The sequence below is a fragment of the Paenibacillus sp. J31R120 genome (assembly GCF_056269225.1).
This window is the reverse complement of sequence record NZ_JBWDNN010000002.1, coordinates 287,890-345,560: the sequence shown is the minus strand read 5'-3', so window position 1 is coordinate 345,560 and position 57,671 is coordinate 287,890. Positions and strand designations below refer to the sequence as shown.

Genomic DNA, 57,671 nt, shown 5'->3' with positions numbered 1-57,671 from the left:
CAGTCCAAGCATCTCCTTGCCTGCCCGGTTCATGTAGATGAGCTCCCCCTTCATATCGACGGAAGCAATCAAGTCCTTGGCAGACTCCACAATATCCAATAATCGGTTGCGCGCTTTCTCCACTTGCTTCCGGTCCGAGATATCGCGCACCATGCCGACCACGCCAGAGAACTTGCCGTTCCGGTCCCGAAGGCCGTTCGAGCTGTGCAGGATCGGGATCCGGTGCCCATCCTTATGGATAAACGTCCACTCTCGCTCATACGAGAACCTGTCGTCGCGCAGCTCCCGGAACACTTCCAGGCCGGGCTGCACATATCTGCCCAGCTTCTCCGTCAGGCGTTCGGCCTCCGCTGTAATCTCCTCATTGTCCATAAATAGCAGCGGTGTCGCATGACCCGCCAGCTCCTGAGTGGTATATCCCAGCATCTCTTCAGCAGTCTTGTTCAAGTAAGCAATCTTGTACTCATTATCCATGACGATGAATCCATATTGATTCTGATTAATGATCGCATTCAAACGGTCGAACATATCTTGCAGATGCTCCATCATGCCATTCACGGAATGGGCAAGCTTGCCAATCTCATCATACTGCGATGTATCCAAATGCTCGGCCTGGAATTCCCCCGCTGCCGCTTGCTTCGTGACAGACAATATCCGCTCCAGACGCTTAATAATCTGATTGAAATAGAGATAGAAGGACAGCGCGATAAAAACCTCCGCGACCGCTATCGTCGAGACGATACGCCAGAAGATCGGCGTCAGCATCTCCTTCATATGAAAGTACGGCTCTTGCAGGGCAATCCGCCATGGCGTACCCGTCACCTTGGCATAGAACACAACATAAGCCTCTCCACCTACATGAATATTGACCCTGCCATCATTGTGGCTCAGAATCTCATGGGCAACTTCGCTTAAGGTAGAATCCGAACGCAGCGACGACATGCGTGCAACGCCTGGCGCAGAGCCGTAGATGATCTCTCCTTCGTCATTGTAGAAACGTACAGGAGCATTTTCATCCGCAAAATCAAAAAAACGGTTAAACGCCGTAAACGGAATCGACGCATAAATAATGCCTTCAATCTGGGTTCCCACTCCGTAAACGGGCACAGCAATAAAGGTTTGCTCCACGACGGAGAAGCCCGGCTTGTAAGGGTCGGTAATCGTAATCGCGCCATTGATGGCCGGCTCGAAGAACGGCTCTCCCTTCAAATCGCGAGACGCTCCGTCACTGCGATAGGCGATCCCGTCTTGACCAATGAATCCGATCGCATGGTAGGTAAATCCGCTGCGAACCAGTTCCCGCTGAAAATAATTCAGCCGCTCTTCGTTCGTACCGTAACGTACAGCGGAAGTGCGGCTCATGACAAGCACCTCGGCCCGGCGAATATCCATCCAGGCAGCAATATTACTGGCCTGGCTGGATAGCTTGCTGCTGATCTTCTCCATCTCCGAACGCATCATCGCGTCCTTGGCTGTGGAATAATTGCCCCATCCGGCAAGCAGGAGCGGGATAAACGATATGAGTACGATTAGAATTAATCCCTTTGTTCTAAGCGACATATTCGACATCGCTTATCCCCCCTTACGGCCTGACCTGTCTAATAACGGAGCGTATTCTATTCCTCCTTGGAGAGAATGCTTTCGATCCGGCTTAATTCTTCTTCGCTAAACGCTAGATTGCCAAGGGCCGCCACATTGTCATCGATCTGCTCCACGCGGCTTGCGCCGATCAAAGCGGACGTCACTCTGCCGCCTCGAAGCACCCATGCCAGAGACAAGCCAGCCAGCGTCTGCCCTCTCTCTTGCGCCAGCTCATTCAGCGCTTTCACTTTATTCAGCTTGCCTTCCGTTATTTGCTCCGACTTCAAGAAGATGCTTGGTCCGCCTGCGCGGGAGTCGGCAGGGATGCCGTTCAAGTACCGGTTCGTCAGCAGTCCGCCGGCTAGCGGCGAGAATACGATGGAGCCGATGCCTTGCTCATCCAGCACATCCTGCAAGCCGCCCTCTATCCAGCGGTTGAACATGGAGTAGGAAGGCTGGTGAATCAGACATGGCGTGCCCAGCTCCTTAAGAATGCGTGAAGCCTCGGCAGTTTGCTCTGCGCTGTAATTAGAGATGCCGACATACAAGGCCTTACCTTGGCGCACCGCATGATCAAGCGCCCCCATCGTCTCCTCAAGCGGTGTGTCCGGGTCCGGACGGTGGGAATAGAAGATATCGACATAATCCAGCTTCATCCGCTTCAGGCTTTGATCAAGACTGGACAGCATATATTTGCGGGAGCCCCATTCACCGTAAGGTCCGGGCCACATCCCATAACCCGCTTTTGTGGAAATAATCAGCTCATCACGGTATGGCGCGAGGTCATGCTGAAGGATAGCGCCGAACGCTTCTTCCGCCGAGCCTGGCGGAGGTCCGTAGTTATTAGCCAGATCGAAATGGGTAATGCCGAGGTCGAACGCTCGGCGCGCCATCGCCCTGCTGTTCTCGTAGCGGTCGTTGCCGCCGAAGTTATGCCAAAGTCCGAGCGAGATAGCGGGCAGCTTCAATCCGCTTCTGCCTGCCCGATTGTATGTCATGGAATTATAACGTGCATGGTCTGCTGTATAGCTCATACCCAAATACCTCCCATTTTTAGATGCATACTCTTTCATTCTAAATTATTTATCGGTAAATACACACTACCTGGCCAGTCTTTGTTCCAGCTTAAAGTTCGGACTATTCAGCAGCGTCTCCCGGAAAAAGGTCTCCTGCTCCGTCGTTAGCCGTTGCCAGGCATGGATACAGCGAGGGTCAAAGTGTCTTCCGCTCTCCTGCAGCAGAATCTCCATGGCTTCTTCATGCGTCATCGCCTGACGATAGGAACGGGATGACGTCAGAGCATCGTAGACGTCCGCTACTGCCGTTATTCGGGCGACAAGCGGAATCTCCTCGCCCGACAGCCGGTCCGGATAGCCGCTGCCGTTCCACTTCTCGTGATGCGAGCGGATGACCGCCAACTCTTCCACCATGAAGCCAAGACGCTTGCAAACATTGTAGCCAGAGAGCGGATGGGATTCAATAATGGATCGTTCTTCTTCGGACAGCTTGCCTGGTTTGTTCAAGATGCCGTCGGGTATGTATAGCTTGCCGATATCATGGACGATGCCGCCCTGCGCAATCGCGCGAAGCTGCGAGGAGGACAGCCCCATCTCCTCTCCCAGCTTCAGCGCATACAAAGCAACACGATAATTATGTCCCGCTGTATACGAATCCTTAGATTCTGTCGCCATTACCAGCTCTCTGACGCTTGGAGAAATATACGTATGAATCCAGTCTTGGGGATTGGCGCGAAACAGCATTTTGATCGCGGCCGTAATGGAGCCGGTATTCAAATGCTCTCTGATGATGCCGATGACCATAACAATGACCGAAGCTAGCAACAGGAAGTGATACAGCCACCAGCTCGCCATCCACGCTTCCCCGGTCACCATAATGATTTGCGCGCTGAACATCCAGCCCGTACTATAGACGATCGCAAGCTGAAGCGGGAATCGGGACGCCAGGTAGGTTTGCAGATTCCGATAGATGGTCCATGTGTTCATGAGCAAGATCAAAGCGGTTGTCACCCACTTGCTGACATCCCCCTTCAAATGAAGAAAATGGACAATATCGGGGTTGAACCATAAATATAAGCTGGACAGCAGCAAGATGGAGGACCACACCGGAAGCAGCCACTTCTGACGCATGGAGAGCCAGCGAACGAGCTTGTGATCGGCCGATACGGAGCACATCCATAGCCAGAACGCAGATAACAACACACTGAGCTGGGCAACATTGCCCGAGATAGAGGAATGATGGATTAGAAATCCCGGCGTCGACAGTCCGTGAAGAATGAACATAGCCGCCAAGGATACATAGGATAAGGACAGGAAGCTAACCTTTATATTCCGGATACGGATCGCTACGATACCAATTGCGCTCGCGACGGCCAGCGCCAGAATGGAGACCAGACTGACAATATAGAAGTGGCCGTGCGGCGTATGAATATTCATATCGTAAGGCGACAACTGATACAGAAAATAACCGGCGAGCGGCAGCAGTATGAATACCGCAAGCCTGGCTAATACGCGAGTGTCTCTTCTCAAAGGCTATCCTCCTCCAACCATTGTCAATAACTTAAGCGCTCAATCCATCCAGCCAAGCGTCCACTTCCTCACGGGGCATTGGCTTCTTGAAATAGTAGCCTTGCATGATGGAACATCCGGCCTGGCGCAGGAACTGGAGCTGGCGCTCGGTCTCTACGCCCTCGGCCACAAGCTCGATATTAAGCTGCTGGGCCAGCGTTATGATCGTATTGACAATTGCTCTCTTGGAAGGTGATTCAAAATCTTGCATATACAGCTTATCGATTTTCAGTGTCTGGAACGGGATTCGGTCAATAGAACCTAAAAAAGAATAGCCCGAACCGAAGTTGTCCATGGATACGCGCACGCCGGCCTCTTGAAGCGGTACGAGCTGCTCCGTCGCTTCGGTGGCATGATACATAACGGTCGACTCCGTAATCTCCAGCTCTAGCAGCTCCGGGTTTAAGCCGGAATGGATCAGCGCTTCATTGACCATTTCCTGAAGACTGCGAGTTTCGAATACATTCGCCGACAAGTTGACAGATACGCATAACGTGCTGCTGCCCTTGCCATTCCAAGCCTGACAGTCCTTGCACGCCTGATCCAGCACCCATCTCGTGATCGGAATAATCAATCCGGTCTCCTCGGCAATCGGAATAAATTCATCCGGCGCAATCGCGCCAAGCTGAGGATGCTTCCATCTAAGCAGCGCTTCAAATCCAATCGGCTTATTCATTGCGGCATTCCACTTCGGCTGATAGAAAGTGGACAGCTCGCCAAGCATAAGTGCTGTTCGAAGCCCCTTCTCGATCTCCATCCGTCTGGCCAGCTTGCGGTCCAATTCTTCATTATATGCACAGTACTGGTTCTTCCCTTGGCTCTTGGCATAATACATAGCTGTATCCGCCGCCTTAAGCAGCTCCGTCCGGCTCTGCCCGTGCTGCGGCGCAAAGCTGATGCCGATGCTGCTGGTCACATAGAGCTCGTTGCCCTCCAGCCAGAATGGACGTCTTAGCTCCTCCAGAATCAGCTCGGCCAGCGACTCTGCAGACAGCTGCTTCAAATCCGTGGTTACGAGCAAAAACTCATCCCCGCCCAGCCTAAAGATTCGCCGCTGCTTGTTGACGAACTGGTTAATCCGATTTCCGACCTCCTTGACAAGAAGGTCGCCTACATCGTGGCCTAACGTATCATTAACAAGCTTAAATTGATCTAAATCGATAAAAAGAACAGCATATTCCTGATTGCCGCGCAGCGTCTCATCAAATTCATGATTCATCGCATGGCGATTCGGCAGTCCCGTCAACGGGTCGCTGTAGGCCATGCGCTTCAAGACAAGCCTCTCCCAATAGAGGGCCGTCCAAGTCACAAGCACAACAAGAATCATCACGCTCGATACAGCAATCAGCAGCGACATATCAATGCCTGCTCCTCTTAGCTGATCAAGCGCTTCGGGTGTGGAGCACCAGAACATGGCCGCTTCCATGCCAGTGTAATGCATGCCTGTGACGGCCAAACCCATCAGCAGCGCCGCCCCAAGCTTGAACCAGCGAGCCTTGCTTTCGTTGCGGAAGCGGGTCAGCAGGTAAAGCGCCGCGTATGAGGCGATGACCGCAATTACGGCGGAGATGATCCACAACGTTTCATTATAGGTAATCCTCAGAATCGAGGACTCCATCGATGCCATGCCTGTATAATGCATCGTGACGATGCCCGATCCCATTAACAGGCTTCCGACGACAAGCTTCACCCGTGTTACCTGCTTAGCCATAGTTACGTAAAAAGCCAGCAGAGAGGCCAATATACTTGCCAATATAGATATCACGGTTGTTAGCCCGTTATAATTCACTTCAACCCCCAAGTGAAAGGCCATCATTCCGACAAAATGCATCGTCCATATGCCGCAACCCATTACAAATCCGGAGATGATTAACCACCCTAACTTGGACTTGCCGTTCGAATGCGATATTTTATAGGAAAGATTAAGTGCGGAATAAGAAGTGAACAACGCGATAACAAGCGACAGCAACACGATCCAGCTGTCGTAGCTCCCCAGTAATCTGATCAATATATCCCTCCGTGTCAACGCTTGTTACACGTTCTTTTTTTCGTCTACCTATACAATTAATACGATTCGACATGCAATGCAAGCTTTTTTATTTTAGATTAAGGTTTTTTTGTTCATGATTTGATATAGTAGGTGAAGAATTGCAATTTGAAGGGAGTTTATGGAATGAATAACAAGGAATCGCAGTCGAACGATACACCTATAGACAACGAAACTGCGAAGGAAGAAAACAAGGCTCAAGAGAACGAAACGAACGGCGAGTCACAGGAGAACGTTGTCGAAGCGGACAAGCCTGAAGAGACAAGCGACTCCGACCGCGCAGCAGCCGAGACAGCGGTTGCGGCGGCGGCTCCTTATTCCGCTGCAGCAGGCGCATCGCCTCGCCTGGAAGCAGCTGCTCCTGCGAAGAAAGGCGCAACGGGCTGGATCGTATTGTCCGCTGTGCTTGCAATCGCCTTAATCGTCGTTTTGATTAAACCTCCTTTTGGCGGCGGAGGCAATGAGACTGTTGCTACCGTTAACGGCGCTAACATTACGCAGCAGGAGCTGTATGATCTGCTCGTGAAAGTAAACGGCGAGCCTGCGCTCGACAACCTGATTCTGGAGAAGCTGGTGAAGCAAGAGGCTGATGCAGCCAGCGTGAAATTTACAGAGCAGGACATTACAGACGAAATTAATGTGATCAAGATCGACTTCCCTTCGGAAGACGACTTCAATAATGTATTGCTGCAAAACAATCTGACGATGGACGATCTGCGCGAGGATATGCGCCTTAGCGCAATGATCCGCAAAGTGCTGGAGCCTAAAACAACAGTAACTGACGAAGATGTGAAAGCTTACTTCGACGCCAATCTGGCCAAGTTCGGCGAGCATGGCGAGCAGGTTCGCGCTTCCCATATCCTTGTAGAGACCAAGGAAGAGGCTGACGCGATTCTGGCTGACCTTAAAGGCGGCGCTGACTTTGCTGAGACAGCCAAAGCCAAATCCGGTGACGGTTCGGCTGCTAATGGCGGCGATCTGGGCTTCTTCACCAAAGAAGACATGGTGGAGCCATTCTCGAAGGCTGCTTTCGCCCTCGAAGTAGGAGCAATCAGCGATGTTGTGCAAAGTGAATTTGGCTACCACATCATTAAGAAAACCGACTACAGAGAAGCTGCGAAAGCAAACTTTGATGAGAAAAAAGATCTGATTCGCACGAAACTGGTTATTGATGAGGTTCGTACGCTGTCCAGCGCTTGGATTACTGAAATCCGCGCGAAAGCGAAAATTACGAACAACCTGAAGCCGGAAGCGACCACGCCTGCGGGCGGAGCTGCTAATGCTGGAGCTGAAGGCGGCGCGGCTAAGGAATAGTCCGTCACCGGGTGAAGGGGAATTTCGAACAATGCTTTGCAGCGTAATCTCAACCTAAGGCTGCGGCATCGCACATCATGTTATTCCAGGGCCTGGCACCGGGCAGCTGTACAAGCTGCCTCGTACCGGGCCCTTTACTCATGCGCCGAATTAAGGCACAATAGTAGACATCATGATTTCACTTTTGGAGGTAGCAGCGTGAGTACATTTGAAGTAAGCCACTATCAAGATACGTATACGATCTATGAGTTGAAGGAAAATTCCACGTCATCACGCGTGCTCGTATGCCCGGAACGCGGCGGCATCGTGATCGGCTGCCAATTGAACGGCGAAGAGCTCTTCTTTTTGGATAAAGCAACATTCGAGAATCCTGCCTCCAACATCCGCGGCGGCAATCCGATTCTGTTCCCGATCTCCGGATCTCTTCAGGATTCTGCTTATGAGTGGAACGGCGTAACCTACAAGATGGGTCAGCACGGCGTTGCTCGCATCTATCCTTGGGAAGTTGTCGGCACCTCGACGGAAGGCGAAGCTTCCATTACGCTGCGTCTTCGCGCGAGCGAGGCTACTCTTGCCGCTTACCCATTCCAATTTGAGCTGATCTTCACCTATGCGCTGGTCAACGGCGAGCTCCATACCCGCCAGCAGTATCGCAACATTGGCGAAGGCGAAGCCATGCCTTTGTATCCCGGCTTCCACCCATACTTTGCGATCGAAGGCAGCAAAGACATTCCGTACAAAACGGACGCTCCGCGCTATGTCGATCTGACGACCAGCGAAGAGGCTGATTATACCGGACGCGCCAACATGGATGACTTCATCGACTCCATCTGCCTGTTCGGCGCAAAAGAACCCAGCATCTCCTTCCCTATTCGCGAAGGCGTAACCGTCAACCTGCGATATGACGACCTGTTCAAGTATGTGGTAATCTGGTCGGTGAAGGAGCGCCCATTCGTGTGCGTCGAGCCTTGGATGGGACTGCCGAACGAAATGAACAACCGCAAGGAGCTGCTCTACGTGAAGCCAGGCGACGAGCTGCGCGCCGACCTCGTCATCGGCTGCGAGACGAAGTAAGCCTGTATAAGATGAAGAGGCCTCCCCTGCCAACGGCTCGGGAGGCCTCTTCTGTTGCCGCTCATATAAGCAGCCGGATATGCGGCGCTCTAAGTCGATTGCGCGCGAGTTTGCGCGCGGGCGGCGCTTGCAAGCCGAGTTTCTCGGCTTAGAGCGCGGATTTACGCGCGGACGGTGCTTGCAAGCCGAGTTTCTCGGCTTACAGCACGGATTTACGCGCGGGCAGCGCTTGCAAGCCGAGTTTCTCGGCTTAGATCGCGGAATTTCGCGCGGGCAGCTCCTGCAAGCCGAGTTTCTTGGCTTACAGCGCGGTAAGGCGCTCCAACCGCGATGCTATTTAGTAGCCTTCGCCTTGGCCGCCGGTTACGATTGCGACGCTGGAGCTTGCGCCGATGCGAGTTGCGCCGGAGTTAAACATCAGCAGAGCAGTCTCCAGATCGCGAACGCCGCCGGATGCTTTGACGCCAATATTCGGTCCTACTGTGCGGCGCATGAGGGCGATATCTTCCGCAGTAGCTCCACCTTTGCCGAAGCCTGTGGACGTTTTGACGAAGTCGGCGCCTGCCGCAACACACAGCTCGCATGCCTTCACTTTTTCCTCATCCGTAAGCAGTCCCGTCTCCAAAATCACCTTAAGCGCAGCTTTCCCTTTGCAGGCATCTACGACGCCTTCAATGTCACGCTGAACGCTTTCGTAATCGCCGGATTTCAACAGGCCGATGTTCAGCACCATATCGATCTCCGTCGCGCCGTCGTTAATGGCCTGCGTGGCCTCGAATGCTTTGGACGCCGTAGTAGTCGCACCAAGCGGGAATCCGACAACTGTCGTAATGCCGACGCCCGAACCCTTCAGCTCTTCCGCCACAAGCGGAACCCAGCCCGCATTCACGCAGACCGTCGCAAAATGTTGCTCCCTTGCTTCCTTGCAGATCGCGATAATATCTGACTTGGTCGCATCCGCCTTTAATATGGTATGATCAATCATCGCTGCTACTTCCGCCGATGACCAGCTTGTCTTTTGTTCCACTGTTCTTCCTCCATTCCTTTGATCCCAGGGTGTCTGTCACGTACTATTATACGAAGCTTTTCCGCAAACAACAACAGAGGCACCTCGTCCCTCCCCGGCAATCGCAATCGGAAAACTGCTGCAGGAAGCTGAGGTTTACTTTGCCTCTTCTCTACGCTATTATGAGGGTGCCTCACATTCCCATATTTGCCGCAACCGGTCTCCGGTAATCGGTAATATACAAAGGAGATTTTACATATGGACAATATGCTCGTCAAAATAAAAGAAGCGGCAGCCTATATCGAAAGCAAGCTGCCATCCACACCGCAGCTCGGCATGATTCTCGGCTCCGGCCTTGGCGTTATGGCTGACGAAGTAGAGAATGCCACCGTCATTCCTTACGGCGAGATCCCTCACTTCCCGGTCTCAACCGTAGAAGGACACTCAGGAGAGCTGGTTATTGGTGAGCTGGAAGGAAAAACCGTGCTGGTGATGAAAGGCCGCTTCCATTACTACGAAGGCTACAGCATGAAAGAAGTTGTCTTCCCTGTGTATGTGATGAAGCAGCTAGGCATCGGTACGCTGCTGGTAACGAATGCAGCAGGCGGCATGAACCGCGCATTCTCGGCAGGCGATCTGATGCTGATTACCGATCATATCAATAATACCGGCGACAATCCGCTTATCGGAGCCAACATTCCCGAGCTTGGCCCGCGCTTCCCTGATATGTCGAGCGCCTATAACAAAGAGCTTCGTGCCGTAGTCGCGGAGCAAGCCGAGTCGCTTGGCGTCAAGCTTCAGCAAGGCGTATATGTAAGCATTACCGGCCCAACTTATTGCACGCCTGCAGAGCTAACGATGATGGCCCGTTGGGGTGCCGATGCAGTCGGCATGTCCACAGCGCCTGAAGTCATAGCGGCGAATTATTGCGGCATTCGCGTAGCGGGTATCACTTGTATTACCGACATGGCGATCGGAGACGAGCTGGAGCCGCTGACGCATGAACAAGTGGTCAAAGTAGCCAATGAGACACGTCCGAAGTTCATCTCGCTTGTCAAAGCATCTGTGCGCGCTTTTCAGATTTAATTCTGTTGAAATGGGCGTTTTAAAGGTTGCTATAGACGATTTCGATCAGGCAAATATACTCATCAAATGAGTACCTACAGGCCCGCGATTTATTTTTTCAATTCCGTACTAACAGAATGAATGCGCCGCAAACTCATTGCGGCGCTTTTACATTTAGCATAATCCGAAAGTATTCTCCCCCCTCCCCGCTTGAGTCCATTGAATAAGAACCTCATCGTTTTACAAAACCTTTGATTTGTCGATACAGGATATCCAAACTTCGCCGCCGAATAACTCCCTGTTCCAATATTCACACTATACAAATAGGCGATGGAGGGATGATCTGCTCATGAGGAAATCATGGAATTGGCTGCTTTCCACTGTGTTGAGCCTGGCTTTGGTGCTGGGGCTTGCAAGCGGAGTGGCGGCAGAGGGCAATACGGAGCAAGGCGTCAAGCATCTGACCATTTTACACACGAACGACATGCACGCACGGTCAATTGAAAACGGAGCCGAGATGGGTTTTGCCAAAGTAGCCGGTATCTTTGACAGCTACCGCAAAGCCAATCCGAATACGCTCGTCCTCGATGCAGGCGACGCGATTCACGGCACAACGTTCGCCACTCTCGTAGGCGGGCAAAGCGTCGCCGATGTGATGAACCTGATGGGCTACGATGCCATGGCACCGGGCAACCACGAGTTCAACTACGGAACCGACAGGCTGCTGGAACTGGCAAAAGGCTTAAATTTCCCCGTGATTAGCGGCAACGTCAGAGACAAGCAGAATGCTCAAATCTTCAAGCCATATATCATTAAGGAGATTGACGGCATCAAGGTGGGCATCTTCGGTCTCTCCACGCCAGAGACGGCCTACAAGACTCATCCCAAAAACGTCGCAAACATCACGTTTACAGATCCGGCCAAGGAAGCGCAGGCTATCGTAGACGAGTTAAAGGATCAAACGGATCTTATCATAGCTTTGGGACATTTGGGCATGGACAAATCAAGCGAGGATACGAGCTTCAAGGTCGTCAAGGCTGTAAAAGGGATCGACCTCTTCGTCGATGGCCACAGCCATACTGTGCTGGAGAAAGGACTTCTATCTGACAACGATACGCTTATCGTCAGCACAGGCGAATATACGCAGCATGTAGGCGTCGTCGATATTTGGATGCAGGATGGAAAAATATCAAAACGTGAAGCAAAGCTGATCCATCAAGAAGCCGCTGCCAATATTACGCCGAATGAAGCTGTTACAGCCAAAGTAGCCGAAATTATTAAAGCGCAGGAAGTTATATTGGCAGAGAAAGTCGGCAACACCTCCGTAGCTCTCGAAGGTGCCCGCGAGAAAGTACGCGCAAGCGAGACAAACCTTGGCAATCTGATTGCGGATGCCCTGCTATTCGTCACGAAGGCGGACGTTGCTCTGACCAATGGCGGCGGCATTCGCGCTTCCATCGATCAAGGCGTCATTACAAAGGGAGAAGTCATTACGGTACTTCCGTTCGGCAACCAGATCGTCACGCTCAAGGTGAAAGGAGCTGATCTTAAAGCGGCGCTAGAAAATGGCGTCTCCGATTATCCCAACGCCAAGGGAGCCTTCCCTCAGGTCGGCGGGATGAGCTTCAAGATTGATCCCGCTGCGGCTCCAGGCTCACGCGTGCATGATCTGAAGGTCGACAGCAAAGCGATTGATCTCAAAGCGGAATACACGATCGCTACGAATGACTTCCTTGCGGCAGGCGGAGATGAATACACCATGTTCGGTCAATACCCGCAGGCCGGCATGTACGGCTCGCTGGATGAGGCGCTTATCGCCTATATTCAAGAGCTGGGCTCGGCAAACCCGAAGGTTGAAGGCCGCATTAAGGAATATGCCGCTCCCGGCACTGCAACACCACAGCCGGAACCAAAGCCACACCCAGAGCCGAAGCCAGAGCCAAAACCTGAACCTAAACCGGAAGTGCAGCCTGTCTATATCGTAAAGAAAGGCGACACGTTATGGAGCATTGCACGCAAGCACGGAACAACTTGGCAAGCGCTTCGCGACCTTAACCATTTGAAAAATCCGAACCTGATCTTCCCGGGTCAAAAAATCATCTTGCCTGCCAAAGCATAAAGCGAAGCCATACACGGCATAAAGAGAACCAGTCGCTAGCCAAGGCTCATGCGGCTGGTTCTCTTTTTTTACATACACCCTTCTGTTCCTTACAGGGTCATCATTCTGCTCGAAAAAGATAAATTTAGCGATAGTGGTTACAACAGCTGCTCCACTATCCCCTGCCGAACTGCGCCGTATGCAAGCGGCTGTAGATGCCCCCTGCGGCAACAAGCTCATCATGGCGGCCTTGCTCGGTAATGCCTTTCTCTGTCACAACGACAATCCGATCCGCATTCTTAATCGTAGCCAGACGATGCGCAATCACAAGCGTCGTACGTCCTTCCGACAATTCCGCCAGCGATTGCTGGATCGCCGCCTCCGTCTCTGTATCCAGCGCCGAAGTTGCTTCGTCCAGGATCAGAATCGGCGGATTTTTCAGGAACATCCTTGCGATCGCAAGACGCTGCTTCTGACCGCCGGACAGCTTCACGCCGCGCTCGCCAATGACCGTATCAAGTCCATTAGGCAGCGACGCGATGAACTCCTCCAGCCTTGCCCGTCTTGCCGCCTCCAGAATGTCCCAATCATCAGCGCCCAGCTTGCCATAGGCGATATTCTCCCGAATCGTACCCGAGAACAGGAATACATCCTGCTGCACGATGCCAATTCCTTTGCGCAGCGATTCCAGCTTCATATCGCGAATATCAAGTCCATCGATGGAAATGCTGCCGTTTTCAACCTCATAGAATCTAGGCAGCAAGCTGCAAAGTGTCGTCTTGCCCGCTCCAGACGGACCGACGAAGGCGACGGTCTCCCCTGCCCGAATGGACAGGTCAATGCCCTGCAGCACTTTGGCTTCGCCCTCGTAGCCGAACGTAACGTCCTTGTAGCGAATATTGCCATGCAAACGATCAACCGCGATCGCGTTCGGCGAATCCGCAACATCCGGTGCAGTATCCATCAGCTCCACGTAACGTTTGAAGCCTGCAATGCCTTTCGGATAGCTTTCAATAACGGCATTAATCTTTTCAATTGGCTTGAAGAAAATATTCGTCAGCAAGACGAACGTCATAAAGTCACCGTATGGCATTCCTTTTTTCAAAACATAATACGCCCCTGCAATCAGTACGAACAGCTGTACCAATCTCATTAACATGTAGGAGACCGAGGCGTTCAAGCCGATAATCTTGTACGCGATCAGCTTCGCCTCGCGGAAGCGCATGTTGTTGCCCTTGAACAGCTTGCCTTCATGCTTCTCGTTCGCGAACGCCTGCACTACGCGGATGCCGCCTACCGTATCTTCGACGCGCGCATTGAAGTCGGCCATGTCTGTGAACAGGCGGTTGGACGCCTTGGTCATCCGCTTGTTGAAGTATAGAACCAGCCAAATAATAACCGGTACGATAATGAACGTCATGATCGCCAGCTCCGGCTGAATGAACAGCATAATGCCGAATGCGCCGATCAGCGTCATCGCTGCGATAAACATATCCTCCGGTCCGTGATGGGCAACCTCGCCGATCTCGAACAAGTCGTTCGTCAGCCGGGAGAGCAGATGCCCCGTCTTCGTATTGTCGAAGTAACGGAAGGACAGCTTCTGCACATGATCGAACAGCTTGCGTCGCATATCCGTCTCAATGTTAATGCCCAGCATATGCCCCCAGTAGGTGACTACGTAGCTTAAGAGCGTATTGATGATATAAATAACGAGCAGCACGGCGCAACCGGAAACAATAAGCCCCCAGTTCTCGTCAGGAAGCAACGAGTTCACGACATACCCAACCGCAAGCGGGAACACCAGCTCCAGCACAGCGAGTATAACCGCACAGGTAAAATCGAGGAAAAACAGCCGTTTGTACGGCTTATAATACGAGAAAAAACGTCTTAACATTATGAACTCCAATTCTGTCCTTCTTCTGTCAGCGGGACTAAATGATAATGATTTTCACCAGGAAGATCATACCCAATCCCTTTTAGAGTGTCAAGGTAATGAATGGTTTATAACGATTCGTTCTGCATGCGTATAGACCGTAAATTGACGGCCGCGGATAAAGCCAACGCATGTTATGCCCAGATCATGAGCCAGCCGAAGCGCCAGGTCGGTCGGCGCGGACTTGCTAAGCACAATTCCGCAGCCCATTTTAGCCGCCTTCAATACGACCTCCGACGACAGCCTGCCGCTGAACACAATTGCCTTATTCGCCGTTCCGATCTGATGCAGCAGACAATGCCCATACAACTTATCCAGCGCATTATGGCGGCCGACATCCGTCATGACGGCAAGCAGTCCATCTCCTTCAGCGAGCGCGGCGTTATGAACGCCCCCTGAGTTATGAAAGTCGCTAGAGCTTTTCTGCAGCTGTTCCATGAATGAGATGCATTGCTCCGGGGTTAACGTCCTCCTGGTCATAATCGTGCGCGCAGTCATCATGTCGTTGTGAAAATAAAACTGGCGGCTCTTCCCGCAGCAGCTTCCGATGAATCGCTTCGACACCTTCTCCCGCGCTACGGACGGCTGGCCTGTCAGCTCCGCGTATACGTATCCGCTATCTTCGTCGATATGCAGACGCTTCACCTGAGCAGCTTCCCGAATCATTCCCTCAGAAGCGAGAAATCCATAGACAAGCTCACGAAGATGGGTCGGTGAACAGACGATCGTCGCAAATTCCTCCCCATCCAGCTTGACCGTAAGCGCATATTCGGTTGCGATCTGATCGTCCAGCGCTTCGAACTGCCCCGTATCGCTGCGGTATTGCATCGCTCCCCATACCGATAGATTGCCTCTCTCCATCTGTCGCACCTCCCCTCAGTCAAGCCGGCGGCTCCATATCCAGCTCGGCAACCGTCTTCTCTGCGTATCGCGTATCCTTGTGCGCATGGTACCGGTCCGCCCGCTCTACTTGAACAGACGCATTATATTCCGGGATGCCAGCGTGAGGCTCGTAGACACCCCGCTTGAACAGCATGTTGCTCTCCGGCCAATATAGCTCGATATTGCCGCTTGCTACGGGAGCCAGCTTCGCACGCCCGTGGAAGAGGCCGTGGCGGTTATGCACGACGATGTCATCGCCGTTCTGCAGATCCAGCTTGACTGCATCCTCGCTGCTGATTAGCACATCATGCCGTGCCGCTGCATTAAAGCTGTCGTGTTCCCCGTAGATCATGGAGTTGAACTGCTTCCCCCTTCTGGTGGTCGCATACATCCGCCCCTCCGACCGCTGCAAGTCTGGAATCGGAATTGGCAGCAGCTGCCCCTTGCCGTCCAGAGTCGGACAATGGCCCCCTTCGCATAGCCAGGCATTGCCCCACTGGAAGACGTCGCCGCGATTATGAAGCCTCTGGATGCCGTCATAGTTAGGCGCGGCAACCGCGATCTCCCTGCGGATGTCCTCTGCGCTGCGGAAGCGGGCCAGCGCTCCTCTGTCTCCGTTGATGCGTTCGGCCAGCTCGCCGAATATGTCCCATTCCGCGCGTGCCTCGCCAATGCGCGGCCCCTCGATCTCCGGCGAAAAGTAGACCATTCGTTCCGTCGAAGTCGACGTCCCTCCGCCGGGCTGTTCGTAGCGAGTCATCGCCGGCAGCACGATAACTTCTTCTGCGGCGTCGGCAAGCGCCGAGCTGTTCAGCACAATGTCCTGATGCACACGCAGCTCAACCGACTCCAGGCAGGCCTGGACATGCTGCGGGTCCGGCATCGTCTCCAGGAAGTTCCCGCCCGATGTGTAGAACAGCCGCAGCTTGCTCTCATGGCCCTCCGGCAGCAATGCGTTCTCCAGCGACACGCCGACGATATCCCCTTGCCACTCCGGCAGGGGAAACTTCCATACCGCTTCGATTCTGGCGCGATCCTCAGCCGCGCTCATCTCTCCTCCCGGCAAGCTGAACGGGTCCGCCCCCATCTCGCCAGAGCCTTGGACGCCGCTATGTCCCCGGATGGGCATCAGCCCGCAATGCTCCCTGCCCAGGAACCCGCGAAGCAAAGCCAGATTGGCAACCTGAGAGATGTTGTCCGTCCCGAAGCGATGCTGCGTCAGCCCCATGCTCCATACGAAGACGCCCGAGCGCGCACCGGCAAGCAGACGGGCCAGCTCCTCCATGCGGGAGCGCTCAAGCCCGGATGAATGCTCGATATCCGCCCATGCCAAAGCTTCCACATGCGTGCGCAGCGCCTCATAACCGTTCGTATGGCGACCAACGAACTCATTGTCAATCGCGGAACCGCTCGCCGACGCCTCCATCTCGAACCAGCATTTCATGATGCCGTGCATGAATGCAATATCACCGCCGATACTCACCTGATAGAAGTCATCCGCAAGCTTGGTCCCGAACAAAGCCGACTCTGCAATAGATGGAATCCAATATCCGTCCATTGCCGGCTCGCGATAAGGGTTAATGACGATGATCTTCGTACCCTTGCGTTTGGCGGCGTACATATATTTTGTCGACACCGGCTGGTTGTTCGCCGCTACGCTGCCCCAGAACAGCAGTACGTCAGTCCCGATCCAGTCCTTGTAGCTGCAAGTGGATGCGCCGACGCCAATCGAACGCTTCATGGCAGTCTTGGACGGTGAGTGGCAGATGCGCGATGCATTGTCGATATGATTCGTGCCGATCGCCCTGGCAGCCTTAGCCGCCGCATAATAGGTCTCATTCGTAATGCCTCTTCCGGTCAAATAAAACGCGATTCCCTTCGGATCAATCGCCTGTGCCTTGTCCGCAATTCGCGACAGCGCCTCATCCCAGCTCAATCGGCTGAAGCGGGTTTCGCCTCTGCGCCGGATCAACGGATAAGGCAGCCTGCCGAGCTGCCGGAGCTCCGCGCTGCTCAGCTGCCGCAGCTCTCCAATATCGGCATGCAGCCAGCGCTCCTTCATGGCCGGCATCGTATTGAGGCGAAGCACATTGAGGCGCGTCGTGCAGACATGCGGCCCTTCCAGCGTCTGATCATACAACCCGGATACACCAAGCGCACAACCATCGCATACTCCTTGCGTCAAGATTCGATAAGCGTAAGGCAGATTGTTGCGGTTATCCCATACCGTCTTGAACGTATCGCGAATATGATGCGGCTTTACAAGGCCAAGCCCGAAGGGCCGCTTGCTCACCCACAACCGGGAGTCCCAGCTCTTCGGCAGCTTGATCCGTCCGGTATGCTTTGTGTTGCCCATGCTCATTCCCCTCCCAATCCCAATCTATCAAGCAGCGATCGAAAAAAGACCGCTTTCGCAATGATCCCAAGTGTTCCCACTCCAAAGCTCATTTCCGGCAGTCTTATCATTGATTCGTTGAACGGTTCGATTCAGCCCAGTGTATCAAGAAAACGGTTACATGACAATGCAAACAAAGACAGCCTGGATCATCAGGCTGCCTGCATGACGCATATTAGAGTTAACCGTCTAGATCACCAGAACCTACGCTTGAACTTTGCAATCACATGCAACCCGGATAGCATCTATGCTTGGCCGTTCATAATTATGGCTTCGTACAGGCCCCCGGCCGGTTACTTCGGGATCAGCTCCAGAGCCGCTTGCTTGCCGCTTAGTTGAACGCCAGTCTTGCGGGTTCCGCTCGCCTTCAGATCGGTCGCAAGCCCCTCCAGCAGCGTCTTGGCGGCTGGTCCTTCCTTGCCCTGAATACGAACTACCAGCAGAACGCCATGGCCAGATTCCAGCAGCTTCTCCGCTTGCCTGCGCTTCGTCTCGTAATCATGGTCTTCAATGCTTGCTGTCAAGCGAATTTCTTTCACCTTGACCTGCCCATCCTTCTGGCGGGCTTCCTTCCCGGCTTGATCCTTCTCCCGCTTCGCCGTTCCCCGGCTGACCAGCCGACAAGGCGGCGGGCTGCTCATCAGCGAATCGCATACCAGATCCGCCTTCAGCTGCTTCGCCAGATCGAGCGCTTCCTCGCGGGATACGACGCCAAGACGCTCGCCATCCAGACCTGTCAGCAATACCTCGACAGCCTTGATCGCTTCATTCATCACTAATTTCGATGCCATTGCTCTTTCTCCTCATCCTCTATCCATCTATGACCGTCGCGGCTTCGCCGGACGATGCCTTGCCCTTATTATGGGCAACTCAGACAGCAATCGCAAGGCCGAGGCGACGCGCTCCCGTCTCCTTGGCCTATCCATAAAATTAGTTATCCGGCATGCACGCCTACAAGCGATCGGAAATCAAGCTTAGCTAGCGATTCCGCATAGATGTAACGCGCTTCTTGGTCAAAGGTAAGCATCTGCGTCAGAGGATTGGGCACGATGACACAAGACATACCTGCCGCCACCGCTGCTCTGGCGCCATTAGGCGAATCCTCGATGGCAATCGCTTCTTCCGGCGCCACGCCAAGCTTCTCCATTGCCTTCACATACAGCTCCGGATCAGGCTTCACCTGACTCACATCATCCGCTGTGCAGATGACCTCGAAATAATGGCTAATACCTAGCGCATCCAGATGCCGGTCAATCCATTCCCGTCCGGAGCTGGAGGCAAGACCGATTCGAAGGCCCGCATCCTTAGCCAGCTCCAAGTAATCCAGAATACCTTCGCGAACGACTTCTTTCGCCAACAAAGTGGTGTGATCATCATGGATCTTCAAGCGGAATTGCTCCTTGTCGATCTGCAGGCCCAGCTCGGTCATCAGATACTCGTAAGGATTAAAGGTATGGTTATTCGTGCCTACGCACTCCGAATATTGATCGATCGTCAGTTCAACGCCATGCTCCTTGTAAGCATCGCGAAAAGCATAGAACCAAGGTGTCTCCGTATCAAGAATTGTTCCGTCAAAGTCAAAAATCATAGCCTTAATCATAGATGTGCTCCTCTCCAGCATCTTGCAATCATTATGTTATCAAGACGGTAGCATGACAAAATAGGTACGTCAAGACAAGCCGTCCGGCACAGACGCCAAACACAAAACGCGGCAATCAGCGATATTCGTTGACAAGCCTGGGATGGAAACGGATTCTAAGAGCGATGACATAGGTCCATATTTTTTAAAAAAAGAAAAGGGACTGTCCCATAAGACGAAATAGTTGTGCCACACACCGCTAATTGTGCCGAAAGTACGGTATTGACCAGAATTAATGGCAGATAACTAAGGGACGCGCCTCACTAAATTGAAAGACAACCAAAAGCCAAAGATGGCGGTGCAGGGATAACACCCATGGCACCGCCATTTCTTCATTTTCGCCGGTTCACATTCATCAAGTGGATGTCTCTTAAAGTAAACCTTCTTCTGAGACAGTTCCTCACTCTAATTCATCCTTCTATATCCTTTCGTTCATTCACTCCATACATTGTTAACCATGTTAATGGGATGCGTGCTGTCCTTCTTCCCCTTTTGCAACGGCGGATATGTCCAGCTTGCTCCTGCCCATAAAGAAAGCTACAAGGAGCGCAAGCACCGCCGGAATCGCCGCCAGGCCGAACGTCAAGGTAATCGACGACGACAATGCGGTCGTGATCGTATCCAGCACCTCCGACGGGAAGGTTGCGCGCGTCTCCGGCTTCAGGAGCTCCCGTGGATCGCCGAAGGCCATGTCGCCTCCGCCCTGCGCCCCGCCCGCAGCGAACGCATCCGACAGCTTATTCGTAAACGCATTGCTCTGGATGATGCCGAACACTGTAATGCCGACCGTCATGCCGAGCGAGCGGATAAACGTAAGCGTCGAGCTCGCCGTACCGCGCTGCCGTGTCGAGATGCCGTGAATAGCTGCATTGCTGAGTACCGAGAACGATGCACCAATGCCAAGGCCAATCAGGATCATATACAAGGTCACTTGAAGGCGGCTGGACTCCGGCGACAAGGTCGTGACGAGCAGCGTACCGACGACCAGGAGGATCAGCGTAGACACCATTATGTTCCGGTAAGGAATCTTGGTCATCAGGAAGCCGCCAAGCGAGGCGGTGACCACAGAGCCCAACATCATAGGCAGCAGCACCAAGCCGGAGTTCGTTGCGGTCCCGCCAAGCACACCTTGAACAAAAATCGGGATATAGACCGATGCGACGATAAACGCCGCCCCGCTGAAGAACGAGGTCAGGATGCTGGTCGCATACACGCGGTTTTTGAACAGCCCGTACGTAATAATCGGTTCCTTCGCCTTGGTCTCCACGTACAGGAAGATCGCAAGCAGCACGGCGCTCGCTGCGAACATGCTGATAATCTCCCATGAGCTCCAAGGGAAAGTCTTGCCGCCGAGCTCTAGACCCAGCATGAGACCGATAACCGCTCCAATCAACGTAGCAGCGCCCAGCCAGTCAATCGGCTGCTTGGACCGGTCATGCGACTCCTTGTAAAAGAATGCGATCATGCAGAAAGCAATCACACCGAGCGGCAAGTTAATATAGAACACCCATTGCCACGCAATGTGGTCGGTGATGTAGGCGCCGAGCAGCGGCCCGAATATGCTGGACATGCCGAATACTGCGCCGAACAAGCCGCCCAGCTTGCCGCGTGACTCTAGCGGTACCGCATCGAACATGATCGTGAACGATGTCGGGATCAACGCACCGGCACCGATGCCTTGAATAGCCCGGAAGAGAGCCAGTTCTGTAATCGTAGACGCTGTACCGCATAGCGCCGAACCGATCATAAAAATAATTAACCCGAATACGAAAAACCGCTTCCTGCCGTACATATCCGACAGCTTGCCGAAGATGGGCATACCGGCCATCTCCGCTACCATGTAGGCGGAGGTAACCCATACGAACTTGTCGAGCCCGCCCAGCTCTCCTACAATATTGCCCATTGCCGTGGCGACGATCGTATTGTCCATCGATGCCATCAGAATGGCGAGCAATAGTCCGGCAATGACGATGCCGAGACGATTTTTTTGTTGTGTTGCAGACATAAATTCGCGACCTCTCTTCTTCATCTACAATCAGACTCTTGCGAGCCGATTCTTTTAAACGTGATATTCCGACTGCGCCTTGGCATTGCCGCTCTTCTCATATGAATCGCGATATTCGACTCTGCCAATGACACAGCCTTGTCCGATCCGCACCGTATTGCCGCGAACGACATCCGCAATCGTATGCTCCAGATCAAGCCGGTCGCCTTCAATAAGCCCGGCGCGCAGCTCCGCGATGGAATCCTGCTGGAACAGCTCCTTGAGCAGCACCCCTCTGCTTCTGCGAACCGTAACGACTCCGCCCACGATTTCGCTAACGGTAGACGGGCCATAGAGCTTGATCAGCGCCTGTCCGGCATTCACGCTGCCGCCCGATAGGGCTCCGCGCAGCTCCAGCTTCTCAGCCTCAATGGCCCCTTGGGAGGACAGATGACCGGACAAGCGCATCTGATTCCCGCGTATATTCCGTCCAAGCCGCAGCTCTCCCGTGCCCCTCAAGCTTCCGCAGCTCATCGGGCCGTCTACCAGCACTTCACCGGTAAACTTCAAGTACTCGGAATCCAGACTTCCTTTAATATGTGATGTCCCTGTCAAATAAAACCCTTCGCAGGCCACATCGCCCGCCAGGATCGCATCGCCGGTTATCCGTACGCGCCCGAACTGGCCGCCAAGCGATTCCGTATCGCCGACTAGTCTGATATCATTCCGCTTATCATCCATACGTTCTCTCCTCCCTTCCAATCTCGGCGTCTGGATGCCTGGTCAATTGATCACGATACTCCACGCGTCCGATTCGGCAGCCCTTACCAATCATCACCCGTTGTCCTCTTACAATATCCGCATGCGTATATTCCAGCTGGATGTCGTCGCCTTCAATGACATTCGCTACCAGTCTCGTCTCGTTGCCCGGTATGATCCACTTCAGGAGCCACTTCCAACTGCTGCCGCTAAGACGGCGAACCCGAATCGACTCTCCGCCAATCTCAGAAGCTCTGCTCTCCATATGAGAGAGACCCAGCTCCATCTCACCCGCGTTCAGCAGTCCCTCCACTTTTATCGCGCCGTGCAATTGAACCTTCTCTGCTTCCACATTGCCGTCGGACTTTAGAATGCCGCTAATCCTAATGGATTCCGCCAAGACGTGGCTTTCCGTCTTCACCATTCCATTGATGTTTATCATACGCCCCTTGAGGGCTCCTTCAATGTTAAGCTTCCCGTCAGCCCTGAGTTCAGGCGTATCCATACTTCCTTCGACCGTCAACACTCCATTCACTCTGGCCGCAGATGCCGCTCTCACATCTCCGGCGATACGGCCGACGCCATCAACGTGGACATGGTCATACGTTCCTCCAGCCGCTCGAATAACGCCGTTCATTCTCAAATTCGGCAGGCCCCCCGGCCAAGCATGCTTCATTTCTCGATACATCATTTGTCCTCCTTTCTTTATACCAACCGCTCAATCAGCTTCTCCGACCAGTCTGCAAGAGGCGCTCGCACCACTATCTTCACACCACTGTCGAAAAACAATTCCGCAGAAGCGGATATGAGAGCAAATGAAGCAATCCCCATTCGCCTGATGAACACCAGCTCGCAAGGCTTTCCATTAAAGGCCGGGTAATGTTCGCGAAGCATATGGATCAGCGCGTCCCCTTCCTCCACACTCATCTCGCCTGGCTTAAGCAAGGCATCCACTGTATATAGATAAAGCATGTCTTGAAAGGCATAAATCTCATTCCCGCTCTCCGGTCTGGTCCAGCGCTGCAACACCATATCCGACACAATGTTCCGCTCGGCGAACTCACTTTTTCGCATTTCAATGCCCGCTTGCTTGCCTGTCAGCTTATCCGCCAATTCATCCAGGGATAAATCATCCTTCAGATTCACGATCTTATCGATTCTCGCCAGAATTAGCTCCCTTGGAAAAAACGTCTCCTGTCCCGTAAATGCAGACTTCCGAATGAACCACTCCTCCGGGATCAACTGCTTCCTCTTCCAGCGGTAGAGCTGTCCATAGGATATGCCCGTCGCCTCCAGCAGCTCCTTCTTGGATATAAGCTCCATATCCATTCACGCACCCCCTGTCACAAGTAGAGTGTAACATAACATTGTTACGCTACAAATCGGTCTCCAGACTGAGCGTATCTGCAACCAGAGGTCAGTCCATGGCAAGCATTCTGCAATCCCGCATGAAAGAGAAGCAAAAAACCGACGTTCTGCTAACGAACGTCGGGATTAATGGGTAATCAAGGGGGGATGACCGAAGCTTTCACCTTTTCCAAGTAGGGTCAGGCTAATTATTTCCGATGCATCTTAAATTCCAGGAACAGCTCGTTATAATGAGACAGCATGCGTGGTCCCAGATTATCATAGACCTCCAAACGCTCCGTCAGCTCCTCATCCGGATAGAACCGCTCGTCGCCGGATATATCTTCAGGCAGTATAGCCAGCGCGTCCTTGTTCGGCGTGGAGTAGCCGACGTATTCGGTGTTCTGCGCGGCAACCTCGGGATCCAGCATAAAGTTGATGAACTGATGAGCGCCCTCCAGATTGCGGGCCGTCTTCGGAATGACCATATTGTCAAACCACAGATTAGAGCCCTCTTCCGGCACGATATAGTCGAGCTCCTCATTCTCGTCCATAATTTCCGACGCATCCCCGGACCATACGAGTCCGGCTGCCGCTTCTTCGTTCGCCATCAGCATCTTGATCTCGTCGCCGACGATCGCCTTCACATTTGGCGTCAGCTTCGACAGCTTCGCAAGCGCTTCTTGCAGATGCTCCTCGTTCGTATCGTTCAGCGAGTAGCCAAGGCTGTTCAGTCCCATGCCGATGACCTCGCGCGCGCCGTCGAGCAAGAAGACATTGTTGCGCAAGCTCTCGTCCCACAGATCGTCCCAGCTGTCGAAGTCCAGATCACCGACCAGATTGGGGTTGAAGACGATGCCGACCGTTCCCCAGAAGTAAGGCACGGAATAGGCGTTCTCCGGATCAAAGGACAGGCGCATGAAGCGGGAGTCGATATGCTCCAGATTCGGGAGCTGCGAATGATCAAGCTCCAGCAGCAGATTGTCTTCCTTCATCTTGCTGATGGCATATTCGGATGGAATTGCCACGTCGAAGGTCGTACCGCCCTGCTTGATTTTCGTCATCATCGCCTCGTTGGAGTCGAAGGTTTGATAGATCACCTTAATGCCGGTCTCTTCCTCGAACTGCGCAATCAGCTCAGGATCAATATAGTCGCCCCAGTTGTAGACCGTCAGCGTATTGCCTCCGGAGTAGCCGGCGCTGGAGTTCATCTGCGATGTCACGTACATTAAACCGAATGCGACAAGAAAGACGAGCAGAAACATGCGGACCAGCTGGCTCATACGCGCACCCCCTTGCCTGCCGGACGGTTGTTGCGGCGGTTAATAAAGTAGTAGCCAATCACCAGCAGCACCGTGAACAGGAAGATCAGCGTAGACAGGGCGTTAATCGACAGCGATACGCCTTGCCGCGCCCGCGAGTAGATCTCCACCGACAGCGTTGAGAAGCCGTTGCCCGTGACGAAGAACGTCACCGCGAAGTCATCCAGCGAATACGTTAACGCCATAAAGAATCCCGCGAAAATGCCGGGTTTGATATACGGCAGAATAACCTTCGTCAGGACTTGCCAGGAGCTTGCGCCGAGGTCGCGCGCCGCATCGATCAGCGAGCCGCCCATCTCCTGCAGCTTCGGCAGCACCATAATAACGACAATCGGAATGCTGAACGCGATATGGGACAGCAGCACGGACACAAAGCCTAGCTGAATGCCCGCGATTGTGAACAGAATCAGGAATGACGCCCCGATAATGACGTCAGGGCTGACAATCAACACGTTATTCAGCGTGAGCAGCGTGCCCTTCGGCCGGTTGCTGCGGATATAGTGGATCGCGATGGCGCCCATGACCCCGATAATCGTCGAGATCGCAGCGGACAGCAACGCAATCACAAAGGTATTCAATACAATAATAAGCAGCCGTGTATCCTGGAACACTTCGCCGTAATAGTCCAGCGTGAAGCCTTCGAAGTTTCTCATGGCTCCGCCGCTGTTGAAGGAGTAGAACATCAGATAGAAGATCGGCGCGTACAGGATGACGAACACGGCGATCAGGTACAGGTTGGACAAACGCCATTTACTTTTTGACAATGTCGATCAGCCCTCGCTTTCGATTCCCGGTTAGCAGCATCAGAATCGCCATCGCGATAATGAGGAACACGGCGATCGTCGCCCCCATGCCCCAGTCCTGCGTCACAAGGAAATGCTGCTCGATTGCTGTGCCGAGCGTAATGACGCGGTTACCCGCAATCAATCTTGTAATCATGAAGAGCGACAGCGCCGGTATGAATACCGCCATGCACCCCGCCTTCACCCCGTCAATCGTCAGCGGGAATACGACGCGGCGGAACGTCATCCAAGGCGAGGCGCCCAGGTCGCGCGCTGCGTCGATCAGCGTCGGATTCATTTTCTCCAGCGCGTTGTAGACCGGCAGAATCATAAACGGAATGAAGATATAGACCGACACGAACACGAAGCTGAAGTCGGTGAACAAGATTTGTTTGGTGCCGATGCCCGTTACTTCCAGCACCGAATTCACGAAGCCGTATGTACCGAACAAGCCGATGAACGCGTAAGCCTTCAGCAGCAGGTTGATCCAGCTTGGCAAGATAATGAGCAGCAGCCATAGCGCCTTATGTTTCGTCTTCGTAAGCAAGTAAGCCGTCGGATAAGCCACCAGCAGTGAGAATAAGGTAATCAGAAAAGCATACCAGAACGAGCTGAGCGTCATGCGCAGATAGACCGGCGTAAAAAACTTCTGGTAGTTCTCGAACGTGAACTGCCCTTCCACATTGAAGAAGGAATAATACGCGATCAGCAGAATCGGCGCGATGACGAACAGGACAATCCATAGTACATAAGGAACAAGGTACAGATTGCGGGCTCTAGCTTCCATGGCTGTCCCCACCGCCGCTTTCCTCGTACGACTCCAGACGTTTGTCGAACTCTTCTTCCGTCTCGCCCAGACGCATAACATGGATCGCTTCCGGCTCGAACGTCAAGCCGATTCTCTCCCCGACCGTCGCCTTGCGCGTCGAATGGACAAGCCATTCATTGCCGGTATCATCATAGCAGCTGATCTCGTAATGCACACCGCGGAACAATTGGGTATCCACGCGCACCTGAAGCTTGCCGCTCTCATGCGACGTAATCTCCAGGTCCTCCGGACGGATGACGATATCAATCGTCTCCCCTTCGTTCAAGCCTTGGTCGACGCATTCGAATGTCTTGCCTGCGATCTCGACCTCGAAGTCGCGCAGCATGCGGCCCTTCACGATGTTCGATTCGCCGATGAAGTCCGCTACGAAGCGGTTGATTGGCTCGTCATAGATATCGGTCGGTGTGCCGGACTGCTGGATCGTGCCTTCGTTCAATACGAAGATTTCGTCCGACATCGCAAGCGCTTCTTCCTGATCATGCGTAACGAAGATAAACGTAATGCCAAGGCGGCGCTGCAGCTCGCGCAGCTCGTATTGCATCTCCGTTCTCAGCTTCAAGTCAAGCGCCGACAGCGGCTCGTCGAGCAGCAGGATTTCCGGCTCATTCACGATCGCGCGAGCGATGGCGACGCGCTGGCGCTGACCGCCGGACATCTCCGTAATTTCGCGGTTCTCGTAGCCGCTCAGGTTGACGAAACGCAGTGCTTCAAGCACCTTGGCTTTGATCGTGTCGTTCTTCAGCCCTTTGATGCGCAGGCCGAATGCGACGTTCTCGAATACATTGAGATGCGGGAATAGCGCGTAATCCTGGAATACCGTATTCACTTGCCGCTCGTTCGCCGGCACCCGGTTAATCACTTTGCCGTTAAAATAAATGTTGCCCTTCGACGGCTCCGTAAATCCGGCAATCAGACGCAAAATCGTTGTCTTGCCGCAGCCTGACGGCCCTAGCAGCGTATAAAATTTGCCCCGCTGAATCTCAAAGCTTACATCCTTGAGTACCGCAGGGTCGTTATGGTCATATTGTTTAGTCACATGTTCGAAACGAATGATCGTCTCTTCCAATCCCACCAACCCCTTCGTCCTATATAAAAGAAATCCATAGTGATTATACAGCATCTCCGCAAAAGGGCAAGTGGAAACAAAATAATCGGCCAATTCAAACCTTTGACTCCTGCAGATGTTTGAAGTCCAACAGCCGTTCGATCTCTTTTGGCGGAGAGGGGCGGTGGAAATAATACCCTTGCCCGAACTCGCAGCCGAACTGCAGAAGCGCTTCAATTTCCTGCCCGGTCTCAATTCCTTCGCAAATAACTTGCAAATTCATGCTGTGTCCAATGTCGACAATAAGCTTCACAATGGATGCTGAGGATGCTGCGCTCGATAATTCTTTCGTAAAGGAACGATCAATTTTCAGGTAATCCAGCGGCAGCTGTCCCAGGACACTCAGAGAAGAATAGCCTGTTCCAAAGTCGTCTATAGCGATTTTAATACCATGGCGCTTAAGCTCGTTCAAGATCGGAACCGACTCCTCTACACTCTGCATCATGCTTTCCGTAACCTCTAGCTCCAGCAGCGCAGGATCAAAATCCGTCTTCTCCAATATGCTGAGCACCTTGGAAGGGAAGTTCAGCGACTTGAACTGACGAATGGAAAGGTTGACGGCTAACGTCAGTCTTGAATTTCCTGCTTCATGCCAGCTCTTGACCTGACTGCACGCCTCCTCCAGAACCCATTCCCCCAACTCCACAATTACGCCGTTCTGTTCGGCAAGCGGAATAAAGAGTGAGGGCGCAATCGGCCCCATATCGCTATGCGTCCAGCGCAGCAGTGCCTCCACTCCGCGGATTTCTCGCGTTTTAAGATCTACTAGCGGCTGGTAGTGTATCGACATTTCGTGTTTAGCTATGGCGCTGCGGATGTCATTCGCCAGCCTGACTTGACGCAGCAGCTCCTCGTTTTTGATATCAGTGAAGAAGCGGTAGCCGTTTTTATCGCCGCGCTTTATGCTATACATCGTTTTGTCCGCATATTGGATAAGCGTCTCCCCTTCCCCCGCATCTTCAGGAAACAAGCTGATTCCTATGCTGGTCGTCGCATAAATGTGCTTGTGACCTATGTGGAACGGGTTCTGAAAGGAGCGGACAAGCCGTTCCGCCAGATCCGCAATTTCCTCCTTCCGCCGATAGGAGCATAGCAGCACGAACTCGTCCCCGGCATAGCGGGCAACAAAGCAGGACGGATCCGCGAAATGGCGAAGATGGTCGGCAATGTCCCGCAGCAGTTGATCTCCCGCACTATGGCCCATCATATCGTTCACATGCTTGAACTCATCAAGGTCCAGAAACAGGACAGCAAGCTGCTTTTGTTGAACGATGTCCATATCTAAATGCTTCATAAGCGATTGGCGGTTCGGCAGACCGGTAAGCATATCGTAGTAGGCCATATGCTCAAGCTGCCGGAAAGCTTCATTAAGCTTGGCATTCAGCCTTGCATTGGCCTCATTCTCTTTCTTCAAGTTCCGGAAGTAAAAGGCCAGCAGCGAATAAAGAATCATATTGATGACAACGCCGCCCAAGATCGCCTGCAGCATTTCCGGAGACTCCTCGGGCCAGCTAATCGGCGTAATATAAAGGTAGTAGCCCCCTGCTGCAAACACAGGGATCGGCGACGGCAGCAGGAACGCCAGAATGACGAGCGTTAAATACATGACGCTAATCAGCTTGTCGAACGTCAGCTCCGGCAGCGCGCAGAAAAAGAAGACAAACGCAACTACGGAAAGGCAATATTTGAGCCACAGCGGTTTGACCAGAATGGAGGCAAAGATGAATACGGCAAATAGGAGAGCGAACATACGACCTTGCGAGCTGCTGACGGAGCTTATCATATTGAGGCTGAGGGATATCGCCGTAAGAAAGCTGACGATATGGGGTGTTATCTTCATAAGGCGTTTTGTCCAGTCTTGCATCCATTTCATCGATCGCGATGCCCCCTAATCGGCAATTATAAGCGGCTTTCTCCGAGTGAGAATCTTTCACTTAAAAATTTCCATATCGTATGAGGGATTCCTTCTGTTTTTTTGCATGCACGATCATTTTTGTATAAATAGCTTTTAGAATAGCCATGCGAGCCTGACCAAAACGGGCGACCACCCTATGTAAAGCAGCCCACGGCGGATGAGACTGGATGCTTGACACCGTTTTTCCTTTCAAAAGAATGCCGACAGACCATAATAAAACGGCACCTGATAAAGGTGCCGTTTGCGTGAAGATGATGTAGCGTTTGTATAAACCGAAGCAACGGTTGATCTTCTATTTATGCAATAGAAGTGGATGCTTCTCTTGTATCGCCGCCTTCCTTGCGATGGCTTGCGATAAAGTAAGCCAGCGTCAAGCCTGCGAAGACGACTGCATAGATGCCAAGCAAGCCGGCGTCTCCCCACATGCGGGTCGTTTCGCCGCTGGAGATGACGTCCTTCAGGCCTGCGACCGAATACGTCATTGGCAGCCAAGGCGTTACATGCTGCAGCCAGCCCGGAATCAATTCCAGCGGGAATGTGCCCGCGGAGCTGGTCAGTTGCAGGATGAGCAGCACGATCGCTACAAAACGTCCAGGGTTGCCCATCGATGCTACAAAGAATTGAATCAGCATCATAAACGTGATGCTTGTAATGATCGAGAACAGAATGAACAAGCCCATATTCTGTACTTCAAGCTTCAATAAGAAGATGAGCGCCGCGTCCGCGATCAAAGCCTGGATCGTACCGACGAGCATCAGTGTTAGCGCCTTGCTCCAGAACCAGCTCCAGCCATTCGCCGGGCGGATCGCAGGTTCCTTAACGGAGTAAACAATCGTAATCAACAGCGCGCCTACATACAAGCCCAGCGACAAGAAGTAAGGGGCAAAGCCTGTACCGTAATTCGGCACTTCCGTTACCCGGTCCACATCAAGCTGGATCGGCTCGGCGAACATGCCGACCATCTCATCGGTCATGGACAGCTCCGAAGTCTGCGACGATGCATCGCTCAGCTTCGTGGACAACTCGTGAGTACCGTCTTCCAGCTCCACTAGACCAGATGTCATCTTGGTTGCCCCCTCTTCCAGCTGCTTCGCACCGGAAGTCATGGAGCCTACCGAATCATTCAGCTTGCCAAGTCCTTGGGACAGCTCTACCGTACCGCCCGACAGCTTAGTAAGGCCGCCAGCAAGCGTGCTTGCTCCCGTCTTTGCTTCACCCAATTTGGTTTGCAACGTATCTGCGCCGGAATTCAGCTGCTTCAATCCAGCCTCCAAAGCGTTCGCACCAGCAAGCAATTCCTGTTGGCCTGCAGATGACTTCTCAAGTCCGCCGGCAAGACCTTTACTTGCCGCAATCAATGCTTGGAAGTTAGGGTCGGCGGCAAGCGCCTCGTTCTGCGCAGCAAGTCCTTCCAATCCGGCAGTCAGCTTGGCAGCGCCTTGCTCCAGCTCTGCTGTACCCGCAGCGGATGCTGTCAGGCCTCCCGCCAGCTTCGATGCACCGTCTTGAGCGCCTGCCGCTCCGCTTGCCAATTGTCCGCTTGCATCAGCAAGCAATCCCATACCATTCTCCAGCGATAATGCTCCGCCCTTCAGCTCCGCAGCGCCGCTTTGCAATTGCTTGCCTGCCGTGTTCAGCTTGGAGACGCCATCCTGCAGCGTAACTGTACCGCTAGTCAGCTTGCTCAAATTCTGCTCCAGCAGTTGCGCGCCGTCCTTCGCTTTGGTCGTGCCATCGGCTATCTTGCCTGCGCCGTCGCTTGCTTTCACAATACCGTCAGCAGCCGTTTCCAGCTTTTCGAACACCGTTCTGGTGTATACTTCCGTTACTTCTTTATTCAGCAAGCCTTTCATTTGCTCAACCGCCGTATTGCCGATTTGCGCGGCGAGGAAGTTGTAGCTTTCATTCGGCAGGAATACCAGCTTCGCCGGTTCCGGCTTATCTGAAGTCAGCGATGTTGTTTTCTCCGAGAAGTTGGCCGGAATCTCAATCGCCATATAATATTTGTTGTCCTTCATGCCTTGGACGGCTTCTTCCTTCGTCACAAAGGCCCAATCGAATTTCGGATTTTCTCTTAACTTTTCCTCAAAGTCATCACCAATATGCATTTGCTTGCCTTGAAACTCCGTGCCTTGGTCAGAATTGACTACAGCCACCGGCAGCTCCTCCATCTTCGCGTATGGGTCCCAGAACGCGCCTAGAAACATGGCTGTATACATGACCGGAACCGTCAGAACTGCAATGACCGGAATCAGCACCTTCTTGTTGCGTGCGATCGCCGCCAGCTCTTTGCCGAATTGCCGCAATCCTTTCAACTTCATATTTCCCACTCCCTGTTTGTCTGTGTATGTTGGCCGGTATTGTCAGTACGAATTGACTAATTCGGACAATCGGTCATTTTATGAGGTAAAAAAAGGCATCCCGCTTACGCCGGCGCCAGGCCTTGCTCCAGATAAAATCGTAACCGCTCCGCCACTTCTTCTTTCTTCAGCGGCTCATGCGTTTTCTTCCAATCCACCGTCAGCGCCATGTACAGCTTCAGCATGACGAATGCCGTCATCTCCGGCTCGCAAGGCTTGATCTCGCCTTTCTCCACCGCAGACTTCACTTGGCTCGCAATGTAGCCGACTACCGCTCGCTCCAACTGCTGCAAGCCCTCCAGCGCCATTGGCGTGCCGATCTCCCGCATCTCCTGCGACAGCTTCAGCGCCAGCTCATGTTCCTCGCGGAAGTCGAGCAGCAGCTCCAGCGCCGCATTCAGATTGTCGAAGAACTTTCTTCCGGGATTGATCGCCTGCTCGGCGAGCCGCTTCATATCCCCGATCATCCGGTTCATAATCTCCTGGAACAGCTCTTCCTTGTTCGTAAAGAACGTATAAATGGTGCCCTTGCCGACATTGGCGATCTTGGCTACCCCGTCCATGGTCGTCGCTTTGTATCCGAATAACGAGAATGACTTCGCTGCCGCATCTACAATGAGCTGTCGTCGATCAATGGCCACTCGCAACGCCTCCTTTTTCCTCTGACTTCGTGACCGAATGACCAAAATACTAAAACGGTCATTTCGTTGCTGTACACATATTATCACGATTCATTTTCAAAAATCAACCCCAAGTGTGATTTTTTTAACACTTTGGTGGTTATCCTTTTCGAGAAGCCGATATAATGCTGTCCTTCTCCCTCATAATCGCGAACCGTGGAGCACCCAAGCTCATGCACTTTACCAAAAAACGTTTCATATAGTTGCTTCGCAATCCCCTTATTTCGATAATCCGGATGAACGCCAACGAAGTGAATGTGCGCTTCACGGATTCACGAATAGCTCGAATCATCATGAGCAACTGCCCTCCCCTTATACAAAAGAATTCTCCAGTAATTCCCGACAATATAGCATACTCATTATCATGAGAAGATTGGTCAAGAGATGACTTTAATCGCTCACTAGAGATATAATAACGACAGGATACGGTATGAGCCGATTCAATCCACCTATAGATGAAGGAGTGTCACGCATATGACATACAGAGAAATTACAACCATTGAAGAATGGGATAACGTCCTCCAAGCATCCGACGCCAAGCCCCTCGTTGTGTTCAAGCACAGCACCACTTGCCCGGTCAGCGCCAATGCGCATGAAGAGTTCAGCAACTATCTCGGCGGCAGCCCGAAGGATAATATCGACTATGTGCTGGTGAAGGTGATCGAGTCCCGCCCTGTCTCCAATAAGATTGCAGAAGACACAGGCGTGAAGCATGAATCTCCGCAAATCATCTATATCGATAAGAAGAAGAAAGTATGGACGGCGTCCCACTGGTCCGTTACCAAAGCCCACATTGGCGCAGTATTGGACTAATCACGATTACCTACTATTAAGACGGCTTCGAGAGCTCGTTCGGCTCTTGGAGCCGTTTTTGTTGTTCATGCGCCTGCATGGACGTTATCCCTTAGTACCTATGCGCGCTGTTCGTTATTGCGTCCAATGTCCCCTGAACCATTTTGCTAAATATATGTAAATGAGACTATAGCTATCACTCCTCCCTATGCACAAAGCGCTAGCGCCAGTAGGGCCTTCCCGGTTGCCAAGGTTGCATCATTCTGCCCATTCTCAATAACGCCCGGATATGGTTATCTAAAGGATGTCGGAATAAATCGATTTGGGAGGACATGGATTGATGAAACGGTTGGCACTACTAATGATAAGCATCACGATGGTTTGGGCGGCCATTATGCCCACTTCAGCATACGAGAAAGCGGTTGCGGCAACTCAGGGCTCCCCATTTAAAGACACGCAAGGCCATTGGGCGGAGAAAACCATCATCGACATGGTCAATCGCGGCATTCTGGAAGGCTACCCGGACGGGACTTTTCGACCAGAAGAGACCGTGAAAGTTGATCAATTCGTCAAAATGCTCATTCTTTCATACGCCGATCTGCACCAGAACGGCTCGCGCAGCTGGAACGCCGGTTTCATGAACTCTCTGAGTCTAGAGAACCAGGCCATTCTGAAGCAGGATTACCGCTACTTCACCTTCGCGCCGAATACGGTCGGCTACTGGGCCAAGGATTTTATCGATATTGCAAGCGACCTCCATTTCCTGAACAAAAGCCGCTATTCTGATTTTCAGATGGACATGACGCGCGAGAACGTGGCGGAGGTCGTCTATTATACGCTGCAGGAAACGGAATTTCTGGAAGACAGCATCTATGGGCAAAAAATGGCGCAAGCCTTCGGCGATATTAAAGGAGCCACGGAGCGGGAGCAGCGCTTCATCGCGGAGACGCTTGTGAAGGGCATCATGGAAGGCTACCCGAACGGCTTCTTCGGTGTCGGTCAGAAGGTGACGCGCGCCCAGGCGCTTGTCATTCTGGAGCGTCTGACCGTCAAGTCGACGCGACTCAAGATCAACGTATCGCCTGACAAGCTGGAGCGGATCGTGCCTACGTTCGGCGGCGGCAGCAAGGTTATCGTCTTCCCAGACAAACGGATGTGGGACGCTTACGAATCTCTGCTGCTCGTAGGACAGCTCAGAGGCGCCAATCATGACCTGTATGATACGACGCTGCGCCTATTCAAGGACCAGACGGAGAAGGAGAACGTCCTGAACCGACCGGCAAGCACCACGGCCATTAATGAAGAAGCCGCGATCTGGCTGGACCCGCAATACAATACGTACGGCATCACAATGAGACTGCGCGACGGATCGCTGGCACGCAACAAAGAAGCCGTCGAGATGTTCGCCAACGGCCTATTCGGCTACAACGCCATTGCCTTCAAGCAATTGTTCAGTGAAGTTTGCGAGAAGGTGGAGAAGGGTGAGGCGGTTACGCAGACTCACGCGTCCATCGGCAACGATACGATCAATATTCTGGTCGATAGCAAGCAGAAGCAGGTCATCTTCTCGATTGCAGCTAAAAAGTAGCGTTCGGCGCTTGCGCATATCTCCGCTTCATACGGACCATAACAGGGCAGCATGCCAATACGCATGCTGCCCTGTTTTTATTTCGCGGTTATAGTGTGTTTTTCGCCTTGAAGCAATTCAATCTGTAGTGTCTGCCATATTGGCTTCCATAATGGATAATCCGGCGTATCATCGACTGGTCCGGCAAGATGGCGAACGGACAATGATCCGGCGTTGTATTCACTTCCAGAATCCATGGCCTGAACCCATTGTCGATGGCGATATCCAGGCCGATTTCGTTCAGGCGGGGATAGCGGCGATGCAGCCGCTTGACCGTGCTGATGCCGATGTCCTCCAGCCTCTTCTTCAAGCTGTCTAATTGCGACGGGCTCATATGGGCGCTCAGCACCTGCTCCGTGGTCAGGATAGAGCCTCCTTGGCTGCCGTTGGTGACAATCTTCTCCGGATGGGCAATTCTCGCAACAATCCCTGTCATCTCCCACCCGCCTTGCGGAGCGCGCTGTACGACGACGCGCAGGTCAAACCGTCTTCCCTCGTATTTCAACAGATGAACGCCTCTTTGCACAAGATAGCTTTTGCCCAGCGTGTCCCTTTTCAGAGAATGGTAGAGCCCGTCGAAGCTATGGAACGTCTTGTGACTGCCTCCGAGCTGATACCAATACTCTCCCGAGCCAAGCCTTTCGACCCGCATGACTCCCCTGCCCAGCGATCCATATGTCGGCTTCACATAGACCATCTGGTGTGCTTGAAGTAGATTATGCAGCGTCAGCCGGCTGAACTTTCTGGTTGATGGTATATACCCGCGCAGTCCTTCATCCCGCAACATGACATTCGTTTTGGCCCATTTGTCGGATACCCGGTACGGCTTTCCGCTGGCTTTCACTTTAAGCTTAGCCATTGTCCTCAGCCTTGCTCCCTTCACGCCGCCCGCGTGAACGGCGATATTATTTTGTCGTCTCCGTCTCCCGCCTATAGACTTGTATCTCTCCCAATCTCGTTCTATTACTATCATACGAAAATATATAAAAATCGCTTTAGGCCTCTGTCGTCATAGCCGAACCATCGGTACGCTCGCACATATGCTTTAGTAACGGCATAATAGACGATCGCATCAATTTGCTAGGAGGATGACTATACCATGATGGAACAGAAGCTAACCGATCAGCTGCGCCTTATCGCGCGGCTGCATCCTTGGTATGAGCCGCTATTGCGCCAGTCTGGCATCTCTCTTTCAAAAATAGATAGCAGCCCTCCCGCTCTGCCAGAGCTGCCTCTCATAACCGCAGAAGTGCTGGACCGCCATTACTATGCGCAGGCTGAACGAACAGAATCCGGCTTGTCCGTCTATCGGACTTCCGGCACCTCGACCGGCATTCGCAAGTCCATCTACTATTCCCGCGAAGATGATCTTCAATATATTAAGGCCAAGAAAGCTTCCTATCTGAATTGGCTAGGGACTCGCCACGGCATTGCGAGAGCGATGGCGGATCTGGGCACGGGCCATGCCGCCAGCACCGCTATTGCGATCTTTCACGAACTGGGCATAGCGGCGGAGGCTATACCTTTCACTGCCCCTGTAGAGGAGCATGTCGCCAGGCTTACACTGTATCGCCCTCAATTGCTTTACACGATGCCATCGATTCTGGAGGCCATTGCAGATGCGCTTCCTTTTCCCCGCTCCCTTGGCTTGCGCAAAATCATTCTGGTCGGCGAGCTGGCCTCCGCGGAGTGGCAAACGAATATGGCTGGGCGCTTCGGATTGGACCCTGGCGATGTACTGGATACGTACGGCTCGATTGAGATCGGTGCCATCGCCGCATTTTCTCATGAGCTCGGCCGTTATGTCTTATCGGACGATGTCTACGGAGAGTCTTTGTCCGCAGAAGCGCTGGGTTATGAAGCCTTAGGACCTGGCGAAGGCATCCTGGCGCTGACCTCCTTCTCCCGCTCCCTCTTCCCCGCCGTTCGCTACATCACATACGATGTGGTGCGGGGTTTCCGCGCGGAAGTCCATCAGGGTCGCATGATTCATACCTTCGCTTGCATCACGAAGCGCATCGGGCCGGAGTTGAAGCATGGAGAGAAAATCAGCCTGTACGACATTGAGGAGGTCGTGAACAGGCATTTGGAGGATGCCACGTTAAGAGTACAGGTGGAATCCAACAAGCTGAAGCTGTATATCAAAAGCAACCGATTAGACGAGTCTGTCGCGAGCGCCATCCAGCATGATGTCGAGCATAAGATCGGAGATATCGGCATGATGATCCGCAACCGGCTGCTGCAGGGCATTGAAGTCATACACGTAAGCGAGCGGGATCAGCTTCCCGCCGGAGCAGTGAAAGCCAAGAAGCTATATTAATGAAAGGTGCTGCTGACCATGAGGAATAGCTGGTTGGATAAAATCGGGAATACGCCGCTCGTTCCGCTGAGCAGATTGTTCGCCAATACGCGCGGCATACATGTCTTCGGCAAGCTGGAGCTGATGAATCCAAGCGGCAGCGCCAAGGACCGTCCGGCGCTGCGCATCGTGCGCAGCGCATGGAATGAGGGGCGGATCGGTCCCGGCTCCGTCATGATCGAATCAAGCTCCGGCAATATGGCGATCAGCCTTGCCGCTATCTGCTCCATGCTGGGCATCCGGTTCATAAGTGTCATTGACCCGCGTACCGCCTCCGCCAATATTGCCATCATGAGAGCATACGGCGCCGAGGTTTCCTACGTGGATACACCTGATCCGGAGACCGGCGAATTCCTGCCCGCCCGGCTGGAGCGCGTCCGGCAGCTGCGTGAGGCGTTGCCCGGCAGCTTCTGGCCAAACCAATACGCCAATCCGAACAATTATCTGGCACATTACGACGGCACTATGCCCGAGATCGCAGCTTCGCTTGGCAAGATCGATTATGTCGCTGGCGGAGTCAGTACTTGCGGCACCATGCTGGGCTGCGCCAGGTACATCGCCGACCACGGCTTGGCGACCAAAGTAATTGCCGTGGATGCGGCGGGCAGCGTCATCTTCGGCGGGGAGAAAGGGCCGCGCCGCTTCCCCGGACTTGGAGCGGGCATTGTTCCTCCATTCGGCGAGACTCGCTTCATGGATTACGCGGTGAATGTCACGGACCGGGAGATGGCAGCGGGCTGCCGAAGGCTGGCGGAGACGGAGGCCATTCTGGCAGGACCGTCCTCCGGAGCCGTTATCGCTGCGCTCACAGGGATGCTTGACGATATTCCAGAGGGCTCGACCTGCGTCGTGATCCTGCACGACCGCGGAGAACGCTATATGGATACCGTCTTTAACGATGAATGGATGCGCGAGCAATTCGGCTCGTCGATACTTTCGGAGGGAGGCGACTAAGCTTGCTCTACTTAGGCGAAAAGGAACTGCGGGCGATCGGCTTCCGCTGGCGCGAGCTGCTCGGCGTTATTGGAGAAGCCGCCGGGATGATCGATCAGGGCGAATATGCCCAGCCGCTTAAGCCCTATCTGCGCTACGGCAATCCCGACAATCGCATCATCGCGATGCCCGCATATATCGGCGGCGGAATCCATGCCGCCGGCATTAAGTGGATCGCCAGCTTTCCCGGCAACCTCACCGCCGGCCTCCCACGCGCGCATAGCGTCACCGTACTGAATGACGCCGACACCGGCAAGCCTTCCGCCATTCTGAACACGGCGATGGTCAGCGCCGTACGTACAGCGGCTGTGAGCAGTCTAATGCTAGATCGCTGGCTGGCCAGTCGTTCGCCGGAACAGCCGGATCAACGGAATTTGCGAATTGGTATCATAGGATGGGGACCGATCGGGCGCATTCACTTCGAGATGTGCCGATCGCTGTTCGGGAAGCAAATCGATCATATTTATCTGACCGATATTCGAGGTGTGAATATTGAGGATGGACTCGGTCAGGATAGACGAAATGAGGATTATGACCGCGTAACCGTGACGGAGCACTGGCAATCCTGGTACCCGCATTGCAATGTTGTCATCTCTTGTACAGCAGGCTCCGCCCGCTATATTGACACCCCTCCCGCTCCCGGCACATTGCTTCTGAACGTCTCCCTTCGCGACTACCAGCTGGAGGCAATCCGAGCGATCCGTTCCATTGTTGTAGATGATTGGACGGAGGTGTGCAGAGAGAATACTGATATCGAACTGCTTCACCGGCAAGCGGGCTTGCAAGCGGAGGACGTTATGACGCTCGGCGATGTCAGTTTCCGGGACGCGCTGGCCGGGCTGACCGATGAGGAAACGGTACTCTTTTGCCCCATGGGGATGGCCGCCTTCGACGTTGCTATCGCGCATTGGTTCTTTAAGCAAGGGGAGAAGTTTGGCATCGGGACTTGGCTGGATTAAGGTTCGGATACGAGACGTTCTCGTCGCCGCTATACTGAGACTCCACCCCCCCTTTTTTTACGAGACTGGATTATACTTGGACTCTACCTCCTCGTTCCAACGGGACTGGATTATACTTGGACTCTACCTCCTCGTCCAACGGGCTGATTATTCGTTGACAAATGGAGGGCCGTTCGCTACTATTTAATTTAATACAATTTAATTGAATCCATTAAAATAGAGGATATTGGCTGCTCTTTTCGCTGAGCCCATGTTGGAGGCACTCTTATGCAATCGGACCAAACGTTGAAGCTGGATAATCAAATATGCTTTGCGATTTACGCTTGCTCGCGGGAATTAACAAAGCTCTACCGCCCGCTCTTGCAGGAGCTTGGACTGACGTATACTCAATACGTCACCATGCTAGCGCTGTGGGAGCAAGATCAGGTCACGGTCACCGCGCTGGGAGCCAGACTATATCTAGATTCGGGCACGCTGACTCCTTTGCTGAAAAAATTGGAGGCAGCAGGCCTAATCACCCGCACCCGTGACAAAAACGACGAACGCAACGTCGTCATCGCACTCACGGAGCAAGGAAAACTGCTTCGCGAGAAGGCCGTCGACATCCCGGAGAAGCTGCTGTGCCAGCTGGACGCCTCGCCAGAGGAAGGTACCCTCCTGCTTTCACAGATGCAAGAGCTCATGGCTCGCGTTCAACAGCGCGCGAACAACACAGCAAACGGCAAAGGAGACGAGTAAGCTCGTCTCCTTTTTCAATTGCGCTGATTTACCGACCAATTCCCCGCTCAACTACCGACTTACTCCCCACTCGATGGTCACTCTGGCACATTTAAGTCGATTCTAACGACTTGCTACCCACTCGACCGCCACTCAGGCGCATTTAAGTCGATTCTAACGACTTGCTACCCACTCGACCGCCACTCAGACACATTTAAGTCGATTCTAACGACTTGCTACCCACTCGACCGCCACTCAGACGCATTTAAGTCGATTCTACCGACTTGCTACCCACTCGACCGCCACTCAGGAACATGTATCTACTTAGCGATGATACGCACCACTATCTCCTCCATCCGCCGATTCGGCACGTTTAGTTGTGTCACACAACACTATTCCGCTCCATTCGCCGATTCTCCACGTTTAGCTGTGTCACACAACACTATTCCCCGCCATCCACCGATTCTTCACGTTTAGTTGTGCCACATACCACTATTCTCCATCATCCGCCGATTCTGCACGTTTAGTTGTGTCACACAACACTATTCCCCGCCATCCGCTGATTCTGCACGTTTAGTTGTGTCACACATTACTATTACGCCCCATCCGCCGATTCTGTACGATTAGTTGTGCCACGCACCCTATTTCGCTCCACCCGCCAACCAGGACGTTTAGTTGTGTCACACAACACTATTTCGCTCCACCCGCCGCTTCTTCACACATGTAGATGTGCCACGCACCTCTATTCCCCGCTATCCACTAATCCCGAGCGATCAGGCTCCCACTGATGCCCCACTCCACAGCAACTCGCGTCCCGACTCACGGAAATTGCCGCCACCATACGCCGGCGCATTCAGGCAGCGCCGTCAGACGTTCCCGCCGCACGCGCTCAGCCAGCTCCTCCCCGAAGAAAAACGCCGTCAACTCCTCCGCTTGCTCCACGGATTCGAATTGGTAGTCCATACGCAGCCAGCGATGCTGAAAACCGCACTCCCCCTCAAGCGCCCGATAATAATCGAGCAGGAACTCTGGCGGCTGAGGCGTCTCGTACCCCGTTCCCATCGTTTCAAATATAATCGCCGTCCCTCCCGAGCGCAGCACTCTCTCGATCTCGCTCATGACCAGCCTCAGGTTCTCTCTCCACTCTGGCACACCAGACGCGCATAAGTAACAGATGCTCCAGCCCGACACGACCAAGTCGATGCAATTGTCCTCCAGCGGCAAGCGCCGGTGATCAGCAACCGCCGTCCCCCAGTGCTGCATCCCCGATGCCCTCAGACGCTCCCCCGTCAGCTTCAGCATCGCAGCGGATGCATCTGTCGCCAGGATCGACTTCACGTTTGGAGCAAGCGCCAAAGTCAGCCGTCCCGTGCCAGCCCCCATATCCAGCACATCCAACCCCGCAAGCGGCCTAATCTCATTCACAATTTCCATCAACTTGGGCTGCGAAGCAATCAACTGATCGTACCGCTCCGCTTCCCTGCTATAAATCTCATCATGATTCGGCATGTCCAAACCATCCCCCTTGTTACGTGTTTCCCCTACTCTAAACGTTGCCGTTACGAGAAGGTCAAGCCGCTTCCCCAGGGTTATTTCCGATACCAGACATGCTATAATAGGCGGGAGACCAATTCGGAGGTACACTTGTGCGCAAAAAGCTTTTAATGGCGCTAAGCTACATAGCCGTCGCCATTGTTATTTATTTGTACGGGGAGGCGATCCTCTCCTGGTTCCAGCAGACAGAGAATCTGCTTCTGGTCGCCCTGATGGCTACCGTCATGGCGCTTTTCCCCATCATCCCCTATCCTGTCATCGGCGGAGTGATTGGCGCTGCACTTGGACCATCATTGGGCGCCGCCATCACATGGATCGGATCAGCTGCCGCTTCTATTCTGATGTTTCTGTTCGTTCGATACGCCTTTCAGGAATGGGGCGCACGTGCGCTTCACCGATACAAAAGCATCGACAAAGTAACCACGCTATTCGAGCGGAATGCGTTTCTCGCGATTCTGTTCGCCCGGCTGCTGCCTTTCATCCCATCCATCATCATCAATGTGTACGCAGCACTCAGCCGGGTCGGCTTTCTCTCCTATGCCATCGCTTCTTCCATCGGCAAAATCCCGGCCATGCTCCTCTTTGCTATGGTTGGCGACAATCTGATGAGCGACCCGAAGAGCAGCCTGACAACGGTAGCCGTATACGGCATTTTTTTCGTCATTTCCTTGGGCGCGTATCGTCTATGGCAGAAGAAGCGGGCTGCACAAGAGCTTGCATGAGCCTAATGGCAGGTTAGATTTCAGAGCGGTCTCTATGGTAGAATAAGGTCGGTATCCGCCATACAAACAACAACGACATTTATTGTTCTAACGAACCTTATTAGGAGGAATCCCATTTATGCAACGTTTCAGGTTAAAAAGAAGCTTTGGCGCCGCGCTGCTGCTGTGCATCGTATTTGCGCTGATCATGTCAGGCTGCGGGGTCGATCAAGGAAAACCCGCCGACAAGGAGCCGGGCGCGGGCGGCTCAACGCCGACAGAGACAGCTACGCCTTCGCCGTCGCCATCTCCTTCCCCATCGCCTTCGCCTTCTGAGGAGCCGGCCACTGAGCTGGAGCTGCTTGGGCCGGAGAAGCATCCGGTCGTTACGATTGAGATGAGCAACGATGAGATAATCAAAGTCGAGCTGTACCCGGAAGTAGCGCCGAATACCGTCAACAACTTTATTTCGCTGATTGACAAAGGCTACTATGACGGAGTCATCTTCCACCGTGTTATTCCAGGCTTTATGATTCAAGGCGGCGACCCGCAGGGCAACGGCACCGGCGGTCCCGGCTATACGATTAAAGGCGAATTTACGTTTAACGGCTTTACCAATAATCTGACGCATACGAAAGGCGTCATCTCCATGGCACGGACAATGGTTCCAGACTCCGCCGGATCGCAGTTTTTCATCATGACGGAAGACTCTCCGCATCTGGACAATCAATATGCCGCATTCGGCAAAGTGATTGAAGGCATGGAGGCGGTGGACACGATCGTCAATCAGAAGCGAGATGCGGAGGACAAGCCGCTAGAGCCGCTATCGATGAAAAAAGTGACCGTCGACAAGAAGGACATGACCTTCGAGCAGCCTGAGACGATTCCTGTACCATCCTCCAATCCATAACGAACAAAAGCATGTGCGTCGACGCACATGCTTTTTTCATGCAACTATTCAGGCTGCTGCTTGCTCCGGTACTGCTCCGGCATCGCGCATGCAGCGATCTGTCTTTCTACATACACCTACCCTGACTGCATCTTATTCCGGTACTGCTGCGGCGTCTCGCCTGCATACTTCTTGAACGAATAACTGAAATAGTGGGCGTTTTCGTAGCCCAGTTGCTCGGCGATTTCATGCACCTTCATTTTCGTGTTTTTAAGCAGCTTTTTCGCTGCGCTCATCTTCGTTTCGATCATATACTCGTTAATCGTCTCTCCGGTTTCCCGCTTGAATACGGCGCACAAATAGCTGGTCGACATATAGATTTCGTTTGCAATGTCAGCGAGCGAAATATTATCCATGTAGTTCTGATTGACGTATCTCTTAATTTGCTCTACCAGCGCATGGTGCTTTTTATTGTACTTGGCCCCGTAATAGTCAGCAATGCACAGGAGCATGGCGCTGACATGTTTCTTAATATCGGTAAGCGTCTCGTCGCGCATAATCGACTCCATGGAGGCCGAATAATTGGCCGTAACCTCCGCGGACTCCCCTTCGGTCTCGCATATTTCACGGTAAGCGGTAATAATCAGCTCCAGGAATAACCCCCGAATATAATCCTGTGAAAGCTGGGTTGCCTCCGCAAGCAACGCGCCATATTGCTCAATCGCTTGCTTGACCCGCGGCTTATTACCCGTCTTGATCTCGTCCAGCAGCAGCTTTTGCAGGTCCCCAAGCTTGGCGCTTCCTTTCATGTCGTTCAATTTGCCCATGGCGTTCGAATCGGCGATGTCGTTGATATGGATGATCGAACCGTTGCCCGTATAAAACTTGTAGCCGATCGCATTGCATGCGCGGCCATAGGATAAGCTTGTCGCTTCCATGCTGACGCAATGACCAACCCCGATCGAAATCGTAATCCCATCAAATTCGAGCAGCAACTGCTCGATGCTCTCGAAAATTTGAGCCATCCTCAATTCTTGGCAATAGTCTCCGCTCAGGATGATGACAAATTCATTTTCCCGTGCGGTCGTAAAGCAGATGCCTGCCTGATAATTGTCTAACACCTGCTCGATTAAATTTTTGATCGAAAAGTTAAAAAAATGTACCCGTTCAATCCCTTTGTTTTTCACCTTCAAGTCATACTCGTCAATCTCCGCTACCGCCACTACGATATCTTGACCCGCTTGGAACGGCAGACGGAAGTAGTCGAGCCTCTCCTGCAGCTCTTCCTCGCTCCCGATCTGCTCCATAATAAGCTGATTCAAAAACTTGTCTCGCATCAGCGCCATGTTTTCTTCCAGCTGCTGCTCCAGACGCTTCAGGACCTGCTCTCGCTGAAACTCCATTTCGATCGCATCACGCACTTTTTTGAGCACGGCCACAACTTCCTTCAATTGAATCGGCTTTAAAATGTAACCGGCCGCCTGCACGTTCAGCGCGAGTCTGGCATAGTTGAAATCCTGTACGCCGCTAATCAGCACCGTCTTCGTACGCATACCGCTCTCCATCAGTTGATTGGCGACCTCAAGCCCATTGTAAAAGGGCATCTTGATATCCGTCACCAAAATATCCGGCTGCCGCTCCATGCAAAGCTCCAGCGCCTCTTGTCCGTTCTCGGCGAGGCCGACAACCTCCATCCCGAGTTCGCTCCAAGGAATCGTATCGCATAATATTTCTTTGACCAGGTAATCATCATCAGCCAAAATAACCGTTAGCATCGTTATCCCCCATGTTATAGCTGGCCGGAATCGTAATTTCGACGGTGATTCCGTCCGCCGGATTAGGCCTGTAACGAAGGCCATAGTCTTCGCCGAAAGCATGTTGAAGCCGTCGGTGCACATTGGTAATGGCAAAGGATTGCTGCTCAGTATCGTCGGAAGCAAGCAGATGATTAAGCATGTCCGCCTTCTCCTGTGTGCCGGTACCGTTGTCCGAGATGCAGACGATAACTTTATCCGCTTCTTGTTTCGCCGTGATAGCGATTTCAAATTCGCCTGTTTTTTGATGGAAGCCATGAATAATCGAGTTTTCCACCAGCGGCTGAATGACAAGCTTCACCGTCTTCGTCTTCCTCAGCTCGCGCGGCACTTGAATGGAATAATGCAACTTGGGTCCAAGCCGCATCGACTGAATGTCGAGGTAGCTGCTCGTATGGTTCAGCTCCTCTTCAAGCGAAATGATATTCCGTCCTTTACTGAGCGAATAGCGGTAGAAGTTGGCCAAGGAGCCGATCATATCGCTGATAACGGGCGTTTTGTACTTGATCGCATACAAGTTGATCGAATCCAGCGTGTTATATAGAAAATGCGGGTTGATTTGCGCTTGAAGGGCTCGAAGCTGTGCATCTTTAGCTAGCAGCTCGGCTTTTTGTTTTTTTAAATCACTGACGTACAGCTTATCGATCAACTCTTTGATCTGGCCGATCATCCGTTTATATTGCTGAATCAAGTATCCGAATTCATCCTTCTTATGATAAGCGATGTCGATATCGAAATTCTGGCCTCGCACAGCACGCATAGATGTCACCAGCTTCGTAATCGGTCTGGATATATTGCGTGACAGCAGGAATGCGGCCAGCAACGCAGTGGTCATACAGATGATCAGGACCAACATGACCGTTCGGGTCAACTGAAGCTGGTCCGAGTTAATTTCGCTTAACCGCGTCATATTGATAATCTTCCAATCAATGTTGTCCAGCTGTTTGGAGGAAAGAATGACTTTATCGCCCTTCATGTCCACTCTTTTCAAGCCGGTTGCCGCAGGGTCGAGCGAATAAATGAACTGCTCCTCTTCACCCGAATACGAATCGCTGCTCATAATAATTTGATTTTGTTCGTTCAGAATGAAAATCCGGCTTCCGTTGGAGGGCTTGTAGTTGGAGAGCATGCCGTTCAGACTGGATTTTTCCAATTCAATCGTGAGCACAGCCGCATCATCGTACTTATCTGCGATTTGCAAGCTGAACAGCCGTCTTGCGATGATGACAGGCGCATCCCCCGGCTGTCCGTAGACGGACTGGTTATTATTGTCCATCTCCCTGTACCACGGTTCGTTCTCGATAGACTCGATGTCCTGCACTTTGGTAGAAATATCGTATTTGCGGTATTCCGGTCTGTCGATCATATGAATCGTCGGCACAATGGACGAGTTGGGCGATGCGTAGTAATTCGATAGATAATAGCTGTCGAGCGCGCGGTCGAGCTTGATGATCTGCAAGATGTTATCGGACATATTAGTCGTCGGACTTGCGCTGAGCACTTCTTGAATCATCGGATTGAGTGAAATGAGCGTAGTCATTTCATCAATAAAAGCCAGTCTCGTTTGAACGATCAGCCGAGCCGACTCGACGTTTTTCTCAATCAGGTCGTTCATTTTTTTCGTAATAATGCCGGTAGAGCTCATATACACGACGACGGTAATAATAATGGACGGAATTAGTATGGAGGCGAGAAAATACAGTACCAGCCTGTTGCGAATACTCATATGCACGGCGTCCGATTTGGCCCCTTTCGTCGTTGAATCATTCTAATTTCAGTATAGCAACGCTCATTCATGAACGACAAGGAGAAGGGGCAAACTGTGTAATATATCTAACTTTTTCCCTTAAGTTTTTGTATTTTAACCCCGGAGTATTCTTGTTATCATTGCACTTGAAAGCGCTTCAAACACGACATGAGGAGGCAACTAATGTGAACAGTAAGCGATTCCAGCGACGTTCAAGGGCAGGTCTTACGTTTTTGAGTCTTGTTATGCTGATGGGCATCCTGGCAGGCTGCAGCGGGAATGACAACTCGCCAAGCAACTCCGCCAATCCGGACGGTTCGGGCAATACGAAGATGGAGACAGTGCGCGTATGGACCAATGACGCCAGCTATAAGCCGGTTATGGAAGCGGCAATTGACGCTTATAACAAAGGGCAAGGATTGCAGGACGGCATTCACATCGATTACAAAGTGTTCGGCGGAGACTACAACGACGTGCTCAAGGTTGCGCTGGCGGCCAACCAGGCCCCTGAATTGTACAAATTCGTAGGCACCGTCAAAGAGCCGTTCATTAAATCGGGATGGATGCTGCCGATCGATGATTTGCCCGGCGGACCGGAATTTCTGGAGACGTACAAAGATATTCTGATCAACGGTTATACAACGATTAACGGCAAAACGTACAGCGTCCCTTACAAGGTGCTGACCACCAAATTTATTTACAACAAGGAATTGCTGAAGAAATCCGGCTTCGAGCAGCCGCCCCAGACTTGGGACGATGTCGTCGCCTATGCCAAAAAAATTACCGAAGACAATAAAGGCAACGCATATGGCTATGGCGTCCACTTAAAGGATTCGGCAGCATCGGGCAAATGGTACTTTGCTACGCAGTTCGCCAGCTCGATCGGCCATATGGGCTACAACTTCAACGAAGGCAAATTCGCCTTCTCCGATTTCAAGACTAACTTGGAGAAAATTCTGCAAATGAAAGCAGACGGAAGCATTTTCCCAGGCGGTGAAGGAATGGGCAACGACGAGCTAATCGCGCAGTTTGCGGCTGGACGGATAGCGATGCTCCCCGGCGTGAACTGGGATGTGACGTCCATCGATAAGTTCTGGAAAGAGATCGGCACCAGCTTTGAGCTTGGCGTTAGCGATACGCCGGTTCTCGACGCGGCCAATAAATTTAAGAACTATGCGCAAATTGCCGATGTGCTGTCCGTAGGGCCAAGCGCAAGCAAAATGCCGGAGAAAGCCATGAAGGTCTATCAATTGTTCCATGACGACGAAATTTTGAAAGAGATTCAAAACAATGAACTGGAGTTCATCGCGCGCGAGGACATTCAAGCGCAAGCTCCTTCCTCCTTCAAGAAGGCGGGATATGCTGAATTCAGCGACACATCCAACTCTTACTTCACACTGACGCCGCCAGACGGAGGCATTACGGTCGAAGGCCAGCCTTATCAGAATACGCTGATTAATATTATTGCCGGCCCTCCGAACGCGGACATTGCAGCCGTTCTTGCGGATTTGGACAAACGCTACAACACCGCGCTTGAGAAGGCCGTCGCAGACGGTTTGGATATGTCCATCTATATCGATAAGAACTGGGATACGAAAGCGACGAAGTAAAGCAATCGCAGCAACGGCAAAGAGGATGAAGCCATCCTCTTTCGCTTGTTCACAGAAAGGAGGCATCCCAGACATGTCATTTTTCAAACGCAGAAAAGCCTCGACGAAGCATCAAAGCCTGTACCGGAAAGATGCCATTCAATCCTATATCATGCTTGCGCCCATGCTCATCGGGTTTGCGTTATTCACCATCTATCCGATGTTCTGGCTGATTCAATGGTCATGGTTCGATTATGACGGCATGAGCACGCCCAAATTTATCGGATTCGAAAACTACATTCGCGCCTTTACGCGGGATCCGCATTACTGGGCTTCACTAGAGAATACGTTTATTATCGTCATCGCCAAATTTATACTCGAAATTCCGTTAGCCCTTTTTCTGGCGATCGTTCTCAATGGCAACAAAAAAATCAATTCCTTTTTCCGGACGCTGTTCTTCTCTCCTACTATCGTCAGTACGGCTATCGTAGGCATCGTGTTTTTCCTGATGTTCGAGCCTTTCCTCGGCTCCGTCAACCAGTTGCTGAAGGCGTTCGGCATGATCGACACCAATGTCAATTGGTTCGGCAACAAATGGCTGGCCGATCTGGTCATCGTCATTGCCAGCGTGTGGAAGGGCTTCGGCATCAATATGATTTTCTTCATCATGGGACTGCAGAACATCCCTCAAGATATCTATGAATGCGCAGATATCGACGGCGTGGGCAAATGGAGCCGATTCACGAAGGTCACGCTGCCTATGCTGGCATCGACCGGGAAAGTTGTCATGATGCTCTTTATCGTCAACAGCATTAAAATGTCCGACCTCGTCCTCGTCTTGACGAACGGGCAGCCGGGCGGCTCTACCGAGGTCGTCATGTCGTACACGTTCAAGTACTTCTTCTCTTACGGCGCAGCCGATTCTATTAGCCAATACGGCTATTCCTCGGCACTTGCCGTTATAACGGCACTCATTCTTACCGTAATCGTAAGCTTGTATTTGAGACTGACCAGAAACATGGGAAATCATTACTAAGGGGGCCATCAGATGAAGAAGAGACAGCTGCTAGAAGCCATCCCGAAATATATCTTTCTTACCTTGCTCGCCGCCCTGGTCATCTTCCCTATCTTTTATATCTTGGTCAGTTCATTGAAGAATACGGCTAGCATTTTGGCTTCCAGCTCTTTTTTTCCAAAAACATTGTCTTGGGATAATTACGTCCGGGCATGGAATCTATCGAATTTCAAAGTGTATACGTGGAACAGCATCTATATGTGCGCCATTATCGTATTCGGCACAATCGTCACGTCCATTACATCCGGGTATGTGTTTTCACGCGGCAGGTTTATGGGGAAGAAGCCGCTGCTTGCGCTTATTACATTCTCGATGTTCATCTCGGCAGGCAGCCTGTTTCTATTTCCGCAGCTGAATATCGCCAAAGCACTGAATCTCAATAACTCCCTATGGGGCGTCATTATCATTTACATTTTTGGAATCAACGTGACCAATCTGTATTTGGCGAAGGGCTTTATCGACGGCATTCCGAAGGAGATCGACGAGGCGGCCCGGGTAGATGGATGCAGCTTCTTCCGGATCTTCTGGAGCATTATTTTCCCGCTTACGAAGCCGCTCATCGCTACCGTCGGATTGCTCGCATTCATGAACTCGTGGAATGACTATTTGCTCCCGATGGTGTTCACGCTTGGCAATCCGGATAAGCAGCCGCTCGTCGTCGGCATCGTGTCGATGAAGAGCTCAGGCGAGTCCGTCACGTCCTGGGATCTCATGATGGCAGGTACCGTCATGGCGGTCATTCCAATGCTCGTCGTCTTCATTGCATTGAACAAATATTTCGTATCGGGGCTCACCAGCGGCGCCGTTAAAGGCTAACAGAAATATAAAATCCATTAAAGACAGGGGAACATGACAATGACAAAACAGCTAATAACAGGTGTGCTTCCGGCGCTTATTACGCCAATGGACAAGGACGGCAATGTGAAGACAGAATTGGCTCAGCCTCTAATCGATATGTATGTCAAACAACAAGCCGACGGCTTGTATATGCTCGGCTGGACGGGAGAAGGCGAGCATTTGAGCGTTGAGAAGAGAAAGCAATGGGCGGCAGCGGTGCTCGCTGCAGCGAGAGGTAAGCTTCCAGTATTCGTTCATGTAGGCTACAACCAGAACCTGGACGATTCCGTCCTGCTTGCCGCACATGCCGCCGAGCATGGCGCTTACGCAGTAGCCTCTGTCGGCATTTCCGAAGAGGCATCGCTGGAGGATAATGTCGCGTATTTCAAACGTATTGCGGCTGCAGCTCCGAACGTTCCATTCTACATTTACTGGGTGGCGATGGGCAAAACATTAACAGCCGGCAAGGAGATTGACCCGCCGGAGCTGCTTGAAGCATTGTCAGAGGTTCCGACATTCCGCGGCATCAAGTTTACGGACAATAACTTCTACTATCTGGAGCGGTTCAAAAAGCACCGCCCTGACCTTAACATTCTGACCGGCGCGGATCAATTGGCCATCTGCTCGCAATACATGGGCTCCGACGGCAATATCGGAGCGCTGCAAGCCGTTACTTGCTATCATTTTAAGGTCATGATGCAGATGATTAATGAAGGTCGTTACGCCGAGGCACGGGAGCTGCAATATCGCGCCAACGACGTTGTTGAGGCGTATTGCCGCGCAGAAATCGGTTCGATGCCAGGTATCAAGCTGCTGATCGAGCAGATCTTCGGTATCCCGGCTGGCTACTGCTCGCCGACGGGACCGTTCGCCGGCATCTCGCACACCGCCGAAGGCAGCCATGCTGCATCTGAGCTGGTAGAACTGTTTAAAAAGAACATCTTGGTGAAGGAATAATCATCTCAATGCGGCGTTACAACCGTATTAGGGGAGGCTGCCGGCTTATTGCCGACAGCCTTTTTTTGTGCTGGAGAGTAGACAACGTTCATTTCCGTGGTTCTCCCCCCTCCCTTCTGCCGCAAAAAAATAGTCCAATAATACTATTAAATTATTCACCAAACACCACGATAAAACAGCATTAATTTACGAATAATCTAAAATAATCATATATTTTTAACCCTGCATCAGATCATTTTCCCCCATGTATAAAGCATCATTTACCATTAAATCACGCACATGCTATACTCTGACCCGAAGGCGGTATTCCAGTCTCTACCATGCTTTCGACACTCAAACATTTTTTAGGAGGAATCGATCATGAACTTGCAGACCGCACCACGACGCTCGAACGCCGCGTCGACCTTACTCATGGCACTAGGCGCTCTAGCCTTCGCCCTGCTCTTATCAATCATATTATCCGAGAGCGCCTCCGCGCATGGCTACATGGAAACCCCGACCAGCCGCGCCCTGCTCTGCAAAGATAAGCAAAATACGAACTGCGGAGCCGTTCAATATGAACCGCAAAGCTTGGAAGCGATCGGCGGCTTCCCGCAGACAGGACCTGCTGACGGGCAAATTACCGGCGCTGGCATCTTCAAGGAGCTTTACGAGCAAACGAATACCCGCTGGAAAAAAGTCAATATGACAGGCGGCAAGCAGACGTTCACTTGGAAGCTGACTGCCGCTCATGTCTCCGACAACTGGAGATACTATATTACGAAAAAAGACTGGGACCCAAGCAAGCCGCTGACGCGCGCTGACCTTGAGCCGGAGCCTTTCTGCTACATCGATTACAAAGGCGCCAAGCCGCCATTCACCGTCTCCCATGAGTGCAACGTGCCGACAGACCGCAGCGGCTACCACCTCATTCTGGGCGTATGGGAAATCGCGGACACCGTGAACGCGTTCTACCAGGTTATTGACGTTAATCTGACCAACGACGGTTCCACGCCTCAGCCTGAGCCGCCTAGCGCCCCTGGCAAGCTGGAATCCGTCCTGCAAACGGCAAAATCGATTGTACTGAGCTGGCTGCCTTCCTCATCAGAATTGAAAATCCAGAAGTACGACATTTACCGTGACGGCGTGCTTTGCGGATCGACGGCGCACACGACGTTTACCGATGAAGGCTTGCAAGCGGACAAGGCCTACACATACACCGTACGGGCCATTGACGTGAACGGCAAGGCGTCCCCTCTCTCCACACCGCTAACCGTGCGTACGCTTAAGGAAGAGAATGGCGGCGGCAACGAAGGCGGGGAAAACGGCAACAGTCAGCTTCCGCAATGGGATGCCAAAGCCGTCTATCTAAAGGGCAACAAGGTCCAGTACAAGGGACTGGAATATGAAGCGCAATATTGGACGCAGAACAATGCGCCGGATTCATCCGCTGCATGGAAGCTGCTGAGCAATGTTACCGTGGAGTGGAACAGCTCCAAGGCCTATCTGGGCGGAGACCGCGTCACGTATAACGGCGTAACCTACACTGCGCGCTGGTGGACGCTGGGCGACAAGCCGGATCAATCCGATGTATGGCAAAAAGCCTAGTCCAGCCTTTTTTTTCAATTGTAATTGCCCCTCCCCTGCCCTATAATAGGATTAAATAAATCCTATCGGAAAGGTAGGTAATAATATGAAAGACATCCCTCTCGCCTACGTTCGCAGCAACCAGGCTGGCATCGTCGCGACCTTGCTAATCGCCATCACCTTCCAATTGCCGTGGCTGATTGTCGCGTTATGGATCGTCCAGCTGCTCGGCTTGCTGCTCGGACCTAAAGCTAATTTATTCATCGCAATTGCGCGGCCATTCGTATCGAAATACGCCGCATCCGGTGCGACTGAAGCAGCAGAGCTGCAGCGCTTCAACAACTCGCTGGGTATTCTGTTTCTGACCTGCTCGCTGCTCAGCTTCCTGCTGGGCTGGAGCGTCGCCGGATATGTATTCGCTGGCATGATGGGTGCTGCGGCGCTCGCCGCTCTGCTCGGCTACTGCATCGGCTGCACCATCTATTTTCAATACAAACAGCTTCGCGCAAGAAGGCTGAGCCGCGGTTAATCCGCTGCCCAGCCTTCTTCATGTCTGCTATACGAGCGTTTCCTCATCCTCACGCATCGTCAGCATGCGCACCGCTTCAAAGTCCGGCTTCAGTACCAGATCCTGCAAGTACGCCGAGACCATGCTGCCTGGAACTCTCGCTCTGTTCAATTGAGCAACAATATCTTGCCCTGTTCCGATGCCAATCCCGTGACCGAAGAACAGATTGTCATCGAGCTTTATGACATTCTCGCCCTGCCACTCCGGCGAACCGGGATCATGATCGGGATTTTTGAAGTACATCACATCTCCTGCATACGTCTCGTTCAAGTTGTTGCTCGTTGTCAGGCGAAGATCCTTATCATATTGCCAGTCTCGCAGAAAGAGATTCTGAAAATGCCGGTTGAACGCAGCTTCTCCTATCGTCTCCAACACCGCTTTGTACAGCATAATAATGATGGCCCCGGCGCATTCAAAGGCGTACAATTGCCCTTGCTGGAATATATCGTTCACCCCAACAGAAGGCGGCACGCCCGGCCTCAGCAGGAAGCCTCCATCCGGCGTACGGATCCAGTACCTCGGGTTGGCGCGGGAGTTGCTGAAGGTCGCGAAGCTGACACCGCTCCGGTACATCGCCTTCGCCGCCTCCACGATATTCGTCCTCATCTTCAGTTCGAATAGCAAGGCCTCCTGCGACGGATACCAGTACATAACGGGACTAGCCTGTTTCTGCCGCAAAGTCTTATTCTCGAGCTCCGTCAGCATCCCCGGCGGGAACTGTACGGGGCTGCCGTCCGAGATTACGATCACGTCATTTCCCCCAAGCTGTTCGTATGATTAGGTTATTGTACGTGGGCAATCGTCGTTTGGTGAACCCTAAAAAACGGGGAACAAGTGCAATCCGGCAATTTATGCCGTTAACAATCCCGCTTCGATCAGTCCATTGCGTATGCCTTTCTCGTCCACATGCGTCGTCACGAAGTTGGCAAATGGCAGCAATTCCGGATGCGAATTGCCCATCGCCACGCCGAAGCCGACATACTCCAGCATCTCTTTATCATTCAGGCCGTCACCGAAAGCTGCAGCATGCTCTGCGGAATACCCAAGCTTGTCCAGAAGCGCTGCGATGCCTTGCGCCTTGGAGCCGCCGAGCGGCAGTACATCCATCGCCTGCGGATGCCAGCGGATAAGTGTAAATTCGGATTTCAGCGACTCGTACAGATGCTCCTCATGGCTCTCGCAATGCAGGAACACCTGAAATATACCATTCTCCCGCCAAAACTCCGGCTCAAAAGAAGGAAGATCGATCTTCAGCGACTGTATGGAATCCGTAATGAACGGGTGATTGTCGCGGTCGGAGCAGTAGCGGACCTCGCCCTCGAACACCAGGCCATGATCATGCTGCGCCGCAAGCGCAACAAGCGTCTCAAGCGACGGCTTCGTAATCTCCCGCTTGTAGAGTGTCTGTCCCTTGTACACGACATATGCTCCGTTCATGCATACGTATGAATCAATACCCAGCTTCTCGGTTAACGGCTTGATGAAATACGGTGCCCGGCCCGTTGCGATAACAGGCTCTATCCCTTTCTCCTTCAACTCGCTTATGGCCTTGATTGTATCAGCAGGAATTTCCTTCTCCTCGTTCACCAGCGTACCGTCAATATCAAAAAACACGATTTTGTAGCTCATGCTGCCATTCCCCTATCCTTTTTCCTCTTAGTATAAAGAATAGTAGAGATGGCGGCTAGCCCTATTACCAGCCAAAATCTAGTGATTTGCCCGTTTCAACATACGTTTTCAGGCTGCTGAGGATGATCGCCCAGCTCTCTGCCGCCTTTGCCTCACTGGGATGATTGTCCGAAAATTGGTCATTGATCAGCGTCAGCTTCGTGCAAGAACCGGCCTGCTCCAGCGTGTAGATAATGCGGGAGGTTAGCTCCGAATGATTCTCGTAATAAGATGGCCCCGGATGCTCCAGCATCACCAGCCTGCGGCCCTCCTCGATTTCTATAATTTCGCCATAGACATGTAACGTCTCCGGTCCGTCATTGCCTGGACCAATATAAGAGAACGGGCTCCCCGGCTTTAATTCGGACTGGAGTACACAGTCAAAAAAGATGCGGCGCGTTCCTTCCGGCTGAACTAAGGCTTCCCATACTTTTGACGGCTCCGCGCCGATATACGTGACGAATGTATGACTCATAGCTGCACGCTCCTCTATCTGGATTTAATGAATATAAGCCAAGTATAATGGAGGTAATAGAGGCCGTATTGTAAAAAAGCGACAAACCGCTTAAGGAGTGATCGAGACGATGCCTTCCCCGCTCCAACACGCCAGCATGGGCGTCCTGAAACCCGCCGAGGCGGAGAAGCGATTCCAGCTGCTTCGGTTCCCTCCGTCACCTGATTTAGCTCCTTTCGTCAAGCATTATTGGATTGTAAGCTGGCATCTGGGCGAATCGGTCCATTATGACCAGGATGTGATCCCGAATCCTTGCGTGAACATGGTTGCCGAGCATTCCGGCATCGCCGTCTACGGCGTATCCAGCCGAATGTATACGAAGCATCTGGAGGGCGCGGGCAGAGCTTTCGGCGTCAAGTTCCATCCCGGAGGCTTCTATCCCTATGCTAAACAGCCGCTCTCCTCGTTAACAGACAGTTCCATGAGCATGATGGATGCGTTTGGTACAGACGGAGATCAGCTTCTGTCCGCCCTGCGCAGCGGAGAGCCGCCTGAAGCGCTCATTCGCCATGCCGACAAGCTCTTGACGGAAGCTATTCCAAGGCGAGATCCTTTGTCCGCAACGATTCTCGAAATTGTAACCTATATTCAGCAGAACCGCGATGTAACTCGCGTCGAGCAGCTTAGCGCCCACTTTAACCTGCATATTAGGAAACTCCAGCGATTATTCCACAAATACGTCGGCGTAAGCCCCAAATGGGTGATTCAGCTTTACCGGCTTCATAATGCCGCTGAGATGCTGGATCGTGGAGAAGCAGATGACTGGGCGAAGCTGAGCGCGGAGCTTGGCTTTTTCGATCAATCCCACTTCATCCGTGCTTTCAAGTCGATGCTCGGCATGACGCCGGACTCTTATTATTCTCTCCCTGCCGAGAGTTGACCGGATTCCGTTGATGCAGTATAGTAAGGAAAAATAAGGTACGGAAATGCAGGAAGCACCTGCAAGGTTTGACATTCATGTCAGCCTTGCAGGTGCTTTTTTGCGTTTTCGCTCCTATTCGCCAAAGGAGGTATTCAACTTGAAAGCCCCGTTTATGCTACGAATCCTTTATCTCGTCGTTGCTTTATCGCTAGTTGGTTCAGCCGTCGCGCTTGCCGCGCCATTCGAATTTTCGGCAACCGCTAAGAAATCGTTCGACAAGATCGCGGATAACGCCAGTGCTTCCGCCGCAACGCAGCTTAAGAAGAATTACGCTGAGCTTCAGACGCTCCAGAAACAAGATATCAGCTTTGACACCAAAATTAGCGCGCTCCGCTACAAAAATCAGGAGAATGATACGCTCATCCGCAAGCGGATCAAGGACATCGACAAGACCAAAATTTCCTCGCTGGAGGGAGATGTCGCCAAGGCGAAGCAAAGATACAAGCCATTGTTTGATTTGTACGATACACAGAGATCCCAGCTCAGCCTCGCCAAAGCCGCCAAAAACAAAGAATTGACCTCTATCGTTAACGTTAAAGTCGAAGTGAGCAAAATCGCCGTTCAAGCAGCCAAAAAGGATATTAGCGCCAAAGAAGCTGCTGTGAAGAAAGCGAAGTCGGACGCCACCGCCAAGACAAAAGCCGTGCGAGACATTCTGGATGCCAACAAGGCCACAGAATCACGGATTAAAGCCGCCAAAAGCGCCGCCAGCCAGACGAAAAAGCTGTTCACCGCCGAGTCGAAGGTGCTTCTGCAGACGGTGCGCAGCGGCGACGCATCCGGCACCTCATCTTCTCTGTCACGGATGCTCGTGCATATCAGGCAAATTCTCATAAACAAAACCAATATGCATTACTATGAGACGCAAATCGCTTCCGTTATTGCCAAAGCAGAGGCCAAGCTGAAGAGTTACTAACTCCGCCATCTCGTCCGGATAGCCGTCATATGCCACAGGCATGGCTATGCTGGACCGGCCAAGCTGCTTTTCATCTGAAGCCTGCTATAGGCTGACCAAGAATCTTTTATAGCTGAAGCGCTCCTTTCTGCCCAGTCAAAAAGGACGGCTCCAAGCTGCAATAGCGTGCCCGAGCCGTCCCATAGTGAAATTACGGATTAATAAT

General features: G+C 52.5%; 50 protein-coding genes (2 of these 50 only partly in view). 20 read left to right on the top strand and 30 right to left on the bottom strand.

Going from position 1 to position 57,671, the window contains the following annotated elements:
- From AC0YNW_RS08150 to AC0YNW_RS08135, 4 genes are all read right to left on the bottom strand, one after another.
- Positions 1–1,569, bottom strand: the beginning of a protein-coding gene (locus AC0YNW_RS08150) for a response regulator (protein WP_475831513.1). It extends 2,295 nt beyond the left edge of the window; 1,569 of the gene's 3,864 nt are visible here — the first part of the coding sequence; the start codon lies at positions 1,567–1,569; its stop codon lies off the left edge, out of view.
- Positions 1,570–1,616: 47 nt separating this feature from the next.
- Entirely contained in the window at positions 1,617–2,615 is a 999-nt protein-coding gene (mgrA, locus tag AC0YNW_RS08145) for an L-glyceraldehyde 3-phosphate reductase (RefSeq protein WP_387478302.1), read from the bottom strand.
- A gap of 66 nt (positions 2,616–2,681) precedes the next feature.
- Positions 2,682–4,127 (bottom strand): HD-GYP domain-containing protein, encoded by a 1,446-nt coding sequence (locus AC0YNW_RS08140; protein WP_475831512.1) that lies wholly within the window; start codon positions 4,125–4,127, stop codon positions 2,682–2,684.
- A 31-nt stretch (positions 4,128–4,158) separates the two neighbouring features.
- Complete coding sequence (locus AC0YNW_RS08135; RefSeq protein ID WP_475831511.1) at positions 4,159–6,174, bottom strand: putative bifunctional diguanylate cyclase/phosphodiesterase; 2,016 nt, start codon at positions 6,172–6,174, stop codon at positions 4,159–4,161.
- A gap of 165 nt (positions 6,175–6,339) precedes the next feature.
- On the opposite strand from AC0YNW_RS08135, the gene AC0YNW_RS08130 reads away from it, so the two are divergent.
- Positions 6,340–7,527, top strand: a complete 1,188-nt coding sequence (locus tag AC0YNW_RS08130) for a foldase protein PrsA (RefSeq protein ID WP_475831510.1) — start codon at positions 6,340–6,342, stop codon at positions 7,525–7,527.
- Between the two features lie 198 nt (positions 7,528–7,725).
- Positions 7,726–8,601 carry an aldose epimerase family protein gene (locus AC0YNW_RS08125; RefSeq protein ID WP_387478294.1) on the top strand — a complete coding sequence of 292 codons (876 nt, stop codon included), beginning with the start codon at positions 7,726–7,728 and terminating at the stop codon, positions 8,599–8,601.
- Between the two features lie 337 nt (positions 8,602–8,938).
- Here the strand turns inward: AC0YNW_RS08125 and deoC are convergent, their stop codons facing one another.
- The gene (deoC, locus tag AC0YNW_RS08120; RefSeq protein WP_475832183.1) at positions 8,939–9,586 is read right to left on the bottom strand and encodes a deoxyribose-phosphate aldolase; all 648 of its coding nucleotides are present in this window, start codon (positions 9,584–9,586) and stop codon (positions 8,939–8,941) included.
- A gap of 279 nt (positions 9,587–9,865) precedes the next feature.
- Here deoC and AC0YNW_RS08115 point away from each other — a divergent pair, with 279 nt between their 5' ends.
- On the top strand, positions 9,866–10,693 hold the full coding sequence (locus tag AC0YNW_RS08115) for a purine-nucleoside phosphorylase (RefSeq protein WP_475831509.1): 828 nt from the start codon (positions 9,866–9,868) through the stop codon (positions 10,691–10,693).
- 328 nt (positions 10,694–11,021) lie between these two features.
- Positions 11,022–12,791, top strand: a complete 1,770-nt coding sequence (locus tag AC0YNW_RS08110; RefSeq protein ID WP_475831508.1) for a 5'-nucleotidase C-terminal domain-containing protein — start codon at positions 11,022–11,024, stop codon at positions 12,789–12,791.
- A gap of 154 nt (positions 12,792–12,945) precedes the next feature.
- On the opposite strand, the gene AC0YNW_RS08105 is transcribed toward AC0YNW_RS08110, so the two are convergent.
- The 17 genes from AC0YNW_RS08105 to AC0YNW_RS08025 form a co-directional block, all read right to left on the bottom strand.
- Positions 12,946–14,664, bottom strand: coding sequence for an ABC transporter ATP-binding protein (locus AC0YNW_RS08105; RefSeq protein ID WP_475831507.1), 1,719 nt, complete (start codon positions 14,662–14,664; stop codon positions 12,946–12,948).
- Between the two features lie 90 nt (positions 14,665–14,754).
- Positions 14,755–15,564, bottom strand: a complete 810-nt coding sequence (gene fdhD / locus AC0YNW_RS08100; RefSeq protein WP_475831506.1) for a formate dehydrogenase accessory sulfurtransferase FdhD — start codon at positions 15,562–15,564, stop codon at positions 14,755–14,757.
- Positions 15,565–15,583: 19 nt separating this feature from the next.
- Positions 15,584–17,941, bottom strand: a complete 2,358-nt coding sequence (locus AC0YNW_RS08095; protein WP_475831505.1) for an FdhF/YdeP family oxidoreductase — start codon at positions 17,939–17,941, stop codon at positions 15,584–15,586.
- A gap of 332 nt (positions 17,942–18,273) precedes the next feature.
- Positions 18,274–18,771, bottom strand: a complete 498-nt coding sequence (gene infC / locus AC0YNW_RS08090) for a translation initiation factor IF-3 (RefSeq protein ID WP_475831504.1) — start codon at positions 18,769–18,771, stop codon at positions 18,274–18,276.
- 143 nt (positions 18,772–18,914) lie between these two features.
- Positions 18,915–19,580 (bottom strand): HAD family hydrolase, encoded by a 666-nt coding sequence (locus tag AC0YNW_RS08085; protein ID WP_475831503.1) that lies wholly within the window; start codon positions 19,578–19,580, stop codon positions 18,915–18,917.
- 499 nt (positions 19,581–20,079) lie between these two features.
- Positions 20,080–21,624 carry an MDR family MFS transporter gene (locus AC0YNW_RS08080; protein WP_475831502.1) on the bottom strand — a complete coding sequence of 515 codons (1,545 nt, stop codon included), beginning with the start codon at positions 21,622–21,624 and terminating at the stop codon, positions 20,080–20,082.
- A gap of 54 nt (positions 21,625–21,678) precedes the next feature.
- On the bottom strand, positions 21,679–22,344 hold the full coding sequence (locus AC0YNW_RS08075; protein ID WP_475831501.1) for a hypothetical protein: 666 nt from the start codon (positions 22,342–22,344) through the stop codon (positions 21,679–21,681).
- Entirely contained in the window at positions 22,337–23,053 is a 717-nt protein-coding gene (locus tag AC0YNW_RS08070) for a hypothetical protein (protein ID WP_475831500.1), read from the bottom strand. Before AC0YNW_RS08070 ends, AC0YNW_RS08075 begins: the two co-directional genes overlap by 8 nt.
- A gap of 14 nt (positions 23,054–23,067) precedes the next feature.
- The gene (locus AC0YNW_RS08065; protein WP_475831499.1) at positions 23,068–23,691 is read right to left on the bottom strand and encodes a YhbD family protein; all 624 of its coding nucleotides are present in this window, start codon (positions 23,689–23,691) and stop codon (positions 23,068–23,070) included.
- 227 nt (positions 23,692–23,918) lie between these two features.
- The gene (locus tag AC0YNW_RS08060; RefSeq protein WP_475831498.1) at positions 23,919–24,992 is read right to left on the bottom strand and encodes an ABC transporter substrate-binding protein; all 1,074 of its coding nucleotides are present in this window, start codon (positions 24,990–24,992) and stop codon (positions 23,919–23,921) included.
- Positions 24,989–25,795 (bottom strand): ABC transporter permease, encoded by an 807-nt coding sequence (locus AC0YNW_RS08055; protein WP_387478258.1) that lies wholly within the window; start codon positions 25,793–25,795, stop codon positions 24,989–24,991. Before AC0YNW_RS08055 ends, AC0YNW_RS08060 begins: the two co-directional genes overlap by 4 nt.
- The gene (locus AC0YNW_RS08050; protein WP_387478255.1) at positions 25,782–26,600 is read right to left on the bottom strand and encodes an ABC transporter permease; all 819 of its coding nucleotides are present in this window, start codon (positions 26,598–26,600) and stop codon (positions 25,782–25,784) included. Before AC0YNW_RS08050 ends, AC0YNW_RS08055 begins: the two co-directional genes overlap by 14 nt.
- A complete protein-coding gene (locus tag AC0YNW_RS08045; RefSeq protein WP_475831497.1) occupies positions 26,590–27,708 on the bottom strand; it encodes an ABC transporter ATP-binding protein in 1,119 nt (372 codons plus the stop codon). Before AC0YNW_RS08045 ends, AC0YNW_RS08050 begins: the two co-directional genes overlap by 11 nt.
- A gap of 94 nt (positions 27,709–27,802) precedes the next feature.
- Positions 27,803–29,620 carry a putative bifunctional diguanylate cyclase/phosphodiesterase gene (locus AC0YNW_RS08040; RefSeq protein WP_475831496.1) on the bottom strand — a complete coding sequence of 606 codons (1,818 nt, stop codon included), beginning with the start codon at positions 29,618–29,620 and terminating at the stop codon, positions 27,803–27,805.
- Between the two features lie 338 nt (positions 29,621–29,958).
- A complete protein-coding gene (locus AC0YNW_RS08035) occupies positions 29,959–31,983 on the bottom strand; it encodes a YhgE/Pip family protein (RefSeq protein ID WP_475831495.1) in 2,025 nt (674 codons plus the stop codon).
- Between the two features lie 104 nt (positions 31,984–32,087).
- Positions 32,088–32,663 carry a TetR/AcrR family transcriptional regulator gene (locus tag AC0YNW_RS08030; RefSeq protein WP_387478245.1) on the bottom strand — a complete coding sequence of 192 codons (576 nt, stop codon included), beginning with the start codon at positions 32,661–32,663 and terminating at the stop codon, positions 32,088–32,090.
- Positions 32,664–32,746: 83 nt separating this feature from the next.
- Complete coding sequence (locus tag AC0YNW_RS08025; protein WP_475832182.1) at positions 32,747–32,917, bottom strand: hypothetical protein; 171 nt, start codon at positions 32,915–32,917, stop codon at positions 32,747–32,749.
- A gap of 259 nt (positions 32,918–33,176) precedes the next feature.
- On the opposite strand from AC0YNW_RS08025, the gene ytxJ reads away from it, so the two are divergent.
- Both ytxJ and AC0YNW_RS08015 read left to right on the top strand, forming a co-directional pair.
- Positions 33,177–33,515, top strand: a complete 339-nt coding sequence (ytxJ, locus tag AC0YNW_RS08020) for a bacillithiol system redox-active protein YtxJ (RefSeq protein ID WP_387478242.1) — start codon at positions 33,177–33,179, stop codon at positions 33,513–33,515.
- Between the two features lie 319 nt (positions 33,516–33,834).
- Entirely contained in the window at positions 33,835–35,082 is a 1,248-nt protein-coding gene (locus AC0YNW_RS08015) for an S-layer homology domain-containing protein (RefSeq protein WP_475832181.1), read from the top strand.
- A gap of 88 nt (positions 35,083–35,170) precedes the next feature.
- Here AC0YNW_RS08015 and AC0YNW_RS08010 read toward each other — a convergent pair whose 3' ends face one another.
- On the bottom strand, positions 35,171–35,980 hold the full coding sequence (locus tag AC0YNW_RS08010; RefSeq protein WP_475831494.1) for a YheC/YheD family protein: 810 nt from the start codon (positions 35,978–35,980) through the stop codon (positions 35,171–35,173).
- Between the two features lie 240 nt (positions 35,981–36,220).
- On the opposite strand from AC0YNW_RS08010, the gene AC0YNW_RS08005 reads away from it, so the two are divergent.
- The 4 genes from AC0YNW_RS08005 to AC0YNW_RS07990 all read left to right on the top strand — a co-directional run bounded on the left by AC0YNW_RS08005 (position 36,221) and on the right by AC0YNW_RS07990 (position 40,170).
- Entirely contained in the window at positions 36,221–37,441 is a 1,221-nt protein-coding gene (locus tag AC0YNW_RS08005) for a phenylacetate--CoA ligase family protein (RefSeq protein WP_475831493.1), read from the top strand.
- A gap of 18 nt (positions 37,442–37,459) precedes the next feature.
- The gene (sbnA, locus tag AC0YNW_RS08000; protein WP_475831492.1) at positions 37,460–38,434 is read left to right on the top strand and encodes a 2,3-diaminopropionate biosynthesis protein SbnA; all 975 of its coding nucleotides are present in this window, start codon (positions 37,460–37,462) and stop codon (positions 38,432–38,434) included.
- A 2-nt stretch (positions 38,435–38,436) separates the two neighbouring features.
- The gene (locus AC0YNW_RS07995; RefSeq protein ID WP_475831491.1) at positions 38,437–39,432 is read left to right on the top strand and encodes a 2,3-diaminopropionate biosynthesis protein SbnB; all 996 of its coding nucleotides are present in this window, start codon (positions 38,437–38,439) and stop codon (positions 39,430–39,432) included.
- A gap of 267 nt (positions 39,433–39,699) precedes the next feature.
- The gene (locus AC0YNW_RS07990) at positions 39,700–40,170 is read left to right on the top strand and encodes a MarR family winged helix-turn-helix transcriptional regulator (RefSeq protein ID WP_475831490.1); all 471 of its coding nucleotides are present in this window, start codon (positions 39,700–39,702) and stop codon (positions 40,168–40,170) included.
- Between the two features lie 798 nt (positions 40,171–40,968).
- Here the strand turns inward: AC0YNW_RS07990 and AC0YNW_RS07985 are convergent.
- On the bottom strand, positions 40,969–41,658 hold the full coding sequence (locus AC0YNW_RS07985) for a class I SAM-dependent methyltransferase (protein ID WP_475831489.1): 690 nt from the start codon (positions 41,656–41,658) through the stop codon (positions 40,969–40,971).
- A 137-nt stretch (positions 41,659–41,795) separates the two neighbouring features.
- Between AC0YNW_RS07985 and AC0YNW_RS07980 the strand changes: the two genes are divergently transcribed.
- Together AC0YNW_RS07980 and AC0YNW_RS07975 are read left to right on the top strand one after the other, a co-directional pair.
- Complete coding sequence (locus AC0YNW_RS07980) at positions 41,796–42,425, top strand: TVP38/TMEM64 family protein (RefSeq protein ID WP_475831488.1); 630 nt, start codon at positions 41,796–41,798, stop codon at positions 42,423–42,425.
- 118 nt (positions 42,426–42,543) lie between these two features.
- On the top strand, positions 42,544–43,314 hold the full coding sequence (locus AC0YNW_RS07975; protein ID WP_475831487.1) for a peptidylprolyl isomerase: 771 nt from the start codon (positions 42,544–42,546) through the stop codon (positions 43,312–43,314).
- 116 nt (positions 43,315–43,430) lie between these two features.
- Here AC0YNW_RS07975 and AC0YNW_RS07970 read toward each other — a convergent pair whose 3' ends face one another.
- Both AC0YNW_RS07970 and AC0YNW_RS07965 read right to left on the bottom strand, forming a co-directional pair.
- A complete protein-coding gene (locus tag AC0YNW_RS07970) occupies positions 43,431–45,068 on the bottom strand; it encodes an AraC family transcriptional regulator (protein WP_475831486.1) in 1,638 nt (545 codons plus the stop codon).
- Positions 45,046–46,833, bottom strand: a complete 1,788-nt coding sequence (locus AC0YNW_RS07965) for a sensor histidine kinase (RefSeq protein ID WP_475831485.1) — start codon at positions 46,831–46,833, stop codon at positions 45,046–45,048. Before AC0YNW_RS07965 ends, AC0YNW_RS07970 begins: the two co-directional genes overlap by 23 nt.
- Before the next feature lie 206 nt (positions 46,834–47,039).
- Here AC0YNW_RS07965 and AC0YNW_RS07960 point away from each other — a divergent pair, with 206 nt between their 5' ends.
- The 6 genes from AC0YNW_RS07960 (at position 47,040) to AC0YNW_RS07935 (ending at position 53,407) form a co-directional block, all read left to right on the top strand.
- Complete coding sequence (locus AC0YNW_RS07960; RefSeq protein ID WP_475831484.1) at positions 47,040–48,464, top strand: ABC transporter substrate-binding protein; 1,425 nt, start codon at positions 47,040–47,042, stop codon at positions 48,462–48,464.
- 73 nt (positions 48,465–48,537) lie between these two features.
- On the top strand, positions 48,538–49,479 hold the full coding sequence (locus AC0YNW_RS07955; RefSeq protein WP_387478208.1) for a carbohydrate ABC transporter permease: 942 nt from the start codon (positions 48,538–48,540) through the stop codon (positions 49,477–49,479).
- A gap of 12 nt (positions 49,480–49,491) precedes the next feature.
- On the top strand, positions 49,492–50,334 hold the full coding sequence (locus tag AC0YNW_RS07950) for a carbohydrate ABC transporter permease (RefSeq protein WP_475831483.1): 843 nt from the start codon (positions 49,492–49,494) through the stop codon (positions 50,332–50,334).
- A gap of 39 nt (positions 50,335–50,373) precedes the next feature.
- Positions 50,374–51,312 (top strand): dihydrodipicolinate synthase family protein, encoded by a 939-nt coding sequence (locus AC0YNW_RS07945; RefSeq protein WP_475831482.1) that lies wholly within the window; start codon positions 50,374–50,376, stop codon positions 51,310–51,312.
- Positions 51,313–51,672: 360 nt separating this feature from the next.
- A complete protein-coding gene (locus AC0YNW_RS07940; protein ID WP_475831481.1) occupies positions 51,673–52,899 on the top strand; it encodes a lytic polysaccharide monooxygenase in 1,227 nt (408 codons plus the stop codon).
- 85 nt (positions 52,900–52,984) lie between these two features.
- Complete coding sequence (locus AC0YNW_RS07935; RefSeq protein WP_475831480.1) at positions 52,985–53,407, top strand: DUF4395 domain-containing protein; 423 nt, start codon at positions 52,985–52,987, stop codon at positions 53,405–53,407.
- Positions 53,408–53,434: 27 nt separating this feature from the next.
- Here the strand turns inward: AC0YNW_RS07935 and AC0YNW_RS07930 are convergent, their stop codons facing one another.
- From AC0YNW_RS07930 to AC0YNW_RS07920, 3 genes are all read right to left on the bottom strand, one after another.
- Positions 53,435–54,196 (bottom strand): protein-glutamine gamma-glutamyltransferase, encoded by a 762-nt coding sequence (locus AC0YNW_RS07930; protein WP_387478194.1) that lies wholly within the window; start codon positions 54,194–54,196, stop codon positions 53,435–53,437.
- A 99-nt stretch (positions 54,197–54,295) separates the two neighbouring features.
- Positions 54,296–55,075, bottom strand: coding sequence for a Cof-type HAD-IIB family hydrolase (locus AC0YNW_RS07925; protein WP_387478191.1), 780 nt, complete (start codon positions 55,073–55,075; stop codon positions 54,296–54,298).
- Positions 55,076–55,139: 64 nt separating this feature from the next.
- Entirely contained in the window at positions 55,140–55,589 is a 450-nt protein-coding gene (locus AC0YNW_RS07920; protein WP_475831479.1) for an SRPBCC family protein, read from the bottom strand.
- Positions 55,590–55,698: 109 nt separating this feature from the next.
- On the opposite strand from AC0YNW_RS07920, the gene AC0YNW_RS07915 reads away from it, so the two are divergent.
- Positions 55,699–56,508, top strand: coding sequence for an AraC family transcriptional regulator (locus tag AC0YNW_RS07915; RefSeq protein WP_475831478.1), 810 nt, complete (start codon positions 55,699–55,701; stop codon positions 56,506–56,508).
- 139 nt (positions 56,509–56,647) lie between these two features.
- Positions 56,648–57,466, top strand: coding sequence for a hypothetical protein (locus tag AC0YNW_RS07910; RefSeq protein ID WP_475831477.1), 819 nt, complete (start codon positions 56,648–56,650; stop codon positions 57,464–57,466).
- A gap of 190 nt (positions 57,467–57,656) precedes the next feature.
- On the opposite strand, the gene AC0YNW_RS07905 is transcribed toward AC0YNW_RS07910, so the two are convergent.
- Positions 57,657–57,671 carry the 3' portion of a discoidin domain-containing protein gene (locus AC0YNW_RS07905; RefSeq protein ID WP_475831476.1) on the bottom strand. Its footprint extends 3,864 nt past the window's final position, so the window shows 15 of its 3,879 coding nt (coding positions 3,865–3,879); its start codon lies off the right edge, out of view; it ends in the stop codon at positions 57,657–57,659.

Coding starts and splice junctions, on each gene's coding strand:
- mgrA (WP_387478302.1), bottom strand. CDS start 2,615: ATGAGCTATACAGCAGACCATGCACGTTATAATTCCATGACATACAAT.
- AC0YNW_RS08130 (WP_475831510.1), top strand. CDS start 6,340: ATGAATAACAAGGAATCGCAGTCGAACGATACACCTATAGACAACGAA.
- deoC (WP_475832183.1), bottom strand. CDS start 9,586: ATGATTGATCATACCATATTAAAGGCGGATGCGACCAAGTCAGATATT.
- AC0YNW_RS08115 (WP_475831509.1), top strand. CDS start 9,866: ATGGACAATATGCTCGTCAAAATAAAAGAAGCGGCAGCCTATATCGAA.
- AC0YNW_RS08110 (WP_475831508.1), top strand. CDS start 11,022: ATGAGGAAATCATGGAATTGGCTGCTTTCCACTGTGTTGAGCCTGGCT.
- AC0YNW_RS08105 (WP_475831507.1), bottom strand. CDS start 14,664: ATGTTAAGACGTTTTTTCTCGTATTATAAGCCGTACAAACGGCTGTTT.
- fdhD (WP_475831506.1), bottom strand. CDS start 15,564: ATGGAGAGAGGCAATCTATCGGTATGGGGAGCGATGCAATACCGCAGC.
- AC0YNW_RS08095 (WP_475831505.1), bottom strand. CDS start 17,941: ATGGGCAACACAAAGCATACCGGACGGATCAAGCTGCCGAAGAGCTGG.
- infC (WP_475831504.1), bottom strand. CDS start 18,771: ATGGCATCGAAATTAGTGATGAATGAAGCGATCAAGGCTGTCGAGGTA.
- AC0YNW_RS08085 (WP_475831503.1), bottom strand. CDS start 19,580: ATGATTAAGGCTATGATTTTTGACTTTGACGGAACAATTCTTGATACG.
- AC0YNW_RS08080 (WP_475831502.1), bottom strand. CDS start 21,624: ATGTCTGCAACACAACAAAAAAATCGTCTCGGCATCGTCATTGCCGGA.
- AC0YNW_RS08075 (WP_475831501.1), bottom strand. CDS start 22,344: ATGGATGATAAGCGGAATGATATCAGACTAGTCGGCGATACGGAATCG.
- AC0YNW_RS08070 (WP_475831500.1), bottom strand. CDS start 23,053: ATGATGTATCGAGAAATGAAGCATGCTTGGCCGGGGGGCCTGCCGAAT.
- AC0YNW_RS08065 (WP_475831499.1), bottom strand. CDS start 23,691: ATGGATATGGAGCTTATATCCAAGAAGGAGCTGCTGGAGGCGACGGGC.
- AC0YNW_RS08060 (WP_475831498.1), bottom strand. CDS start 24,992: ATGAGCCAGCTGGTCCGCATGTTTCTGCTCGTCTTTCTTGTCGCATTC.
- AC0YNW_RS08050 (WP_387478255.1), bottom strand. CDS start 26,600: ATGGAAGCTAGAGCCCGCAATCTGTACCTTGTTCCTTATGTACTATGG.
- AC0YNW_RS08040 (WP_475831496.1), bottom strand. CDS start 29,620: ATGAAATGGATGCAAGACTGGACAAAACGCCTTATGAAGATAACACCC.
- AC0YNW_RS08035 (WP_475831495.1), bottom strand. CDS start 31,983: ATGAAGTTGAAAGGATTGCGGCAATTCGGCAAAGAGCTGGCGGCGATC.
- ytxJ (WP_387478242.1), top strand. CDS start 33,177: ATGACATACAGAGAAATTACAACCATTGAAGAATGGGATAACGTCCTC.
- AC0YNW_RS08015 (WP_475832181.1), top strand. CDS start 33,835: ATGAAACGGTTGGCACTACTAATGATAAGCATCACGATGGTTTGGGCG.
- AC0YNW_RS08010 (WP_475831494.1), bottom strand. CDS start 35,980: ATGGCTAAGCTTAAAGTGAAAGCCAGCGGAAAGCCGTACCGGGTATCC.
- AC0YNW_RS08005 (WP_475831493.1), top strand. CDS start 36,221: ATGATGGAACAGAAGCTAACCGATCAGCTGCGCCTTATCGCGCGGCTG.
- sbnA (WP_475831492.1), top strand. CDS start 37,460: ATGAGGAATAGCTGGTTGGATAAAATCGGGAATACGCCGCTCGTTCCG.
- AC0YNW_RS07990 (WP_475831490.1), top strand. CDS start 39,700: ATGCAATCGGACCAAACGTTGAAGCTGGATAATCAAATATGCTTTGCG.
- AC0YNW_RS07985 (WP_475831489.1), bottom strand. CDS start 41,658: ATGCCGAATCATGATGAGATTTATAGCAGGGAAGCGGAGCGGTACGAT.
- AC0YNW_RS07975 (WP_475831487.1), top strand. CDS start 42,544: ATGCAACGTTTCAGGTTAAAAAGAAGCTTTGGCGCCGCGCTGCTGCTG.
- AC0YNW_RS07970 (WP_475831486.1), bottom strand. CDS start 45,068: ATGCTAACGGTTATTTTGGCTGATGATGATTACCTGGTCAAAGAAATA.
- AC0YNW_RS07965 (WP_475831485.1), bottom strand. CDS start 46,833: ATGAGTATTCGCAACAGGCTGGTACTGTATTTTCTCGCCTCCATACTA.
- AC0YNW_RS07955 (WP_387478208.1), top strand. CDS start 48,538: ATGTCATTTTTCAAACGCAGAAAAGCCTCGACGAAGCATCAAAGCCTG.
- AC0YNW_RS07950 (WP_475831483.1), top strand. CDS start 49,492: ATGAAGAAGAGACAGCTGCTAGAAGCCATCCCGAAATATATCTTTCTT.
- AC0YNW_RS07945 (WP_475831482.1), top strand. CDS start 50,374: ATGACAAAACAGCTAATAACAGGTGTGCTTCCGGCGCTTATTACGCCA.
- AC0YNW_RS07940 (WP_475831481.1), top strand. CDS start 51,673: ATGAACTTGCAGACCGCACCACGACGCTCGAACGCCGCGTCGACCTTA.
- AC0YNW_RS07935 (WP_475831480.1), top strand. CDS start 52,985: ATGAAAGACATCCCTCTCGCCTACGTTCGCAGCAACCAGGCTGGCATC.
- AC0YNW_RS07925 (WP_387478191.1), bottom strand. CDS start 55,075: ATGAGCTACAAAATCGTGTTTTTTGATATTGACGGTACGCTGGTGAAC.
- AC0YNW_RS07920 (WP_475831479.1), bottom strand. CDS start 55,589: ATGAGTCATACATTCGTCACGTATATCGGCGCGGAGCCGTCAAAAGTA.
- AC0YNW_RS07915 (WP_475831478.1), top strand. CDS start 55,699: ATGCCTTCCCCGCTCCAACACGCCAGCATGGGCGTCCTGAAACCCGCC.